Raw genomic sequence first — 53,985 nt, forward strand, 5'->3', positions numbered from 1 at the left:
CGAACAAGGCGGCCGCGCGCATCTGGCACAGGGGTTACTGGCCCGAAACAAACGTAGGAGCGAGCGCAGCTCGCGATGCGCCGCGCGGGCGGCGCTCGATCTCACAGGCGCTGAAGATGCTGCGGCTACCCTTGCCAGGAACCATAGTACTGCACAGGCTTCGAGTGCTGCGGTATTCCTGTGGGAGATCACACAGCCCTAAGGGCTGCGCTGTCGCGCAGAGAACTCGATCCATAAGCCCGGCGCTGCCAGAAAGCCAGGCAAAAAAAAGGGGCGCCGACCAAGCGCCCCATAAGCCGTAAAGCACACAACAAATTCAGTTGGCGTCCACTAGCGCCATCGCCTCGGCACTGCACGCTTCAATCCGCGCCCAATCGCCATTCTTGATCCAGCTGCTGTCGAGCATCCAGGTGCCCCCTACACACATCACGTTGGGCAAGGCCATGTAATTGCGCACATTGGCCGGGTTCACACCACCGGTTGGGCAGAAGCGGATATCGCCGAAAGGCCCGCCGAACGCCTTGATCGCCGCCACGCCACCGCTGATTTCCGCAGGGAACAGCTTGAAGCGACGGTAGCCAAGGGCATACCCCAGCATGATTTCAGACGGCGTGCTGATGCCTGGCAGTAGCGGGATCTCGCTATCCACCCCGGCCTGGAGGAGCTCCGGGGTAATGCCTGGGGTGACGACAAATTGTGCACCTGCGGCTTCAACGGCGGCGAACATACCGCGGTCCAGAACAGTGCCGGCGCCCACGCAGAGCTCCGGGCGCTGCTTGCGCAGTACCTCGATGGCCTTCAGCCCAAGCGCTGAGCGCAAGGTCACTTCAAGGGTACGGATACCGCCAGCAGCCAGTGCGTCAGCCAGCGGCAGGATGTCTTCCTCACGGGCGATGGTGATTACCGGCAGGATGCGCGCCTTTTCGCAAATGGCGTCGATCCGCGCGGCTTTGTCGGCCATCGAGAGCTTGGACTGTGGGCGTTCAAGGGTGGTCATGACTGTGGATCCTTGGCTCATGGGCACCAGTAGATGTCCAGGGGGGCGTGAAGAAAAGCGCGAATCGGCATTTCGGTAAGGTCGTTGCCAGCCAGCGCGGCGCGCAGGGTGGCGAGTTTGCCCTGGCCCTGCACGGCCAGCGCGGTAAAGCCGGCACTGGCCAGCAAGGCGCGGGTCATCGAGAGGCGCTGGTGCGGCACGCTGGGCGCCAGCAACGGCAGGCAGCGACGTTGGCCAGCCAAGTCAAGGCCTGCTTCCAAGTTCGGGCTGGCCGGGAACAGCGAAGCGGTATGGCCATCGTCCCCCATGCCCAGCACCAGCACGTCGATCTGCGGCAGCTCGGCCAACGCCTGGTCGGCCATGAGTGCGGCGGCGTCGAGGTTTTCCGCCTGCTGGTACAGGCCAATGAAGCGGGCCTTGGCCGCATCACCCTGGAACAGGTGACGGGCCAGCAGGCCCGCATTGCTGTCGGCGTGCTCTACCGGCACCCAGCGTTCATCGGCCAGGCTGACGGTGACCTTGGCCCAGTCCAGCGCTTCGCTGGCCAGTTTTTCCAGGAAGGGCACCGGGCTGCGGCCACCGGACAACACCACGCAGGCCTGCCCCTTGGCAGCAACCGCAGCGCGCAGGCGCTCGGCCACGTCGTGGGCCTGCGTGGCGGCCAGCGCCTCGGCGTTTGCCAACTCGTGTACGTTCACGACCGCTGGCAGTTTCAGTTCAGATATCCCCATACCACGCCCTCCCATCGCGTGTGATCAGTGCAATCGAGCTCATTGGCCCCCAGGAGCCGGCCGCGTAAGGCTTGGGCGCATCGCCCGCATTACGCCAGCCGGCGATCAACTGGTCGCACCACTTCCAGGCATACTCGATTTCATCCTTGCGCACGAACAGGTTCTGGTTGCCGCGCATCACTTCGAGCAACAGCCGCTCGTAGGCATCCGGAATCCGCGCACTGCGCCAGGTATCGGAAAAATTCAGTTGCAGCGGGCCACTGCGCAGTTGCATGCCCTTGTCCAGCCCCTGCTCCTTGGTCATCACCCGCAACGAAATGCCTTCATCCGGCTGCAGGCGGATGATCAGCTTGTTGCCCACCTGCAAACGCTGTTCCGGGGCGAAGATGTAGTGCGGGGTTTCCTTGAAGTGGATAACGATCTGCGACAGCTTCTGCGGCATGCGCTTGCCGGTACGCAGGTAGAACGGCACGCCCGACCAACGCCAGTTGCGAATGTCGGCACGCAGGGCGACGAAGGTTTCGGTATCGCTCTGCGCGTTGGCATTGTCTTCTTCCAGGTAGCCCGGTACCGGCTTGCCGTCGCTGTAGCCGGCAATGTACTGGCCACGCACCACGCGGGTGCTCAGGGCGTCGCCCGTGATCGGTGCCAGTGCCTTCAACACCTTCACCTTTTCGTCGCGGATGGCATCGGCAGACAAGTCGCTGGGCGGGTCCATGGCGATCAGGCACAGCAGCTGCAGCAGGTGGTTCTGGATCATGTCGCGCAGTTGCCCGGCCTTGTCGAAGTAGCCCCAGCGGCCTTCGATACCGACCTTTTCGGCAACGGTGATCTCCACATGGGAGATGGAATTCTGGTTCCACTGGGTTTCGAACAGGCTGTTGGCAAACCGCAGGGCAATGAGGTTCTGCACGGTCTCCTTGCCCAGGTAGTGGTCGATACGGTAGACCCGGCTTTCCGGGAAGAACCGCGCGACAGCGTCGTTGACCCGGCGTGACGAGTCCAGGTCATGGCCAATGGGTTTTTCCAGCACTACCCGGGTGCGCGCCACCAGGCCGGCCTTGTCAAGGTTCTCGCAAATGGCCCCGTATACAGCCGCGGCGGTGGCAAAGTAGGCGATCAACGGCAACTCGCCGGGCAACTGCTCGGCCAGCGCCTGATAGCCTTCAGGCTGCAGGAAGTCCAGGTGCAGGTAGCTCAGCCGGGCGAGGAAGCGCCCCAGTGCAGCCGGCTCGATATCGGCCTCGGGCACATGCCGGCGCAGGTGCGCTTCGATGTGATCCAGGTGCGCCTGTGCACTGCCGGCCTCACGCGCCAGCGCCAGCAGACGGGTGTCGGGGTGCAGCAGATTGGCGCGGTCGAGTTGGTACAGCGCAGGAAACAGCTTGCGCAGCGCCAGGTCGCCGAGGGCGCCAAACAGGGCAAAGGTGCAAGGTTCGACACTGATTGCAGCCATGATGTTGGTTCTTTCCTAAAGTTGGTCTAGGAATACCGCTTTCACATACGGTTTTCAAGGGGAAATGTAGTAAAAACCACAACATTACACACAAGTGTTACAGATAAGTGGTACACCAACCGCACCGACAGTACGATAGACGACCGTGCAAAAAGCCTGCTGCTCCCACAGCCGGCTGTCTTCCCGACCCAAGGACATACCCATGGACCGCGTGCGAAACCTCCTGGAACAGATCCAGGGACGCCTCGACGAGCTGAACAAGGCCGAACGCAAAGTCGCCGAAGTCATCCTGCTCAACCCGCAACAAGCCACCCGTTTCAGCATCGCTGCGCTGGCCCAGGCGGCCAAGGTCAGCGAGCCGACCGTCAACCGTTTCTGCCGCTCGTTCGGCGTCAGCGGCTACCCCGAGCTCAAGCTGCAACTGGCACAGAGCCTGGCCAGCGGCGCTGCCTATGTCAGCCGCGCAGTAGAGGCCGACGATGACCCGGCGGCCTATACCCAGAAAATCTTCGCCAGCGCCATTGCCTCACTCGACAGTGCCTGCCAGCAACTGGACCCGATGCAGGTCAGCCGTGCCGTGGACATGATGATCCAGGCCCGGCAAATCCACTTTTTCGGCCTTGGCGCCTCCGCCCCGGTGGCCCTCGATGCACAGCACAAGTTCTTCCGCTTCAACCTGGCGGTATCGGCCCATGCCGACGTGCTGATGCAGCGCATGCTGGCCTCGGTGGCCCACACTGGTGACCTGTTCGTGATCATTTCCTACACCGGGCGCACCCGCGAACTGGTCGATGTGGCACGCCTGGCCCGCGAAAACGGTGCCTCGGTACTGGGCCTGACTGCCGCCGGCTCGCCCCTGGCCAACGCCTGCAGCCTGAGCCTGCATATCCCGCTGCCCGAAGACACGGACATCTACATGCCAATGACCTCGCGCATCATTCAGCTGACCGTGCTCGATGTCCTGGCTACCGGCATGACCCTGCGCCGTGGCGTGGATTTCCAGCCGCACCTGCGCAAGATCAAGGAAAGCCTGAACGCCAGCCGCTACCCGATCGAGGACGACGAACTCAACTGAGCCGGTGCGCCTGCAAACGCAGGTGGGCACGCTGCCCCGGGGCCAGGGTCAAGCCCTCGCCGCTGCCACTGGCCGCCTCGACGCAGACAAAGCCCTGGCATTCCCGCCCGGTCACGCCCATCAACGGGCGATTGCCCGGGTGCCAGACCACCGTGTCGTCGCTGTCGCCCGTGTCGATGCACAGCTCGCGCTGCCAGGCCGGGTCCTGCAGTTGTACCCGCGGCGTGCCCGGGTAGACCTTCTGGCAGCCGCCCTTGAGCTTCAGCGCACCGTCCTCGCGGCAGGCCTGACGGTTGAGCCGGTCATAACCCTGGATATCCTCCAGCCCAGACAGCGCTATCTCGGAAACGTGACTGATACGCCAGTAGGCCAGCAAGGCATGGCTCAACTGGCAGGGTTGGCTGTCCTGGTGCTCGGTGCTCAGGCTCAGCTCCATGCGGCTGCCCAACCGGGCATGCAGGTCGACCTGCCAGTCGCACAGGTCCAATTGCCACTTCAGGCTTACGCCCTCCTCGTCCTCGCGACTGTCCACCAGCTTCCAGTCCAGCAACCGCGCCCAGCCATGCGCCGGCCACAGGTCTTCGCTGGGGTGGCGGCCATACCACGGCCAGCACACCGGCACACCACCGCGTATCGCCCCCACCTGCGGCCACTGCTCGGCGCACCACAGCCAAGGCCGCTCGCCCGCCGGCTGAAAATGCAGCAGTTGCGCGCCCTGGCGGCTGAATACCGCCTGGCATCGGGGGTGGTCGATGATCAGTACATCGCGCTGCTGGTAACGCTCCCACTCGAATGTCGGCCGCGGCCGCTGCGAGGTGAAGAAGCGATGGAGCGGATGTTCAGGCATGGGTCAGAGCTCTTTTTGTTTGAGGTAGCGCTGTCTCGGCCTATCCCCAACACCCACTGCAGGGCAGTGGGTGCCGGGCGCCGAAAATGGATTGGCGTAAATTTACAACAATTGCCCTCAGAATGACGACTGAATCTTCAAGCCGGCGACCAGCGCATTGTCCACCTGGTCAACCCCACCCGGGCTCTTGATGTACTGCAGGTTGGGCCGCACGGTCAGCCAGTTGGTGACGTGGAAGCCGTAGTACAGCTCGGCGTTGTACTCGGTGCGCTGCAATGGCATGAAGCCTGGGTTGTCGTAATCGTCGATGCCGTTCTGCGCGTTGATCAGCTCGGCACGCTTCTTCACGTCGTCGTTCACATGGATGCGTGCCACGCCAAAGCCGATGTCATCCTTGGGCCGGGCGTCGAACGCGCCTTTGTACACCAACCCCACCTGCTGGTAGTTGTCGACCACGTTGGTGGCCTTGTCGTGCACGGTGAAGTTGGCGAACAGGCTGAGGCCGCGGTTCACATCCCCGGCATGAGCGGTGACCTGCTGCTGCGCCACCACCCACCAGCCATGCTTGCTGGAGTGCGACTTGAACGCGTTGCCGGTGATACCCTGCGGGTTGCCGTTGACGTCGTCGTAGACATCGTCGGCCTTGGCGGTGCTGTAGTAGTAGCCCAGGCGGTACTCGCCCGGCAGGCCGTTGACCTTGGGTGACCACACCGCCTCCACCGGCAGGATCGCGCCCTTGGTGCCGCTGCCACTGAGTTTGAAGCCGTTGCCGGTTTCCAGGTTGGACGGGTTCTGCTCGAAGGCACCGACCTGCACGAAGAAGTCCGGGGTGATGTTGTACTTCACCCGCAGCGCCCACTGGCTGACCGGCCAGTTGTACCAGATGCCGCCTACCCAGTTGCCCACCTGCGAACCGCAGAAGGCCAGGTTCTGGAAGTCGCACGGGAAGCTGTTGAAATCCTCACCCGGGCCGTAGCGGCCGACTTTCACATCCAGTGCGCCGTCGAAGTACTTCTGCTTGACCCACATCTGGGTCAGGCGCCAGGTCTGGCCGCGCCCCCACACCTCCTGCACCGAGCTGAACTGCCCGGCGCGCGGGTCGCTGATGCGGTCGTTGGACAGGTTACGGCCGCTACGCTCGGTGATCGCCAGCTTGAATTCGGCATCGTGCCAGCCAAAGATCTTCTGCAGGTCCAAGTGCGCGCCAAGGGCGAACTGGTCGCTGTAGCGCGCGGTTTTGTCGTCGTTGTAGCCGCCATGCAGGTTACCGGCCACTTCGCCCACGTAATCGAGGGTGAAATCGTAGCCCTTGTCCAGCAGCTCGGTGCGGGTGCCGCCCCAGTCGCCGGTCATCCACTTCGATTCGCTGGAAAATGCCTCGGCAGCTTGTGCACTGGCGCTGCCTACCACGGCGAGCAATGCCAGCGACCCCAATGTCTTGATACGTTTGCGCTGTTCCATCCCTTTGCGTCCTCTTTTTCTTATTGATGATGTAGACGAATTAACGGCCTTTGAAGTGAGCCACGTTGTCCTTGGTGGCTGCGGCAGTGCTGGCCAGGTGCAGCCGCTCGCCGCTGTTGGCGTCGAACAGCAGCACCCGCGCCGGGTCCAGTTGCAGGTTGAGGTTGTCGCCAACCTGGCAGGCCACATCGGGCGCCAGGCGGCAGCACACCTTGGTCTGGTTGAGGGTGACGAACACCAGCAGGTCCGGCCCGGTGGGTTCGGTGACCTGCACTTCGGCACGAATGGCCGGCAGGCCGTTGCCCTCGCTGGCCCCCAGGGCGATCTGCTCAGGGCGGATGCCCAGCAGGATTTCACGGCCATCCTGTTCATTGGCGGCCAGCCCCAAGGGCAGCTCGCAGCGCGCCTGGCCGCTGTCGAGCAGCGCCAGCAGGCGACCATCCTGTTGCTTGAGGCGGGCCGGAATGAAGTTCATTGGCGGCGAGCCGATGAAGCTGGCGACAAACTGGTTGGCCGGGTCGTTGTAGATCTGTTGCGGGGTACCGAACTGCTGGATGATGCCATCTTTCATCACCGCAACCTTGTCGCCCAGGGTCATGGCCTCGATCTGGTCATGGGTGACGTACACGGTGGTGGTCTTCAGGCGCTGGTGCATCAGCTTCATTTCGGTACGCATCTCGACCCGCAGCTTGGCGTCCAGGTTGGACAGCGGCTCGTCGAACAGGTAGATCTTCGGCCGCCGCGCCAGTGCCCGGCCCATGGCCACACGCTGCTGCTGGCCGCCCGACAGCTGCGCCGGTTTGCGCGCCAGCAGGTGCTCGATCTGCAGCAGCTTGGCCACCCGCGCCACCTCTTCATCGATTGCCGCCTGCGGCAGCTTGCGGATTTTCAGGCCAAATTCGATGTTTTCGCGCACGCTCATGGTCGGGTACAGCGCATAGGACTGAAACACCATGGCGATGTCGCGGTCCTTGGGGCTCATGCCACTGACGTCCTGCCCGTCGATGAGAATGGCCCCGCCGGTGATCTGCTCCAGGCCGGCGATGCAGTTCATCAGGGTCGATTTGCCACAGCCCGACGGGCCAACCAAAATCAGGAACTCACCGTCGCTGATCGACAGCTGGATGTCCTTGAGGGTGTCGGGCAGGCCGGTGCCGTAGGTCTTGTTTACATTGCGCAGTTCGAGCGTTGCCATGACTTACCCCTTGACTGCGCCGGCCGTCAGCCCGCGCACGAAATATTTGCCTGCCACCACGTAGACCAGCAGGGTTGGAAGGCCGGCGATCATCGCCGCCGCCATGTCGACGTTGTATTCCTTGGCGCCGGTGCTGGTGTTCACCAGGTTGTTCAGGGCCACGGTGATCGGTTGCGAGTCGCCGCTGGAAAACACCACGCCGAACAGGAAATCGTTCCAGATCTGGGTGAACTGCCAGATCAGGCAGACCATGATGATCGGCGTCGACATCGGCAGGATGATGCGGCGGAAAATGGTGAAGAACCCGGCGCCATCCAGGCGCGCCGCCTTGACCAGCGCATCCGGGATGCTCACGTAGAAGTTGCGGAAGAACAGGGTGGTGAAGGCCAGCCCGTAGACCACGTGCACCAGCACCAGGCCACTGGTGGTGCTGGCCAGGCCGAGCTTGCCGAGGGTGAACGAGGCCGGCAGCAACACTGTCTGGAATGGCAGGAAGCAGCCGAACAACAGCAGCCCGAAGAACAGCTGCGACCCGCGGAAGCGCCACATCGAGAGCACATAGCCGTTCAACGCGCCGATGGCAGTGGAGATCAGCACCGCCGGCACGGTGATCATGATCGAGTTCCAGAAGTAACCGCTGACGGTACCCCAGGCCTTGACCCAGCCAATGCCAGTGATCACCGCGGGCCAGCTCAGCAGGTTGCCGGTGCTGATGTCTTCCGGGGTTTTGAAGCTGGTCAGCAGCATCACCACCAGCGGCACCAGGTACAGCAGCACAGCGATCAGCAACACGCCATGGATGGCGATACGGCCAAGGCTCAGTGCCGGTTTTTCGGCAGGGCTATTCGATGCGCTATGCATGGCGTTTGCTCCGCAGCTCCGAGTACAGGTAAGGCACGAGGATCGCCAGAATCGCGCCCAGCATGAGGATGGCGCTGGCCGACCCCATGCCCATCTGGCCGCGGCTGAAGGTGAACGAGTACATGAACATGGCCGGCAGGTCGGATGAGTAACCCGGGCCACCGGCGGTCATCGCCGCCACCAGGTCGAAGCTCTTGATGGCAATGTGCGAAAGAATCATCAGCGCACTGAAAAACACCGGGCGCAGGCTGGGCAGCACCACTGTCCAGTAAATGCGTGGCAGGCTGGCGCCGTCGATCTGCGCGGCGCGGATGATGGACTGGTCAACCCCGCGCAGCCCGGCCAGGAACATGGCCATGATGAAGCCCGATGCCTGCCACACGGCGGCGATCACCAGGCAGTACACCACCCGGTCCGGGTCGATCAGCCAGTCCAGCCGGAAGCCCTCCCAGCCCCAGTCGCGCAGCAGCTTGTCCAGGCCCATGCCAGGGTTGAGCAGCCACTTCCAGGCGGTGCCGGTAACGATCATCGACAGGGCCATGGGGTACAGGTAAATGGTCCGGATAAAACCTTCGCGGCGAATGCGCTGGTCCAGCAATACCGCCAGCAACACGCCAATGGCCAGGCTGATGGCGATGAACAGGCCGCCGAACAGCAGCAGGTTCTTGCTGGCCACCCACCAGCGATCGTTGTCGAACAGCCGGGCATATTGCGCCAGGCCCGCCCACTTGTAGGTGGGCAGGAAGGTCGAGGTGGTGAAGGACAGCACGAATGTCCAGAGGATGTAGCCGTAGAAGCCCACCAGCACAATGAACATGCTCGGTGCCAGCACCAGCTTGGGTAGCCAGCGCTGCAGCGCGTCCAGGGGTGAGGCCCGCAATTGGGCGGTAGTCGTGGTCATGGTTCACCTCAAAGGCGCTGCACTCCGGGTAGGAGCGGCCTTGCGTCGCGATGGGCTGCAGCGCAGCCCTGAGGACTCAAGTTCGACACCTACCTGAAAGATCGAGTGCGCAGGTTTGGGGCTGCTGCGCAGCCCATCGCGACGCAAGGCCGCTCCTACAACGGGACCGCGTCAGCCTTTACTGGGCCGCCTTGATGGCCGCCGCCAGCTTCTTCGCCGCATCGGCCGGGTCGGCCTTGGGGTCGTTGATGTAGTTGGTCACCACATCGAAGAACGCGCCCTGCACGGCCAGCGTGGTGGCCATGTTGTGCGCCATGCTTGGCTGCAGGCCGCCCGTCTTGGCGTCGGCGAGGAAGTCCTTGGCGGAGGTTTGCGCGCAGCTGTCGAAGCCATACTTGCCCATGTTGCCGAGCATGTCGTTACGCACCGGAATCGACCCTTTGTTGATGCTGAAGACCTTCTGGAAGTCCTCGCCCAGCACCTTGCGCGCGATGTCCTGCTGCCCGGCGGATGTTCCGGCGTTGTTCTGCTTGAACACCACCAGCGAGTCGATGTTGTACAGGAAGGCCTTGTCCGTGCCGGGGAATGGGACGCACTGGTAATCCTTGCCGGCGGTTTTCTTCGCCAGGGTCCATTCGCTCTTGGCCCAGTCACCCATGATCTGCATGCCGGCCTTGCCGTTGATGACCTTGGCCGCTTCCAGGTTCCAGTCCTGGCCCTTGCCATCCTGGTCCATGTAGGTGGCGACCTTTTTCAGCTCGGTCAGTGCCTTGACCATTTGCGGGCCAGCCAGGGTGGCGCTGTCGAGGTCGACCAGGGCCTTCTTGTAGCCATCGACGCCCATCACTGCCAGGACCACGTTTTCGAACACGGTGCTGTCCTGCCAAGGCTGGCCGCCATGGGCAAGCGCAATGAAGCCTGCGGCCTTGAGCTTGTCGGCAGCGGCATAGAATTCGTCGAGGGTGCTGGGCGCCTTGTCGATGCCGGCTTTCTTGAAGACTTCGGGGTTGATCCACAGCCAGTTGATACGGTGGATGTTGACCGGCACGGCAACGTAGTCACCGTCGTACTTCACGGTATCGGCGACCTTCTTGTCGAGCAGCGAGTCCCACTTTTCTTCCTTGGCCACGTCCTTGAGCACATCGGCATCGAGCAGGCCGGTGGCCGCCCAGTCCTGGATGTCCGGGCCCTTGATCTGCGCCACACCGGGTGGGTTGCCGGCGACTGCGCGGCTCTTGAGTACGGTCATGGCGGTGGCCCCGCCGCCGCCGGCAACGGCGCCGTCCTTCCAGGTGAAGCCGTCTTTCTCGACTTGCGCCTTGAGCACATCGACCGCTGCTTTTTCACCGCCAGAGGTCCACCAGTGCACCACCTCTACACTGCCTTTGCTTTCGGCGGCGCTGGCGCCCAGCGGCAGTATGGAGGCGAGCGAGATAGCAGCGGCGAGACAGAGTTTGGAATTCATCGAAGCACCTTTCTTGTTGTTATGCGTGCAAGTCAAACGCTTGCGTTGCATGGAGTCTAAACAGCGTGCCCGCCCCGCCAGGTAACGAAGCGATGCGTGAATGTCATCATTTGGTTACATTGCTGCCCAGGTTGCTTGCCAGGCTGGGCGCCAGCGGCAAGCCTGGCAGCAGCAGCGCCTGGTAGGCGTGATAGAGGTCGGGCTTGCCCGGCCAGATGGTCCCGGCCGGCCGGTTGTTGCTATCGAGTTCGTGGTGCCAACTGCCCGCCACAGGGTCGATGAAGTGGTTGGCGATAAACCCCCAGAGGGTGCGGTACCACTGCTCGTAACGGGCCTCGCCGGTACGCTGCAACAAGGCCGCAGCGGCGGCGCACGCTTCGGCGTGCACCCAGTGCAGGCGCGCATTCACCACCGGGCGGTTGGCCCAGTCCAGGGTGTAGACGAAACCCTCTGCGCCATCGACGTTCCAGGCGTGCTGGCAGGCGGCCTCGAACAGCCCGCTGGCACTTTCTGCCAGCCACTGCGGTGCCGGCAGCCCGGCACGTTGCAGGCTGGCCTCCAGGTGCAGTAGCAAACGCGCCCATTCCAGGGCGTGCCCAGGCGTGGTGCCAAAGGGCCGGAAATGATCGGCGGGGTGGTCGTGGTTGTAGTCCGCCACGGGCTGCCAGTGTACGTCGAAGTGTTCGATCACCCGGTAACCGCTACCGGCGGCATGGGTATGGATGATGCGTTCGGCGATACGCAACGCGCGTTGCAGCCACAGCGTGTTGCCGGTGACATCAGCCAGGGCCAGGAACGCCTCGGTCGCATGCATGTTGCTGTTGGCGCCACGGTACGGCTCGGGCAATTGCCAGGCACGGGAGTAAGCCTCTTGCAGGGCACCTTCGGCTTCGCTCCAGAAATGCCGCTCGATCACCTCGGTGGCGTCTGCCAGCAGGCCCCTGGCACTGGCGGCGCCCGCCACCACGGCAGAGCTGGCGGCCAGGGCGACGAAGGCATGCAGGTAGGCGGCCTTGCCGCTGTCCTGCTGGCCATCGGGGTGAGCGAACCAGCCCCCACAGCTGGCATCTTGCATGGCGCCGCGCAGGGCGGCCACGCCGTGCTCGGCGTAGGCCAGGCAGCCTGGAATGCCTTGCAGGTGAGCCAGGGCAAAACAGTGGGTCATGCGCGCCGTGTTCATGGTTTCGGCGCGGGCACCAGCGGCGAGTTGGCCTTTGGCATCCAGGTTGCCGAAGCCGTCCGGGCGTTTCGCGGCTTTGGCAAAGGCCAGCAGCCGCTGGGCCTCGGCCAGGCGCCAGGCCGTATGAGCCGGGGCTTTCAGCCAGCTGGTGGAGGGCAGTAGGTGGGTATTCATGAGCCAGCTTTATCCTTGCCAGTCGTGTGCGAATTCTAGCCAGCGGGGTCGAGGCAGATGTCACGAAGGAGGTTGGGATTGTCACTGGGCAGTGACAATTGAGTGACCTGAGGGCAAACCTTGAAACCCTGCGGCCCTTGCAGGCAACACGGAAAATCAGTCCATGCCTCGCGGCAGGAACAAGGTTACCCGCAGCCCGCCGTCGCGCAGGTTCAGCAAACTCACCTCGCCGCCATGGCTATGGGCAATATTGCGTGCAATCCCCAACCCCAGCCCGTAACCCTGTTGCTGGGCGGCCAGGCGGAAGTGTGGCTCGAACACCTGCTCCAGCTGCTGCTGGGGTACCCCCGGCCCTTGGTCATCCACCTGCAGCACAAAGCCCTCGGCGCTGTCGATGATACGCAGTTGCGCCCGTTCGCCGTACTTGATGGCGTTGTCGATCAGGTTGCCGATGCAGCGTCGCAGGGCCAGAGGTTTGCCGGGGTACGGTGCAAGCGCCTTGCCGTACACAGTGACGCGGCCATCGGCCAGGTAAGGCTCGGCCAGGATATCCAGCACCTGATTGAGGTCGACGGGCTCGATGTTCTCGTGGATGTCGGTGTCCTTCACACATTGCAGGGCGCCTTTGACCAGCAGCTCCAGCTCGTCCAGGTCCTGGCTGAACTTGGCTTGCAGGCGCTCGTCTTCCAACAGCTCGACACGCAGGCGCAGGCGGGTTATTGGTGTGCGCAGGTCGTGGGATATGGCGCTGAACAACTGGCTGCGTTCGGTCAGGTAACGGCTGATACGTTCGCGCATGCTGTTGAATGCCCGGCTCACCTCGACCACTTCGCTGCCGCCACCTTCCGCCAGCGGCGCCACATCAGCGCCCAGCGACATTTCCCGCGCGGCCCGGGCCAGGCGTTTGAGTGGCCAGCTTTGCCAGTGCACCAGCAAGCCGATGAACAGCAACAGCAAGGCCGTGGTCAGCACCATGAACCCCACCTGCTGGCGTGGCAGGCGTTCGGCTTCCAGGCCGGTATATGGCTCGGGCAGCAACGAGGCGATGTACAGCCACTCCCCCTCCCCCAGGCGGATCTGCGTGACCAGCACCGGTGGCTTGAGGGGCTCGAGCGTCAGCGAGTAATGCGCCCACGAGCGCGGCAGCTCGTCGAGCTTGAGGCCGCTGTTGAAGATGCGCAGCTCGTCAGGCCCGACGAACTCGACGGAAATTTCCATCTGCGACCCCAGGCGCTCGTGCAACACCTGCTGGAATACATCGATCACCGCCTGCTTGCGCGCCGTGACGGGCAACGCCTGCATGTCCAGCGGGGTGGCGTTGAGCGATACGAAAAACCGCGTGCCGCCCATGCTGCGCAACTGGTCGAGCACCAGCGGCCGGTAGGCCACTGGCAACGACCGGAAGTAACTGACGCTGGCGCTCATCGAATGGGCCAGGCTGCTGGCACTGGCCCGCAACCCCTGCAACTGGCTGGCGCGCAGTTGGGAAACCCAGATGATGCTCGACAACCCCTGGGCCAGCAGCACCACCAGCAGGGTCAGCAGCAGCATGCGCCCCAGCAGTGAGCGGGGCAGCAAGCGCCAGCGCCGCTCAGGGCGCACAGCAGACATGCGCCGCCAACAGGTAACCGCTGCCGCGCACGGTGCGGATCAGCCGGGGAGGTTTATCGGTGTCGCGCAGGCGCTGGCGCAGGCGACTGACCGCCATGTCGACGATACGGTCCAGCGGCATCGGCTCGCGGCCGCGGGTGGCGTTGCCGATGGTGTCGCGGTCGAGGATTTGCTGTGGGTGGTCGAGGAACAGCTTGAGCAGTGCGAAGTCGGCACCGGAGAGAATCACCTCCTCACCATCGCGGTGGAACAGCCGGTGGCTGACCGTGTCCAGGCGCCAGTCATCGAAGGCCAGCACCGCGCTCCCCGGCGCCGCCTGGCCAAACTCGGCGCGGCGCAGCAGGGCCTTTACCCGCGCCTGCAGCTCGCGCGGGCTGAACGGTTTGCCCAGGTAGTCGTCGGCACCCAGCTCTAGGCCGATGACCCGGTCGGCTTCATCGGAACTGGCAGTGAGCATGATGATTGGCACACGCGCCCGGCGCGGATGCTGCCGAACCCAGCGGCACAGGCTGAAACCATCTTCATCGGGCAACATGACATCGAGAATGACCAGGTCGCAGGGGCTGCTGTCCAGCGCGCGGCGAAAGCCCGCGCCGTCGGCTTCGGCATGCACCTGGAAGCCGGAGCGGCTCAAATAGGTTTGCAGCAGTTCACGGATTTCCTGGTCGTCGTCGACCATCAGGATCGATTTGCCGGCAGTGCTCAAGGTGGTCCTTCCTCTTCTTGGTTACAGGTCTTTGCTGCCTGTTTTTATTGGGGCTGCTTTGCAGCCCTTCGCGGGCTTGCCCGCGATGGGCCGCAAAGCGGCCCCAGTCAATGGTCCAGCGCTTGCTGCAACGCCACACCCGCCCCCAGCAACCCGGAAAACTCCGCCGTCACCAGCCACACCGGCACACCCGCAAAGTAGCCGCTCATGCAGCCTTTGTCGGCAAAGCTGGCGGCGAACCCGCTGCGCAGGAACAACTCGGCAAACCGCGGGATGACCCCGCCAACGATATAGACCCCACCGCGCGCGCCCAGGGTAAGCACATTGTTCCCGGCCACGCGCCCCAGGAACCGGCAGAACTGCTCGATCACCGCCAGTGCCCGTGGCTCGCCGCCCAGTGCTGCATCGGTGATCTGCGCCGGGGACGTGTGCCGTGGGGTGTCGCCGTCCAGCGCACACAGGGCCTGGTAAAGCCGTACCAGGCCACCCCCGCTGAGTACCGTCTCGGCACTGACATGGCCGATTTGCTGGTGGATCTGCTGGTGGATCGCCGCTTCGCGGGCGTTGCCCACCGGCAGGTCGACATGCCCGCCTTCGCCCGGCAAGGCCTGCCAGTGCTGCCCGCCAAGGCGCAGCAGCGAACCCACGCCAAGGCCGGTGCCCGGGCCGATCACCAGTGCCGGGCGCGTGGGGTCTGCCTGGCCGGGGCACACCTGGCGCACTTCGCCTTCCTGCAGGCGGGTCATGCCCAACGCCATGGCGGTGAAATCATTGATCAACACCAGCCGCTCGACCTGCAAGGTCTTGCAGAACGCCAGGCGGCTCAGGCGCCAGTGGTTGTTGGTGAAGCGAAACTCGTCGCCCTCGACCGGCCCTGCCACCGCCAGGCACACCGCGGCCAGGCCGCCGCGGGCGATGCCCTGGCCATGCAGATAGGCCTCGATAGCCTGCTCCGGGCTGGTGTAGTCCGCGGTAGCGAAGACTTTTACCTCGTGCAACTGGTTGTCACGCCACAACGCAAAACGGGCGTTGGTGCCGCCGATATCGCCAACCAGCAGGTCCTTCATTTAAGGTTCTCCAGGGCAGAGGTGAAGGCACTGGCGCCCTGCTCTGCCGGGCTGAACGCCATGCGCATGAAGCCGAACAGCTCGCGCCCGCACCCCAGGTCATTGCCCTGGGGCGCCGGCGGCAGGTCGCGGCTGGCCAGTTCTTCGGCCGATACCAGTACCCGCAGCGTGCCTTCGACACCATCAACGCGCACCATATCACCATCGCGCACCCGTGCCAGCGGGCCACCGTCATAGGCTTCGGGGCACACGTGGATCGCCGCCGGGATCTTGCCCGAGGCGCCGGACATGCGCCCGTCGGTAACCAGCGCCACCTTGAAGCCGCGGTCTTGCAGCACGCCCAGGAACGGCGTGAGCTTGTGCAGCTCGGGCATGCCATTGCAACGGGGGCCCTGGAAGCGCACCACGGCCACGAAATCACACTCCAGCTCACCGGCCTTGAACGCATCGGCCAGCGACTGCTGATCGTGGAACACCCGCGCCGGGGCCTCGACCACTTGGTGCTCGGCAGCTACAGCCGAAACCTTCATCACGCCACGCCCCAGGTTGCCCTCCATCACCCGCAGGCCGCCTTCGGCCGAGAACGGCCGCGCGACCGGGCGCAGGATGCTTTCGTCCAGGCTTTGCAGCGGGCCTTCGCGCCATACCAGCTTGCCATCATCGAGGAACGGCTCCTGGGTGTAACGGCGCAGGCCGTGGCCGGCGACGGTGTTGACGTCTTCGTGCAACAGGCCGGCATCGAGCAGCTCGCGGATCAGGAAGGCCATGCCGCCAGCGGCCTGGAAGTGGTTGATGTCAGCCTTGCCGTTGGGGTAGACATGCGACAGGGTGGGCACGACCTCGGAGAGGTCGGCCATGTCCTGCCAGGTCAGCTGTATGCCGGCAGCCTGGGCAATTGCCGGGATATGCAGGGTATGGTTGGTGGAGCCACCCGTGGCGTGCAGGGCAACGATGGAGTTGACCAGCGCCTTCTCGTCGACGATTTCGCCCAGCGGCATGAAGCTGCCACTGGCCTTGGTCATGCGCGTGACCTGTTGCGCGGCCTCGGCGGTGAGCGCATCGCGCAGCGGCGTGTACGGGTTGACGAACGACGCGCCAGGCAGATGCAGGCCCATCACCTCCATCACCAGCTGGTTGGTATTGGCGGTGCCGTAGAAGGTGCAGGTACCCGGGCTGTGGTAGGAGTTCATCTCCGACTCCAGCAGCTCCTCGCGGCTGGCCTTGCCTTCGGCATAGCGCTGGCGCACGTCGGCCTTCTGCTTGTTGGAAATGCCGGAAACCATCGGCCCGCCCGGCACGAAAATGGTCGGCAAATGGCCAAAGCGCAACGCGCCCATCATCAGCCCGGGGACGATCTTGTCGCAAATGCCCAGCATCAGCGCGGCGTCGAACATGTTGTGCGACAGCGCTACCGCGGTGGACATGGCAATCACTTCCCGGCTGGCGATGGCCAGTTCCATGCCCGGCTCACCCTGGGTCACGCCGTCGCACATGGCCGGCACGCCACCGGCGAACTGGCCGACCGAGCCGACCTCGCGCAGGGCCTGCTTGATCTGCTCGGGGAAGTGCAGGTACGGCTGGTGGGCCGACAGCATGTCGTTGTAGGCCGAGACGATGGCCACGTTGGCGGCGTTCATCAGGCGCAGCGTTTGCTTGTCGTCGCTCCCGCAACCGGCCACCCCGTGGGCGAAGTTGGCGCACTGCAGGCTGGCGCGCATGGGCCCGTCACTGGCCGCGCCGCGAATCAGCTGCAGGTAGCGTTCGCGGGTGGCTCGGCTGCGTTCGACCAGCCGCTGGGTGACCTCAAGGATGCGCGGATGCATGTACTGGACTCCAGACTAATTGTAAGGGCGGTTTACCGGGCATTTCCCCTCCAACCGATTGCCGCCTAGGCTCAAGACCAGGAGCCCGCTGCATCGGTAGAGGCATATTGCCCCACCACTCGTTGTATGTTTAAACAAAATACTGCCACTAAAAAGGCTTGTTTTCTATCTGATAGTGAATAATCTTGTAATTCCAACAACAAAACCGTTTCAGTGAAGCTCCTTTGTGCCACAGGTTTCACTCGGACTGCCAGAGGTACTGCCATGACCCTTCGCATCGCCATCAATGGATTCGGCCGCATCGGCCGCAACGTCCTGCGCGCACTGTATACCCAAGGCTACCGCCAGGACCTGCAGGTCGTCGCCATCAACGACCTGGGCGACAGCGCCATGAACGCCCACCTGCTCAAGTACGACAGCGTGCACGGCACCTTCGACGCCACGGTGGAGGCCGACCACGAAAGCCTCACGGTCAATGGTGACCGTATCGCGGTCAGTGCCATTCGCAACCCGGCCGAACTGCCGTGGAAGGCCGAAGCGATCGATGTGGTGTTCGAATGCACCGGGTTGTTTACCGAGCGGGCCAAGGCAGCTGCCCACCTGGCTGCCGGGGCGGGCAAGGTGATTGTCTCGGCGCCGGCCAAAGGGGCTGATGCCACCGTGGTGTACGGGGTCAACCATGACGTGCTGCGGGCTTCGCACCAGGTCATATCCAACGCCTCGTGCACCACCAACTGCCTGGCACCGATCGCCCAGGTGCTGCACCGCGAGTTCGGCATCGAGCAAGGCCTGATGACCACCATCCACGCCTATACCAACGACCAGGTGCTGACCGACGTTTACCACAGCGACCCGTACCGCGCGCGCTCGGCAACCCAGTCGATGATCCCCAGCAAGACCGGCGCGGCCGAGGCGGTAGGCCTGGTATTGCCGGAACTGGCCGGCAAACTGACCGGTATGGCCGTGCGGGTCCCAGTGATCAACGTGTCGCTGGTGGACCTGACCGTGAACCTCAAACGCGAGGCCACCGCCGAGCAGGTCAACCAGTTGTTCCTCGAGGCGAGCAAGCATTCCAAGGTCTTGGGCTATAACGCGTTGCCATTGGTTTCCTGCGATTTCAACCACAACCCGCTGTCGTCGATCATCGATGCCAACCACACCCGCGCCAACGGGCGCATGCTCAAGGTGCTGGCCTGGTATGACAACGAGTGGGGCTTCAGCAACCGCATGCTGGATAACTGCCTGGCGTTGTGCAGGGCACGGTGAGCCTGACGGGGCACTTTTGGCGCCTGTGAGACCCGGCGCCGCGCGGGCGGCGCTCGGTCTCGAATACACAGAACATCCTCCCCCAGCCACCAGCGGGCTCACAATCTTTACCTTTTCCTAACATTCCCAGACTTGACCTTCCGCATAGATGATAAGCATTATCATTAGCTTTTGATCGGTCAGGTCTTCTCGTGAGTCAGTCCCGGTTCAACGCCGTCTTCCTCCTCCAGCGCCTTTCCCTGCTGCGCACCCTGCAGCGCATGGTCGGCAACCCCAGCACCGCCGAGGACCTGCTGCAGGAAACCTACCTGCGGGTGTCGCGCGCCCTGGGCGAGCGGCCTGTCGAGCACATCGAACCTTTCGTGTTCCAGACGGCCCGCAACCTGGCGCTCGACCACCTGCGCGCCCGCCGGGTGCAGGCCCGCATGCTGGTCGACGACGTGCCCGACGAGGTGCTGCACAGCGTGGCCGCACCGGCCAGCAGCAGCGAGGATGCCGCGCACGCCGAACAACTGCTCAAGCACCTGAGCATCAGCCTGAACCAGCTGAGCGAGCGCCAGCAGCGCATCTTCATTCTCAGCCGCCTGCATGGCGCCACCTACCTGGAAATTGCCGAGCAACTGAATGTTTCGGCCAGTACGGTACAAAAGGAACTGAAGCTGATCATGGCCATCTGCATGGGCGTCGCCGAGCGCCTGAAGTGAACCGGCCGCTGGCCAGCCCCTCAACGTAAAGCCCTTGCCACACCACGCCGCAGCCTTGATCATTTGCAAAAAACCACGCAAGGATTCCCCGTGACCGACAGCCCCGCCCCTCACCCGTCACCTGCCGGGCCCAATGCCCGTGCGCGTGCCATGGACGAGGCGCTGGAATGGCTGGTACGCCTGCAAGGCGCCGATGCCGACGACACCCTCGCCTTCCAGGCCTGGTTGAGCGCAGCGCCAGAAAACGCCGAAGCCTATGTCGAGGCAGAAGCGCTGTGGAACGGTATGCCGCTGCACCAGGTGGCCACGCAGATGCACCGGCAGCAGCGTCGGTCGTGGCGCGGGCGCCTGCGCAGCCACTGGAAGCCGTTGGCGACGGCAGCCGTGCTGCTGGTTGGGCTGGTGACCTTCGGCAACCTGCCGACACGCCTGCAGGCCGACCACCTGACCGTGGTCGGCGAACGCCAGCGCCTGCAACTGGACGATGGCGCGAAGGTGCTGCTGAATACCAATTCGGCGTTCGCCAGTGACCGCCGCGGCGGCCGCCAGGTCGCGCGCCTGCTGCAGGGTGAAGCCTACTTCCAGGTGCCGCAGAACGCGCCGATGCCGCTGGAAGTCCAGGCCGGGCCATTGCGCGCGCAAGCACGCGATACCGATTTCGCCGTGCGCTACCTCAACGGTGAAGCGCAACTGCGGGTGCAGCGCGGCGATGTCGACCTGCAAGGTGCGCGTGACCAGCGCATACGCCTCAGCGCTGGCGACAGCATCAGTGTGGGCCCCCAGGGCATTGGCCAGCGCCAGCGCCCCGACATGCACAAGGACCTGGCCTGGGTCGATGGCCGCCTGGTGTTCGAAAACTGCCCGCTGAGCCAGGTACTGGCCGAAGTCCGGCGCTATTACCCCGGCTGGATCATCAACCGCAATACCCAGCTGGATGACATTGCCGTAACCGGCAACTACCGCCTCGACCAGCCGCTGGAAACCCTGCGCGCGCTGGCTCACATCACCTCCGCCCAGTTGCATGAGTACCCGGCGCTGGTCATCCTGAACTGACTGTTTGCCTCCCCTGCGGCCACGCCGCCGCGCAGCCCGGCATGCCTGTTCAACGCTTTTGCATTTATTTTTACGCGGTTTTGCGCCCCCATCCGTCTCGTTATAGCCAATGCAACTGATTCTTGTTTAACAAACGAGAACAGACACCTATAACTGTCTGCACGTTTGGGAGCGCTTTCGATGTACACAGGTATTACCCGCTCGTCTTCCCTTCCCCGCCGTACCGGGCAGCTTTCGCTGCTGACCTTGGCATTGCTCGCCAGCGGCGCCTGCAGCCTGCCGGCGCTGGCTGCCGAACCGGCCCGCGCCAGCAGCCCGCGCATGGGCGATTACCGCTTCAGCATCGGCCAGCAACCGCTGGTGTCGGCCATCAACGCCTTCAGCCAGGTCACCGGTTGGCAGGTTGGCTTCAGCGCCGAGTTGGCCGAAGGCGTGGCCTCACCCGGTGTACAGGGTGCGCTGCCGCCAGATGCCGCGCTCAAGCGCCTGTTGCAGGGCACCGGGCTGAGCTTTCGCAAGATCGGCAATGCCAATGTGGTACTCGAACGCCAGGCCGCGAACAATGTGATCGCGCTGCAGCAAGTGACCGTCAGCGCCACCCGCAGTGCCCAGGACGTGAGCCAGGTGCCGAGCACGGTCAGCGTGCAGACCCGAGCGCAACTGGACCGCCAGAACGTCAACAACATCCAGGACCTGGTGCGTTACGAACCGGGTGTGTCGGTGGCCGGCACCGGCCAGCGCAGTGGCCTGAACGGCTACAACATCCGCGGTATCGACGGCGAGCGGATTCTCACCCAGGTCGACGGTGTGGCGATCCCCGACAGTTTCTTCTACGGCCCCTACGCGCAAACCCAACGCAACTATGTCGACCCGGAAATCGTCAAGCGCGTGGAAATCCTGCGCGGCCCGGCCTCGGTGCTGTATGGCAGCAATGCGATCGGCGGCGCGGTCAGCTACTTCACCCTCGACCCCGACGACATCATCAAGCCAGGCAAGGATGTTGGCGCACGCCTGAAAAGCGGTTACAGCTCGGCGGACGAAAGCTGGCTGACCTCGGCCACCGTCGCCGGGCGTCAGGGCGATGTCGACGGCCTGCTGCACCTGAGCCAGCGCAATGGCCACGAGACCGAGACCCAAGGCCATCACAGCGGCGCCGGCCTGGCCCGTACCGAAGCCAACCCGATGGACGTGCGCACCACCAACGTGCTGGCCAAGGCAGGCTGGAACTACGCTGACGACGCCCGCCTGGGCGTTACTTACGAGCGCTACAAGGATGACCGCGACCAGAATATCCTCAGCGCCGCGGGAGGGCCGTTCATACCCGGGTTCGGGGGCATGGGCTACTACAAGGCGCGCAGCGGCAACGACACCATCACCCGCGAACGCTTCGGCATCAACCATGAATTCGGCCTGGACACGCTGTTCGCTGACCAGGTGAAGTGGAGCCTGAACTACCAGGTCGCCAAGACCGACCAGCACACCGATGAAATCTATGCGCCACCTGGCCGCCAGGTACTGCGCACCCGCGACACACGTTACAAGGACCGCCAGTGGGTATTCGATGCCCAGCTGGACAAAGCCTTCAGCATCGGCAGCACCGACCACTTGCTGACCTACGGCACCACCCTCAAGCACGAGAAAATCACCGGGTCGCGCAGCGGCACGGGCACCTGCCTGGCCGTAGGCTCGGGTTGCGCTGCCGCCGGCGCGCCGCGCCCGGCCGACGGCCAGGTGCTGGTCAGTGATTTCCCGGACCCGACCGTGAACACCTACAGCCTGTTCGTGCAGGATGAAATCCGCTGGAACCGCTGGACCTTCCTGCCAGGCGCCCGTTACGACTACACGCGCATGCAGCCCAAGTTCACCGAGGCGTTCCTGCGTGGCCTGGAGTCCACCGCCACCGCGCCCACCTCCCAGGACGACTCGGACAAGACGTGGCACCGCGTCTCGCCCAAGTTCGGCCTGACCTACGCCTTCGATGACCACTACACCTGGTACGGCCAGTACGCTGAGGGCTTCCGCACGCCGACCGCCAAGTCCATGTACGGGAAATTCGTCAACCTAGACCAAGGCTACCGGGTAGAAGGCAACCCAGGGCTGGAGCCTGAAAAGAGCAAGGGCTACGAAACCGGCCTGCGCGGCAACTTCGACGCCGGTAACTTCGACGTGGCGGTGTTCTACAACAAGTACCGCGACTTCATCGACGAAGACGCCGTGCAGAGCGCCAACCTGGAACAGACCTTCCAGGCCAACAACATCAAGCACGCCACCATCAAGGGCGCCGAGGTCAAGGGCCGCCTCAACCTTGACCACTTCGGAGCGCCACAAGGCCTGTATACCCAGGGCTCGATTGCCTATACCTATGGCCGTAACGATGACACCGGCGAACCGCTGAACACGGTCAACCCGCTCAAAGGCGTGTTCGGCCTGGGTTACGAGCAACACAACTATGGTGGCTTGCTGAGCTGGACGCTGGTCAAGCGCAAGACCCGGGTCGACGACAGCACCTTCTACTCGCCAGACGGTTCGAGCACGAAGTTCCGCACGCCAGGCTATGGCGTGCTGGACCTGACCGGTTTCTACAAGGTGACCGACGACGTCACCATCAACGCCGGGCTGTACAACCTGACCGACAAGAAATACTGGCAGTGGGACTCGGTACGCAGCTATGACGGCCAGGGTGAAGCGGCTGTGACCCAGCCGGCCAACATCGACCGTTTGAGCATGCCGGGGCGCAACTTCGGCATCAATGTGGTGTGGGATATCTGAAGGTTTCAGGTTTGCAGCGCCTGTGGGATCAGGCGCCGCCCGCGCGGCGCCCGATCCCACAGGCAACGCAATGACCCGTCTGTAGATACCCGGTTTTTTTTACTGTTCCGCCCCCGCTGCTTCGTCTTGTCTCTAGACGCCCTCTTTCCAAGGACTGCCCCATGATCGACCGCCCAGCCTTGCGCTCCCAGCGCCTGAACCAGATCACCCACGCCCCGCACGCCGAGCTGGATGCCCTGGTCAAGTCCCACGCCCCATTCGACAGCCGCGAAAGTTTCGCCCGCTTCGTGGTCGCCCAGTACCTGTTCCAATCCGAGCTGCAGGCCCTGTACAACGACCCGCAACTGATCGCCATCGTCCCCGACCTGGCCGCGCGCTGCCGGGCCGACCAAGCCCGCCTCGACCTCGCCGACCTCGACACCCAGGTGCCGGCCGCGGTGCCGGGTGCCTTGGCCAATCCGAGCCTGGGCGAGGCAATGGGCTGGATCTTCGTCTCCGAAGGCTCCAAACTGGGCGCTGCGTTTCTGATCAAACGGGCCGCAGCGCTGGGCCTGTCCGACAGCTTCGGCGCCCGGCACCTGGGCGAGCCGGCCGGTGGCCGTGCTGAAGGCTGGAAGCAGTTCACCCGCATCCTGGATGCCCTGGACCTGTCGGCCGAAGAAGACGCGGCTGCCGAGCGCGGCGCAGTAGCGGCATTCGAGCGCTTCACCGAGCTGCTCAAGCATGCCTATGCTGCAGATGCTGCGCTGGTTTGATACGCCTTAGCCAGCCACCCTTCTGGTGGCCGCACCGTTTTTTGCAGTGAGACCATGACCCGACCCGCCCGCTCGAAACTCGCCCGCCTGCTGTATGGAATACTGGCTTACGTGAGCCTGGGGGTGGGTCTGGTCGCGATCGTCATTCCCGGCCTGCCAACCACCGAATTCATCCTGCTGGCAGCGTGGGCTGCAACGCGCAGTTCGCCACGGTTGTCGGCCTGGCTGGAAAACCACCGCCTGTTTGGGCCGATTCTGTACAACTGGCGCAACGGCAAGGTGATCCAGCGCCGCGCCAAGGTCAGCGCTACCTTCAGCATGCTGCTCTGTGCAGGCCTGATGCTGACCTTTCTTGAACACCACTGGCCGGTATTCCTCGCCATCGCCGGCATGACCCTGGGCAACCTGTGGATCTGGTCACGCCCGGAGCACGCCTGCGCAGCCCCATCACAAGCTCAGCAACCCTGAATACAGGGCGTAGGCGGCCAGCGCCGCGCCTGCCAGCACGGCCGCGAAAATCAGCTTTTCCCACGTGGTGAACAGGGTTTGCCGCTGCTCATGCTTGGCCCTGGCGAACAGGATCACGCCCGGGGCATACAGCAATGCCGACAACAGCAGGTACTTGAGCCCGCCGGCATACAGCAGCCAGATGGCGTAGAGCAAGGCAACCAGCGCCACCAGCACGTCTTTGCGCCGCAACCGTGGCTGCGCGGCGTAGCTCTCGCCACGCACCGCCAGCAGCAGCGCATAGGCCGCCGACCACAGGTAAGGCACCAGGATCATCGACGACGCCAGGTAGATCAGGCTGGTGTAAGTGCCGGCCGAGAACAACGTGATCAGCAGGAAACCCTGGATCATGCAGTTGGTGAGCCACAGGGCATTGGCCGGTACATGGTTGGCGTTTTCCTTGGCCAGGAAGCGCGGCATGGTCTTGTCACGAGCGGTGGCGTAAAGAATCTCGGCACACAACAATGCCCAGGAAAGCAACGCCCCCAGCAGCGAAACCGCCAGGCCGATACTGATCAGCAATGCGCCCCAAGGGCCGACGATATGCTCCAGCACCGACGCCAGCGAAGGGTTCTGCAAACCGGCAAGCTCCGGCTGGGTCATCACCCCGAGGGACAGCACGTTGACCAGCACCAGTAGCGCCAGCACACCGAGAAAGCCGATGACCGTGGCCTTGCCCACATCGGAGCGGCGCTGGGCCCGCCCGGAGTAGACGCTGGCGCCCTCGATGCCGATGAACACGAATACGGTCACCAGCATCATGTTGCGCACCTGCTCCAGCACACCTCCGAACTGAGGGTTGCTCAACCCCCAGATATCCCGGGTGAAGATATCGGCGCGGAAGGCGAATGCGGCAATCACCACGAAAATCAGGATGGGCACCACTTTGGCCACGGTGGTCACCTGGTTGATGAACGCCGCCTCCTTGATGCCGCGCAAGACCAGAAAGTGCACCGCCCACAGCAGGACTGAGGCACAACCGATGGCGACAGGCGTATTGCCCTCGCCAAATACAGGGAAGTAGAAACCCAGGGTGCTGAACAGCAATACGAAGTAACCGACGTTGCCCAGCCAGGCGCTGATCCAGTAGCCCCAGGCCGATGAGAAGCCCATGTAGTCGCCAAAACCGGCTTTGGCGTAGGCATATACTCCCGAGTCCAGTTCCGGCTTGCGGTTGGCCAGGGTCTGGAACACGGAGGCCAGGGCCAGCATGCCCACCGCAGTGATGGTCCAGCCGATCAGCACCGCCCCTACATCGGCACGCGCCGCCATGTTCTGCGGCAACGAGAATATCCCGCCGCCAATCATCGAGCCGACCACCAACGCGATCAGCGCGCCCAAGCGTAGCTTCTGACCCGGTTCGCTCATGTATCCCCCGTTTTTCGCCAATGTCGTACGAATGCAACAGCGTTTGCGGCCATATAGAAACGCTTGCTTATAGTGAACCCATTCACAAAATGACGCGCGGTAATAACAGTTTTATCTATAAATAGATTCTGTAAAAACTAGCAGCTAGATAGTCACTGGAAAAGAAAGTGATAAAACTCGAAATATGCGTAAAAAAGTGGCGAAAGCCGCGAAAGCGACTAGCGTCAAGCATCGCAGGTTGAACAGAGCGTTTGCTCTAGAATGACATGGAGGTGCCAGTGCGCAAGGCCTGCAGCTTGAGATGTCGGCACACTCCAGGAGCACCGTGAAGGTTTTTTCCTACTTCACGGCACCATGACCTGACCCACGTCAGCGAATGGCTGAGACGGCGGATTTATGCTGTCGTCAACTTTCTCCTGGCAGGAGTTGTTAAATGTCTGATTCATCCGGAAAATTGAAACTCGGTGCATTAGTTGCACTCGTGGTCGGCTCGATGATTGGCGGCGGCATATTCTCCCTGCCGCAGAACATGGCGGCCAGCGCAGGGGTTGGCGCGGTACTGATCGGCTGGGCCATCACTGCCGTGGGCATGCTGACCCTGGCCTTCGTGTTCCAGACCCTGGCCAACCGCAAACCAGACCTCGATGGCGGGGTTTATGCCTACGCCAAGGCCGGCTTTGGCGACTACATGGGCTTTTCTTCGGCCTGGGGCTACTGGATCAGTGCCTGGCTGGGCAACGTCGGCTACTTCGTGCTGCTGTTCAGCACCCTGGGCTACTTCTTCCCGGTCTTTGGCGAGGGCAACACGCCAGCCGCCATCATCGGCGCCTCGCTACTGCTATGGGCCGTGCATTTCCTGGTCTTGCGCGGCATCAAGGAAGCGGCGTTCATCAACCTGGTGACCACCGTGGCCAAGGTGGTGCCGCTGGTGCTGTTCGCCCTGATCTGCCTGTTCGCCTTCAAGCTGGACATCTTCACCGCCGACATCTGGGGCCGGGGCACGCCCGAACTGGGCAGTGTGATGAACCAGGTCCGCAACATGATGCTGGTCACCGTATGGGTGTTCATCGGTATCGAGGGTGCGAGCATCTTCTCGTCACGCGCCGAAAAGCGCGCCGACGTGGGCAAGGCCACGGTCATCGGCTTCGTGACCGTGCTGTTGTTCCTGGTACTGGTCAATGTGCTGTCGCTGGGCATCATGACCCAACCGGAACTGGCGAAGCTGCAGAACCCGTCGATGGCCGCCGTGCTGGAGCATGTGGTCGGCCACTGGGGGGCGGTACTGATCAGTGTCGGCCTGATCATCTCGTTGCTGGGGGCCTTGCTGTCGTGGGTGCTGCTGTGCGCCGAAATCATGTTCGCCGCCGCCAAGGACCACACCATGCCGGCATTCCTGCGCCGCGAGAACGCCAACCAGGTACCGGCCAATGCGCTGTGGCTGACCAACGCCATGGTGCAGGTCTTCCTGGTGATCACGCTGTTTTCCAGCAGCACCTACCTGTCGCTGATCTACCTCGCCACCTCCATGATTCTGGTGCCCTACCTGTGGTCGGCGGCCTACGCCTTCCTGCTGGCGCTGCGCAGCGAAACCTATGAGCAGGCCCTGGCCGAACGCAAGAAAGACTTGATCATCGGCGCTATCGCCCTGCTGTACGCCATCTGGCTGCTGTACGCCGGCGGTGTGAAATACCTGCTGCTGTCGGCATTGCTGTACGCCCCTGGCGCGATCCTGTTCGCCAAGGCCAAGCGTGAAGTGGGCCAACCCATCTTCACCAACGTGGAAAAGCTGATCTTCGCCGCCGTGGTGATCGGCGCCCTGGTGGCAGCCTATGGCCTGTACGACGGCTTCCTGACCCTTTGACCACGCTTTCGTCCCATTGGAGGAATGAAACCATGTCCGCTGAAAAACAGAAGTACGGTGTGCACTCCGAGGCCGGCAAGCTGCGCAAAGTCATGGTGTGCGCACCGGGCCTGGCGCACAAGCGCCTGACGCCGAGCAACTGTGACGAACTGCTGTTCGACGATGTGATCTGGGTCGACCAGGCCAAGCGTGACCACTTCGACTTTGTCACCAAGATGCGTGAGCGTGGCGTGGATGTGCTGGAAATGCACAACCTGCTGACCGACATCGTGCAGCAACCTGAAGCGCTGAAGTGGATTCTGGACCGCAAGATCACCGCCGATACCGTCGGCGTGGGCCTGACCAATGAAGTGCGCAGCTGGCTGGAAGGTCTCGAACCGCGCCACTTGGCCGAATTCCTGATCGGCGGCGTGGCCGGCCAGGACCTGCCGCAGAGCGAAGGCGCCGAAGTGGTCAAGATGTACAACGACTACCTGGGGCACTCCAGCTTCATCCTGCCACCTTTGCCCAACACCCAGTTCACCCGTGACACCACCTGCTGGATCTACGGCGGCGTCACGTTGAACCCGATGTACTGGCCAGCACGGCGCCAGGAAACGCTACTCACCACCGCCATCTACAAATTCCACCCGGCGTTCACCAGCGCCGACTTCCAGGTGTGGTATGGCGACCCGGACAAGGACCACGGCAACGCCACGCTCGAGGGTGGCGACGTGATGCCGATCGGTAATGGCGTGGTGCTGATCGGCATGGGCGAGCGCACCTCGCGCCAGGCCATCGGTCAGTTGGCCCAGAGCCTGTTCGCCCACGGTGCGGTCAGGGAAGTGGTGGTCGCCGGCCTGCCCAAGTCGCGCGCCGCCATGCACCTGGACACCGTGTTCAGTTTCTGCGACCGCGACCTGGTCACGGTCTTCCCGGAAGTGGTCAAGGAAATCGTGCCGTTCATCATTCGCCCGGACGAAAGCAAGCCGTATGGCATGGACGTGCGCCGCGTGAACAAGTCGTTCATCGACGTGGTCGGCGAACAGCTCGGGGTCAAGCTGCGGGTGGTCGAAACCGGCGGCAACAGCTTCGCCGCCGAACGCGAACAGTGGGATGACGGCAACAACGTGGTGGCCCTCGAACCAGGCGTGGTCATCGGCTACGACCGTAATACCTACACCAACACCCTGCTGCGCAAGGCTGGCATCGAGGTCATCACCATCAGCGCCGGCGAACTGGGCCGGGGCCGGGGCGGCGGCCACTGCATGACCTGCCCGATCATTCGTGACCCCATCGATTACTAACGCCCATTACCCCGGCCGCGCTTACCCAGCGGCGGCCGGTGCGTTCACCCTACCCAAGGAGAAAAGTCATGGCGTTCAACATTCACAACCGCAACCTGCTGAGCCTGGAACACCACACCACGCGCGAGTTGCGCTACCTGCTGGACCTGTCCCGCGACCTCAAGCGCGCCAAGTACACCGGCACCGAACAGCAACACCTGAAGGGCAACAACATTGCCCTGATCTTCGAAAAAACCTCCACCCGCACCCGCTGCGCCTTCGAAGTGGCGGCCTACGACCAGGGTGCCAATGTCACCTATATCGACCCCAACTCATCGCAGATCGGCCACAAGGAAAGCATGAAGGACACCGCCCGCGTACTCGGGCGCATGTACGACGCCATCGAATACCGTGGCTTCAAGCAGGAAATCGTCGAGGAGCTGGCCAAGTTCGCCGGGGTGCCGGTGTTCAACGGCCTGACCGACGAGTATCACCCTACCCAGATGATCGCCGACGTGCTGACCATGCGCGAGCACAGCGACAAGCCGTTGCACGACATCAGCTACGCCTACCTGGGCGATGCGCGCAACAACATGGGCAACTCGCTGCTGCTGATCGGCGCCAAACTCGGCATGGACGTGCGCATCGCCGCGCCCAAGGCGCTGTGGCCACATGAGGACCTGGTTGAGCGCTGCAAGCAGTACGCAGAAGAAAGTGGCGCGCGTATCACCCTGACCGAAGACCCGCTGGCCGCGGTCAAGGGCGTGGACTTCGTGCACACCGACGTGTGGGTATCGATGGGTGAACCGATCGAGGCCTGGGGCGAGCGTATCAAGCTGCTCAAGCCTTACCAGGTGAATGCGCAACTGATGAAGGCCACTGGCAACCCCCGCACCAAGTTCATGCATTGCCTGCCGGCGTTCCACAACTCCGAAACCAAGGTGGGCAAGCAGATTGCCGAACAGTACCCGGACTTGGCCAACGGCATCGAAGTGACCGACGACGTATTCGAGTCGCCCGCTTGCATTGCCTTCGAGCAGGCGGAAAACCGCATGCACACAATCAAGGCGATCCTGGTTTCGACCCTGGCTGACCTCTGAAAGCGGCAAGCGGCAAGCGGCAAGCTGAAAGCTGAAAGCAGCTGATCACACCGGCCTGCTTCTGCTTGCGACTTGCGACTTGCAACTTGCAACTTGCAACTTGCCGCTTGCCGCTTGCACCCCCAAGCCCACCTCAAAAGGACATTCCCCATGCGTATCGTTGTTGCATTGGGCGGCAACGCCCTGCTGCGCCGCGGCGAACCCATGACCGCTGACAACCAGCGTGCCAATATCCGCACCGCCGCCGAACAGATCGCCAAGATCCACCCCGGCAACGAGCTGGTCATTGCCCACGGTAATGGCCCGCAGGTCGGCCTGCTGTCGTTGCAGGGCCTTTCCTACAAACCGGACGAGGCTTACCCGCTGGACGTGCTGGGCGCCGAGACCGAGGGCATGATCGGCTATATGATCGAGCAGGAGCTGGGCAACCTGCTGGCCTTCGAAGTGCCGTTCGCGACCTTGCTGACCCAGGTTGAAGTCGACGCCAACGATCCGGCCTTCAAGGACCCGACCAAGTTCATCGGCCCGGTCTACAGCAAAGACGAGGCCGAGCGCCTGGCCAACGAGAAGGGCTGGGTGGTCAAGCCTGACGGCGACAAGTACCGACGTGTGGTGGCCAGCCCGAAACCCAAGCGCATCTTTGAAATCCGCCCGATCAAGTGGCTGCTGGAAAAGAGCAGCATCGTGATTTGCGCGGGCGGCGGCGGCATCCCCACCCTGTACGATGAAAACCACAAGCTCAAAGGGGTGGAGGCGGTCATCGACAAAGACCTGTGCTCGGCGCTGCTGGCAGAGCAACTGGAAGCCGACCTTCTGATCATCGCCACCGACGTGGATGCGGCGTACATTGACTGGGGTAAACCTACGCAGAAAGCCATCGCCCAAGCGCACCCCGACGAACTGCAGCGGCTGGGTTTTGCCGCGGGGTCCATGGGGCCGAAAGTGCAGGCCGCCTGTGATTTTGCCCGCCATACCGGCAAGGTGGCAGTGATCAGTTCGCTGGAAAACATCGAGGAAATTGTCAAAGGCACAGCCGGCACCCGGGTTTCGACCGCGAAGCCGGGGATCAGCTACCGTTGAATGCAGTGGGCGGGCCTGCGCGGCCCGTCATTTTCGACCTTCCCAAGGAGCTTTCCATGGCCCAGTACCACCCCGGTCATGTACACATCGAGCGCATTGCGCTGAACAAAGATGACCACAGCTATGACCTGAACATCGAATACGAGGCAGTGTCGGACCCCAAGGAAGGTAGAGGCATTCAGTTCCGCATGCATGGCAGCATCGAAGGCAAGGCAGTCGATGAAGCGTTCTTCCTGCCCAAGGACCAGGCCCTGCCCAGCTTTCTCATGCTGCTGACGCGCAGGGCGCAAGCGTACCTGCCGTCGCCGAAGAAATTCGAAAACCTGAGTTCACCGCACAAGCTCTATGACCATATGTTCGCGGACATTCGCGAAAAATTGGATGTGAAGTCGGGCGACCCGATCAAGCGAGAACACCTGGAGTGATTTTCACAAGTTTGGGGCTGCAAGGCAGCCCCGGCGATGTTGAGGCATACTACCGCCCTCCCCGGCCACCACCCTCTACGTCCCCATGCGCATCCACGTCAGCTTCATCGACCGCGTCGGCATCACTCAGGAAGTGCTAGCCCTGCTCGGTGCCCGCAACCTCAACCTGGACGCCGTGGAGATGGTCCCGCCGAACGTCTACATCGACGCCCCGACGCTCAGCCCCGCGGTGCTCGAAGAGCTGCACGACGCACTGTTCGAAGTGCACGGGGTTCAGTCGGTGGACGTGGTCGACATCCTTCCCGGGCAACGTCGGCACCTGCAACTGGATGCATTGCTGGCAGCGATGAGCGACCCGGTCCTGGCCGTGGACAGCGCCGGCAAGGTGTTGCTGGCCAACCCGGCGCTGATCGAGCTGTGCGGCCGCGAATCGGCCGGGCGCTCGGTGGGCGAGCTGTTCGGCGACGCCGGGCTGCTGCAGGCGCTTCTGGACAACAACTTCCACCTGCCCATGCGCGAGATGCAACTGAACGGCCACAGCCTGCTGCTCGATGCCATGCCCATTACCAACGCCGGTGGCCTGCTGACGCTTTACCCGCCATCGCGCATGGGCGAACGCCTGTCGGCCCTGCACCACGACCACGCCGAGGGCTTCGACGCCCTGCTGGGCGAGTCACCGGCCATCCGTACCCTCAAAGCACGCGCCATGCGCGTTGCCGCACTCGATGCGCCGCTGCTGGTGCATGGCGAAACCGGCACCGGCAAAGAGCTGGTGGCCCGCGCCTGCCATGCCATCAGCAGCCGCCAGGCGGCACCGTTCCTGGCGCTGAACTGCGCCGCCCTGCCCGAGAGCCTGGCCGAGAGCGAACTGTTCGGCTACGCACCCGGCGCCTTCACCGGCGCGCAACGCGGCGGCAAGCCGGGGCTGATGGAGCTGGCCAACCAGGGTACGGTGTTTCTGGATGAGATCGGCGAAATGTCACCGTACCTGCAGGCCAAGCTGCTGCGCTTCCTCAGTGACGGCAGCTTCCGCCGGGTGGGCGGCGACCGCGAAGTGAAGGTCGATGTGCGCATCATCAGCGCCACCCACCGCGACCTGGAGCGCATGGTGGCCGAAGGCAGCTTCCGCGAAGACCTGTTCTACCGCCTGAATGTGCTCAACCTGCAGGTACCGCCCCTGCGCGACCGCGGCCAGGACATCCTGATGCTGGCGCACTTCTTCATGCAGCAGGCCTGCACGCAGATCCAGCGCCCAGCCTGCCGGTTGACCCCGGCCACCCATTCGGCGCTGCTGGCCAACCCGTGGCCGGGCAACGTGCGCCAACTGCAGAACGTGATTTTCCGTGCGGCGGCCATCTGCGAAAGCAACCTGGTGGACATCGATGACCTGGACATCGCCGGCACCTCGGTGGCGCGCGGGCAAGATGGCGAAGTGGCCAGCCTGGAGCAAGCCGTGGGCGATTTCGAGCGTGAGCTGCTGCAACGTCTGTACGCCAGCTACCCCTCCACCCGGCAACTGGCTGCGCGCTTGCACACTTCGCACACCGCCATTGCCCAGCGCTTGCGTAAATATGGAATACCCGGCAAAGGCTGATAGTCGTTGCAATAACCCGGTAGTTGTTCAGACCTTTCCTACGCGCGTGAAAGATACTCTCCCACATATGCCTCGTAGAATGGTGACGGTGTATTGCCACTTGTCATCCCACTGATCCGCCCAAGTGCGGAGCGTGGTTCGCTACTGGATATAACGAGAGCACCTGATGTTTCAACTCGATTTTTACGGGACACTTGTAGCCGCCTCTCTCGTCCTGTTATTGGGGCGCGGGCTGGTTGCACGGATTGGTTTGTTGCGCGTCTACAATATTCCGGAACCCGTTGCCGGTGGCCTGGTCGTCGCCTTTGCCCTGCTGGCGTTGCGCAGTTTCGATGTGCAGGTGCAGTTCGATACCTCACTGCAAACACCCTTGATGCTGGCCTTCTTCGCCACCATCGGCTTGAGCGCAGACTTTGCCAGCCTGAAAAAAGGCGGCCGTGTGGTGGTGGTCTTCCTGCTGGTGGTCACCAGCCTGTTGCTGGTGCAGAACGCCATGGGCATCGGCCTGGCCTCGGCATTGGGGCTGGACCCATTGATGGGCCTGCTGGCCGGTTCGATCACCCTGTCCGGCGGCCACGGCACCGGCGCCGCCTGGGGCGCCACGTTCAGCGAAAAGTTCGGCCTGGCCTCGGCTGCGGAACTGGCGATGGCCTCGGCCACCTTCGGGCTGGTGCTGGGCGGCCTGATCGGCGGGCCGGTTGCCCGGCTGCTGATCAAGCGGGTGAAAACGCCGGGGGCCGATGAGGAACTGCCGCAACTGCCCCAGGGTTTCGAGCGGCCTGACAAAGAGCGCCTGATAACATCGTTTTCATTTGTAGAAACATTGGCGCTGATTGCGGTAAGCCTGCTTGCCGGTTCTTTGCTCAATGGCGCACTCAAAGGAACTGCATTCGAACTGCCGACGTTTGTGTGTGTGCTGTTCGTGGGTGTATTGCTGCGCAATGGGCTATCCGCATTCGGCTTCTACCGTGTGTTCGAACGGGAAGTTTCGGTACTGGGCAATGTCAGTTTGTCGCTGTTCCTGGCCATTGCCTTGATGTCGCTCAAACTATGGGACCTGGCAGCGCTGGCCTTGCCGTTCTTCGCATTATTGGCCGCACAGACACTGATCATGGCGCTGTTCGCAATTTTCGTGACGTTCCGGGTCATGGGTCGCAATTACGATGCAGCGGTATTGGCTGCCGGCCATTGCGGATTTGGCCTGGGGGCCACGCCCACTGCCATTGCCAACATGCAGGCAGTGACCCAGCGCTACGGCGCTTCGAACATTGCCTTTCTGGTGGTGCCCATGGTGGGGGCGTTCTTCATCGACATCATCAATGTCATCGTGATCAAACTCTATCTGGCACTGCCGCTGTTCATGGCAGGTTGATGCCCTTTACCGTACCTGTGGCGTCGCCCGACTATGGGGTTGGCAGTAACGTGCCAAACAGGCGTCGCGGCACTGTAACGCTTTGATTACACCGTATGGAAAACGCTACATCGGTGTACGCATGCGGTTACACAAGGGTTTGATAGAGAAACGCTTTTTCAACCCGCGTGCGATGTAGCGTTTTCGTTCCACCGCCAAAAATCGAGCGCCTCAATAAAAATTTAACTTATTGTTTTATAAGCCTTTTTTGAAATTGGCCGCATTATTGCTATGGGAATCCCGACCCAAGAGCGCGGGCACACCGCGCCCAACGCCCGAGGATTCCGCATGAGCGAGTTGCGTTTCACCGAAGATCACGAATGGCTGCGCGTCGAAGCCGATGGCAGTGTCACCGTGGGCATCACCGCCTTCGCCCAGAACGCCCTTGGCGATGTGGTGTTCGTGCAACTGCCCGAGTTGCAGCAGTACGAGAAAGGCAGCGAAGCATCCACCGTCGAGTCGGTGAAAGCTGCCAGCGGCGTGTACATGCCCCTGACCGGCGAGGTGGTTGCAGTCAACGCACAGCTCGACTCAAGCCCGGAGCTGGTCAACGAAGACCCGATGGGCGAAGGCTGGTTCTTCCGCTTCACCCCGGCCAACATCAGCGAAGTCAGCGCCCTGCTCGACCAGGACGCCTATGACCGCCTGATCAAAGCCAACGCTGAAGCCTGAGGACTGCGCCATGACCATCAACCTCAGCACCGCCAACGAATTCATCGCCCGGCACATCGGCCCGCGCACCGCCGACGAGCAGGCCATGCTCGCCGCCCTCGGTTTCGAATCGCTGGACGCCATGACCGCGGCGGTCATCCCCGACAGCATCAAGGGCACCAGCGTGCTCGGCGCGCACGACGGCCAGAGTGAAGCCGACGCGCTGGCAGCACTCAAGGCCATCGCCGGCAAGAACCAGCTGTTCAAAAGCTTCATCGGCCAGGGCTACTACAACACCCACACCCCGGCCCCCATCCTGCGCAACCTGCTGGAAAACCCGGCCTGGTACACCGCCTACACGCCCTACCAGCCGGAAATATCCCAGGGCCGCCTGGAAGCGTTGCTGAACTTCCAGACCCTGATCAGCGACCTCACCGGCCTGCCGATCGCCAACGCTTCGCTGCTCGACGAAGCGACCGCCGCAGCCGAGGCCATGACCTTCTGCAAGCGCCTGTCGAAGAACAAGGCCAGCCACAGCTTCTTCGCGTCGGTGCACTGCCACCCGCAAACCCTGGACGTACTGCGCACCCGCGCCGAGCCGTTGGGCATCGACGTGGTGGTCGGCGACGAACGCGAGCTGGGCGATGCCAGTGCCTTCTTCGGCGCGCTGCTGCAATACCCGGCCAGCAATGGCGAGGTGTTCGACTACCGTGAAGTGGTGCAGCGCTTCCATGCCGCCAACGCGCTGGTCGCCGTGGCAGCCGACCTGCTGGCCCTGACCCTGCTGACCCCACCGGGTGAGTTCGATGCCGACGTGGCCATCGGCAGCGCCCAGCGCTTTGGCGTGCCCCTGGGCTTCGGCGGCCCACACGCGGCCTACTTCGCCACCCGTGACGCCTTCAAGCGCGACATGCCAGGCCGGCTGGTCGGCGTGTCGATCGATCGCTTCGGCAAGACCGCCCTGCGCCTGGCCATGCAAACCCGCGAGCAGCACATCCGCCGCGAGAAGGCCACCAGCAACATTTGCACCGCCCAGGTGCTGCTGGCCAATATCGCCAGCATGTACGCCGTGTACCACGGCCCGGCCGGCCTCAAGCGCATCGCCGAGCGCACCCAGGCGCTGACCGCGGTTCTGGCAGCCGGCCTGAACCGCCTGGGCCTGCAAGTGGTCGGTGCAACAGCCTTCGACACCTTGACCCTGGCCACCGGCACCGCCACTGCCAGCCTGCATGAGCAGGCCCGCGCCCAAGGTATCAACCTGCGCCAGGTCGACGCCGCCCACCTGGGCCTGTCGCTGGACGAGACCAGCACCCAGGCTGACGTGCAGGCCCTGTGGCAACTGTTCGCTGGCAACCAGCCCCTGCCTGACTTCGCCGCGCTGGCTGCCAGCACCGGTTCGCTGCTGCCCGCGGCCCTGCTGCGCCAGTCGGCCATCCTCCAACACCCGGTATTCAACCGCTACCACAGCGAAACGGAACTGATGCGCTACCTGCGCCGCCTGGCAGACAAGGACCTGGCGCTGGACCGCAGCATGATCCCGCTGGGCTCCTGCACCATGAAGCTGAACGCAGCCAGCGAAATGATCCCGGTGACCTGGGCCGAGTTCGGCAACCTGCACCCCTTTGCGCCGGCCGAGCAAAGCCAGGGCTACCTGCAGATGACCACCGAGCTGGAAGCAATGTTGTGCGCTGCTACCGGCTATGATGCCGTGTCGCTGCAGCCCAACGCCGGCTCGCAGGGCGAGTACGCCGGGTTGCTGGCCATACGTGCCTACCACCGCAGCCGTGGCGAAAGCCACCGCGACATCTGCCTGATTCCCTCCTCTGCCCACGGCACCAACCCCGCTACCGCCAACATGGCCGGCATGCGGGTGGTGGTTACCGCCTGTGACGCCCGCGGCAACGTCGATGTCGAGGACCTGCGCGCCAAAGCCATCGAACACCGCGAGCGCCTGGCCGCGATCATGATCACCTACCCATCGACCCACGGCGTGTTCGAGGAAGCGATCGGCGAAATCTGCGCGATCATTCACGACAACGGTGGCCAGGTGTACATCGACGGCGCCAACATGAACGCCATGGTCGGCCTGTGCGCGCCGGGCAAGTTCGGCGGCGACGTGTCGCACCTGAACCTGCACAAGACCTTCTGCATTCCGCACGGTGGCGGCGGCCCGGGGGTGGGCCCGATTGGCGTCAAGTCGCACCTGGCGCCGTTCCTGCCCGGCCATGCGCAGTTGCAAAATACCCAGGGTGCGGTGTGCGCCGCGCCGTTCGGCAGCGCCAGCATTCTGCCGATCACCTGGATGTACATCCGCATGATGGGCGGTGCCGGCCTCAAGCGTGCGTCGCAGATGGCGATCCTCAACGCCAACTACATCGCCCGCCGCCTGGAAGAGCACTATCCTGTCCTGTATAGCGGCGGCAATGGCCTGGTAGCACACGAATGCATCCTCGACCTGCGCCCACTGAAGGACACCAGCGGCATCAGCGTCGACGACGTGGCCAAGCGCCTGATCGACTTCGGCTTCCACGCCCCGACCATGTCCTTCCCGGTGGCCGGCACGCTGATGATCGAACCGACCGAAAGCGAGTCCAAGGAAGAACTGGACCGCTTCTGCAACGCCATGATCCAGATCCGCGCAGAAATCCGCGCGGTCGAGGACGGTAGCCTGGACAAAGACGACAACCCGCTGAAAAACGCCCCGCATACCGCGGCCGAGCTGGTTGGCGAATGGGCGCACGGTTACAGCCGCGAGCAGGCGGTGTACCCGCTGCCTGGCCTGGTGGAAGGCAAGTACTGGCCACCGGTCGGCCGCGTCGACAACGTATTCGGCGACCGTAACCTGGTGTGCGCCTGCCCGTCGATCGAGAGCTATCAGGACGCCTGATCCGGCTCGCCGGCTCCCACAAGGGCTCCACTGCCTGCAAGGGTTGTGCTGCACCTGTAAGAAGCCTGCTCTCACAGGAACGTCGTACCTGTGGGCGCTGGCTTGCCGGCGATCGAGTGCGCAGCACTCGCCTTTTCTTTCTGGAGGGAACGAGCAATGGCTTTGAGCGTCTTCGACCTGTTCAAGATCGGCATCGGCCCCTCCAGTTCCCACACCGTCGGCCCGATGCGCGCCGCTGCGCGGTTTGCCGAAGGGCTGCGCCGTGATGGCCTGCTGGCCAAAACGGCCAGCGTCAAGGCCGAGCTGTATGGCTCACTGGGTGCCACCGGCAAAGGCCACGGCAGTGACAAGGCTGTGTTGCTCGGCCTTGAAGGCGAACAGCCGGACACCCTCGATACCGACAGCATCCCCGCCCGCCTGCAGGCGATCCGCAGCAGTGGCAAGCTCAAGCTGCTGGGCGAGCACACCATTGCCTTCAATGAAAAGCAGCACCTGGCAATGATCCGCAAGCCACTGGACTACCACCCCAACGGCATGATCTTCCGCGCATTCGACAACGCCGGCCTTCAAATCCGCAGCCGCGAGTACTACTCGGTGGGCGGCGGCTTCGTGGTTGACGAAGCCGCCGCCGGCCACGACCGCATTGTCGAGGACAGCACCGCCCTGGCCTACCCGTTCACCACCGCCAAACAGCTGCTTGGCCACTGCACCACACACAACCTGGCGGTCAGCCAGGTAATGCTGGCCAACGAGCAGGCCTGGCGCCCAGAGGCAGAAACCCGCGCCGGGCTGCTGCGCATCTGGCAAGTGATGCAGGACTGCGTCGAAGCCGGCTGCCAGCATGAGGGCATTCTGCCGGGTGGGCTCAAGGTCAGGCGCCGGGCACCGGCACTGTACCGCCAGCTCAGCCGGCACCCGGAGGCCAGCCTGCGCGATGCCCTGTCGGTACTGGACTGGGTGAACCTGTATGCGCTGGCTGTGAACGAGGAAAACGCCTATGGCGGGCGGGTGGTCACCGCGCCCACCAATGGCGCCGCCGGTATCGTCCCCGCGGTGCTGCACTACTACATTCGCTTCGTGCCCGGTGCCAGCGAAGACGGGGTGGTGCGTTTTCTGCTCACGGCTGCGGCCATCGGCATCCTGTACAAGGAAAACGCCTCCATCTCCGGTGCCGAGGTGGGCTGCCAGGGCGAAGTCGGGGTGGCCTGCTCGATGGCTGCAGGGGCGCTGTGCGAGGTGATGGGCGGCAGTGTGCAGCAAGTGGAGAACGCCGCCGAAATCGGCATGGAACACAACCTGGGACTGACCTGCGACCCCATTGGCGGGCTGGTCCAGGTGCCCTGCATCGAGCGCAACGCCATGGGCTCGGTAAAGGCGATCAATGCGGTGCGCATGGCCTTGCGCGGCGACGGGCAGCACTACGTGTCGCTCGACAAGGTCATCCGCACCATGCGCCAGACCGGCGCCGACATGAAAAGCAAATACAAAGAGACCGCCCGTGGCGGCCTGGCCGTCAACATCATCGAGTGTTGACCCACTAACGAAAGCAAGGAGTCACCGATGTCCGAAACACTGCTCAAGACCCCACTGCATGCCTTGCACCTGGAGCTGGGGGCGCGCATGGTGCCGTTCGCGGGCTATGACATGCCGGTGCAGTACCCGCTGGGCGTCCTCAAGGAGCACCTGCATACCCGTGAACAGGCCGGCCTGTTCGATGTGTCGCACATGGGCCAGATCATCCTGCACGGTGCCAACGCTGCCAAAGCCCTTGAAAGCCTGGTGCCGGTAGACATCATCGACCTGCCAGTGGGCATGCAGCGCTATGCCATGTTCACCGATGCGCAAGGCGGCATTCTTGACGACCTGATGGTCGCCAACCTGGGCGACGACAAGCTGTTCCTGGTGGTCAACGCGGCCTGCAAGGCGCAGGACCTGGCTCACCTGCAAGCGCAGATCGGCAACGCCTGCGACGTGCAGCCGCTGTTCGAGGCGCGTGCGCTGCTGGCCCTGCAGGGCCCGGCGGCAGCGCATGTACTCGCGCGGCTGGCGCCGGAAGTGGCCAACATGACCTTCATGCAGTTGCGGGAGGTAAAACTGCTGGGCGAAGACTGCTTCGTCAGCCGCTCGGGCTACACCGGCGAAGATGGCTACGAGATCTCGGTGCCGGCCGGCGCTGCCGAAGCCTTGGCCCGCCGCCTGCTGGCCGAACCGGAAGTACAGCCGATCGGGCTGGGTGCCCGTGATTCGCTGCGCCTGGAAGCCGGCCTGTGCCTGTATGGCCACGACATGAACAGCGAAACCACCCCAGTCGAGGCCAGCTTGCTGTGGGCGGTTTCCAAGGTGCGCCGCGCCGACGGCCAGCGTGCAGGTGGGTTCCCGGGCGCGGAGGCCATCTTCACCCAGCAGCGCGACGGTGTGGCACGCAAACGTGTCGGCCTGTTGCCGCAAGAGCGAACGCCCGTACGCGAAGGCGCGGACATTGTCGATGCCAACGATAAACTGGTCGGCAAAGTGTGCAGCGGCGGTTTTGGCCCGACACTTGGGGCGCCCGTTGCAATGGGTTATATCGATAGTGAACATGCGGCAATCGACACCGCGCTATTTGCCGTGGTGCGTGGCAAGAAGGTGGCCTTGAAAGTCAGCAAAATGCCTTTCGTGGCGCAACGTTACTACCGTGGGTGAATCGGCTTTGTAAAGGTTGCGGGCAGGCGTGGCATATTCGTTTCCGAAACCTGCCCGGTAACTTTTGAACATGGCGCCAGGCCAGCCACCATGCCGTTTGCACGATGGTGATCGGTGCGTGAAAAAAGGCCGTTTTTCCGCGTGGCCGAGGGCTTGTTTTTCGCTCGGGAGTTGGCGTAGAGTCATTCCACTGTGTTTGCATGGGTCGCAATAGTTCGTGACCTGGGCCAGTAGCCAAGCGTTGCTACAACCCGTTCGACGTCTCTTACTTTCCTGCAACCCAGCCCAGTAATCTTTCGCTTACACAACGTGCGAAAGTAACTGTCATCAAAATTCGAGCTCCATAGGAAATAAGACAATGGCTGAACGTCAGAACGGTACCGTCAAGTGGTTCAATGACGAAAAAGGTTACGGTTTCATCACCCCAGAAAGCGGTCCGGATCTGTTCGTGCACTTCCGCGCAATCGAAGGCAACGGCTTCAAGAGCCTGAAAGAAGGCCAAAAGGTCACTTTCGAGGCCGTGCAGGGCCAGAAAGGCATGCAAGCGGACAAAGTCCAGGTTGCAGGCTAAGCCGAACCCGACTGCAAAAGCCCCTGCCAAGTGCAGGGGCTTTTTTTTGCCCGTAGAATAGCGGCTTCATCTTCTGGAGCCGTTTTGCATGTCCAAGCCTTTGCTCACACCCCAGGGTGATTTTCCGCCGGTCGGCCTGGGCCGACGCCTGGCGGCGATGTTCTACGACTTCCTGTTGTGCACCGCGCTGCTGATCGTGACCGCTGGGGCCTACAAGATGATCCAGATGGCGATCATTGGCGAAGCCCGCATGCGCGAGCTGACCGAGGCAGGCGCACTGGACGGCGACCCGTTGCTGTCCACGGTGCTGCTGTTCGCCTTGTTCGGCTTTTTCGCCAAGTTCTGGACCCACGGCGGGCAGACGCTGGGCATGCAGGTGTGGGGCGTACGGGTACAGAACGCAGATGGTTCGGCGATCAGCCTGTGGCAGGCACTGCTGCGCTTTGTGGTGTCGATCGCGTCGTGGTTGTGCCTGGGGCTGGGTTTCTTCTGGGCGCTGATCGACAAACGCAAGCGGGGCTGGCATGACATCTATTCCGAAAGCCAGCTGGTGCGTGTGCCGAAACAGAAGAAATAGAAAGCCCCAATGAAAAAGCCGACCTAGGGTTAATGCCTGTCAGTTAAGTAATTTGGGGTCGCTTTGCGACCCTTCGCGGGCACGCCCGCTCCCACAGGGGATCGCGCATTTCTTGAGTTCAGCGCCAAACCTGTGGGAGCGGGCGTGCCCGCGAAGGGCTGCAAAGCAGCCCCAGTAACGCTTAACAGACAAGCATTATCTCCAGCTCAAGCCATTACCCCGCCCGGCGCAGCAACCACACACCGGCCAGGGCACAAATGCCCGCCGGGATGACCACCGCCAGCAAGGGCGGGAAGCCGAACACCTGGCTCGAAGGGCCGAGCAGGTCCTGGCCGATGCGGAATACGAAGCCCACCAGCACGCCGGTGAACACCCGCTGGCCCAAGGTCACCGAGCGCAGCGGGCCGAAGATGAATGAAATGGCCATCAACACCAGTGCCGCAGTCACCATCGGCTGCAGGACCTTGGTCCAGAACGCCAGCCAGTAACGGGCGTTGTTCAGGCCCTGGTCGGACAGGTAGTGGATGTAGTCCCACAGGCCGGTGATCGACAGCGACTCCGGCGCCAGGATCACGGTGTTCAGCAGTTGCGGAGTCAGCGACACGTCCCAGCGCTCGGTGGGGGCCTTCACCACCTCGGTGTGGTCCCCGCGGAAGAAGGTCGTGCTGACGTCGCTGAGCAACCAGTGATCGTCGGTGTACTGGGCACGCCGGGCAAAGCTCGACGTCTGGATCTTGCGCTCGCTGTCGAAGCGGTAGCGGGTCACGCCGAGCAACAGGCCGTTGGGCTGTACGGCGTTGATGTGCACGAACTCCTCGCCCTGGCGATGCCACATGCCACGCTTTGAGCTCTGCGCCTCGCCCCCACCCTGGGCCAGCGAGCGGTCAGCCTGGGCCTTGTTCTCGGTGACCGGCGCCACGTATTCGCCAATCAGCAGGCCGACCAGCATCAACACCAGCATGGGCTTCATCACCGCCCAGACGATACGCCCGATGGACACACCGGCCGCACGCATGATGGTCAGTTCGCTGCTGCTGGCCAGGCTGCCCAGGCCAATCAGGCAGCCGATCAGCGCAGCCATGGGCAGCATTTCGTACAGCCGCCGTGGCGCGGTGAGCAAGACGTAGTAACCGGCTTGCATCACCGTGTAGGTGTCGCTCAGGTCGCCCATCTCATCGATGAACGCGAACAACGAGGCCAGGCCGAGGATGATCCCCAGCACTGCCAGGATGGCCAGCAGCACGCTCTGGCCGATGTAGCGGTCGAGCTTAGCCATGGGCCACCTCCGCACGGCGGGCGGCACGCTTGAGGCGCAATGGCTCCCAGTACATCAGGCCAAGGCCGATGAGCAGGAACAGCCCGTGCACCCACCACATGCCCAAGGCAATCGGCAACTTGCCCTTCTCCAGGGCGCCACGTACGGAAATCAGCATTGTCAGGTAGGCCATGTACAGAAGAATCGCCGGCAGCAACTTGAGGAAGCGGCCCTGGCGCGGGTTGACCCGCGACAGCGGCACCGCCAGCAGGGTCACCACGAAGACCAGGATCGGCAATGACAGCCGCCATTGCAGTTCGGCGCGTTCGCGCAGGTCGGTCTTGCCGAACAGGTCGAGGGTCGGAATGGCCTCGCGCTCGGTCACTTCCTCGGCCACTTCCGGCTTGGGCAGCAACACGCCATAGGTGTCGTACTTGATGGCCCGGTAGTCGGCCTGGCCGGGGTTACCGTCGTAGCGGTAACCGTTTTCCAGCACCAGGTAACGGTTGCCATCGGCCTGGATCTCCTGGTGGCCCTTTTCCGCCACCAGCACCGACGGCGCACGGTCCTTGGTCTTGTCCTGATTGAAGCGTTTCTCGGAGATGAACACGCCACCGAGCTTGACGCGGTCGTCCGACAGTTGCTCGGTGTAGGTGACCCGCGAGCCGTCACGCAGCATCTGGAAACGGCCTGGCACCAAGGTGTCGAACTCGGTCAGGGTGTCCTGCTGGGCGATGATCTGCTGCACCTGGGCCACGCCCAGTGGCGCCAGGCTCAGGCTCAGCCAGGCCACCAGCAGCGCCACCAGTGCAGCCGGCGCCATGGTCATGCCCAGCAGGCGCTGCTGGCTCATGCCAGTGGCCGAGAGCACGGTCATTTCGCTTTCCAGGTACAGGCGGCCGTACGCCAGCAGAATGCCGAGGAACAGCCCCAAGGGCAGGATCAGCTGCAGGAAACCCGGCAGGCGGAAACCCATGATCAGGAACAATACGCCCGGGTCGAGCACGCCCTGGGCGGCCTGGGCCAGGTACTTGATGAAGCGCCCACTCATGATGATCACCAGCAGCACGGCGCTGACGGCGCTCAAGGTCACCAGGACCTCGCGGGACAGATAACGAAAGACGATCAAACCAGACACTCCTGGGTTGTCAGGGTGGACTGCCATGCAATGGCGCCAAACAATGACTTAGTACATCCAAGACCAATGCCGGTTCGCCAAAGGCGAACCTCCATGTAAAGTGCGCGCATTATCCTGTGATTGGCTGCGCCTGTCACTTGGCGGCGCGTGAAGGCGCATAACGGGGTTGTCAGCACGCGGGCGGCAGGCTCAAACTGGCAGCTTTTCCGCTGGCGCGCGACGACGCGGCCAGGCCCGTCCAGAGCGCTGCAATTTACAGCGCCATTTGTATCGATCATTCGGGGACCCTGACATGGAACTGGTTGTAAAAAGCGTAGCTGCTGCATCGGTAAAAACCGCCACCCTGGTCATTGCAGTCGGTGAAAATCGCAAACTTGGCGCGGTGGCCAAGGCCGTCGACCAGGCCACCGAGGGTGCCATCAGCGCGGTACTCAAGCGCGGTGACCTGGCCGGCAAACCGGGCCAGACCTTGCTGCTGCACAACCTTCCGGGCCTCAAGGCCGAACGCGTCCTGCTGGTCGGCAGTGGCAAGGACGAAGCCCTGGGCGACCGCGCCTGGCGCAAGCTGGGCGCCAGCGTCGCCGGTGTGCTCAAGGGGCTCAACGGCGCCGATGCCGTGCTGGCCCTGGACGATATCGCCGTCAGCAACCGCGATGCCCATTACGGCAAGTACCGCCTGCTGGCCGAAACCCTGCAGGACGGCGAATACGTGTTCGACCGCTTCAAGAGCCAGAAGGTCGAGCCGCGCGCACTGAAAAAAGTCACCCTGCTGGCAGACAAGGCCGGCCAGGCCGACGTCGAGCGCGCGGTGAAGCACGCCAGCGCCATCGCCACCGGCATGGCGTTCACCCGCGACCTGGGCAATCTGCCACCTAACCTGTGCCACCCGAGCTTCCTTGCCGAGCAGGCCAAGGACCTGGGCAAGGCGCACAAGGCACTGAAGGTCGAAGTGCTCGACGAGAAGAAAATCAGGGACCTGGGCATGGGCGCCTTCTACGCCGTGGGCCAGGGCAGCGACCAGCCGCCACGCCTGATCGTGCTCAACTACCAGGGCGGCAAGAAGGCCGACAAGCCCTTCGTGCTGGTAGGTAAAGGCATCACTTTCGACACCGGCGGCATCAGCCTGAAACCCGGCGCCGGCATGGACGAAATGAAGTACGACATGTGCGGTGCCGCCAGCGTCATGGGCACCCTGCGTGCGGTGCTGGAACTGCAACTGCCCATCAACCTGGTCTGCCTGCTGGCCTGCGCCGAGAACATGCCAAGTGGCGGCGCCACCCGCCCCGGTGACATCGTCACCACCATGAGCGGCCAGACCGTGGAAATCCTCAACACCGACGCCGAAGGCCGCCTGGTGCTGTGCGATACCCTGACCTACGCCGAGCGTTTCAAGCCACAGGCGGTGATCGACGTCGCTACCCTGACAGGCGCCTGCATCGTCGCCTTGGGCAGCCACACCTCCGGCCTGATGGGCAACAACGACGACCTGGTCGGGCAATTGCTCGACGCGGGCAAGCGCGCAGACGACCGAGCCTGGCAACTGCCGCTGTTCGACGAGTACCAGGAACAACTGGACAGCCCGTTCGCCGACATGGGCAACATCGGCGGGCCGAAGGCCGGCACCATCACCGCAGGCTGCTTCCTGTCGCGTTTCGCCAAGGCCTATAACTGGGCGCACATGGACATCGCCGGTACGGCGTGGGTCAGCGGCGGCAAGGACAAGGGCGCCACGGGTCGCCCGGTGCCGCTGCTGACCCAGTACCTGCTGGACCGCGCTGGCGCCTGAGGCCATGACGCCGGTGGTGCCTGGCGCGCCACCGGCCGGCCATACCGACCATGAGCAAAGTCGACTTCTATATTCTGCCTACCGACTCGCTGTCGGCGCGGCTCGATTTCGCCTGCAAACTCTGTGAAAAGGCCTGGCGCCTTGGCCACCGGGTCTATCTGCATTGCCAGGATGCCGAGCAACGCGACGAACTGGACCTGCGCCTGTGGCGGTTCAAGGGCGAAGCCTTCGTGCCCCACGACCTGGCCGAGGTGCATGCCGACGCCGGCGTGGTCCTGGGCCTGGCGGAACACGCCGGTGACCATCACGACCTGCTGATCAACCTGGGCGCCAGCGTGCCGGGCTTTGTCGGCCAGTTCGAGCGGGTGGCGGAAATCGTCGTCGAGGCGCCCGACATTCGCCAATCGGCGCGAGAGCGATTCCGTTTCTACCGTGAACAGGGCTATGCTCTGCAAGACCACCGCTTACAGCGACTTTGACGACGATGGACAAGCACTCCCCCCTGCCCGACTCGGCTCACCTGCTCGACGACCTTGAGTCGATCCGCCAGTTGCTCGGCGATGCCGACCTGCAACCCCCCCTGCTGACCGAAACGGTCGAGCAACTTCCGTTGTTGCCGGACGCGCCGGTTACCGACGCGGCTGCGCCCGAGGAAGACCCGCAGACGCGCCGCCAGGACACCCTGCTGCACCTGGAGAGTGAGCTGCGCGCCGCGGCGCAGATGATCATGCAGGACGTGATCAACGACTTTACCCCGCATATCGAGAACGAAATCAAGCGCCGGCTGGATGCGCGCATCGAGCGGTTGATCAAGCGTTCCGAGTAAAACCGCACATCGGTGTTGCCTGCTTCGCGGGCATGCCCGCTCCTACAGGGACCTCAACGCCTGTGGTGGGCTTGTGGCAGCAGGCAACACAGTTCCGACAGTTGTCAGCAGCTTGTCGCCTGCGGCCCCCAGCTTGGTTATACTTCCCGGCTTTCCCGAATAAATGCACAGGGTCCCGCCGCGCATGGATAAGACCTACCAGCCGCACGCCATCGAAACTTCCTGGTACAACACCTGGGAGTCCGAGAACTATTTCGCTCCACAAGGTGCAGGCGAGTCCTACACCATCATGATCCCGCCGCCGAACGTCACCGGCAGCCTGCACATGGGCCACGGCTTCAACAACGCGATCATGGATGCCCTGATCCGTTTCCGCCGCATGCAAGGCCGCGACACCCTGTGGCAGCCAGGCACCGACCACGCCGGTATCGCCACCCAGATGCTGGTCGAGCGCCAACTCGAGGCCAAGGGCCAGAACCGGCATGATCTGGGCCGCGAGAAGTTCCTGGAGAAGGTCTGGGAATGGAAGGATCAGTCCGGCGGCAATATCAGCCGGCAAATCCGCCGCCTGGGCTCGTCGGTCGACTGGAGCCGCGAGCGCTTCACCATGGACGACGGCCTGTCCGAAGCGGTCAAGGAAGCCTTCGTGCGCCTGCACGAAGATGGCCTGATCTACCGCGGCAAGCGCCTGGTCAACTGGGACACCAAGCTGCACACGGCCATCTCCGACCTCGAAGTGGAAAACCACGACGAAAAAGGCCACCTGTGGAACCTGCGCTACCCGCTGGCCGATGGCGCCAAGACCGCCGAAGGCGAGGGTTACCTGGTGGTTGCCACTACCCGCCCGGAAACCCTGCTGGGCGACGCCGCCGTGGCGGTCAACCCGAATGACGAACGCTATCAGGCACTGATCGGCAAGTACGTCGAGCTGCCGCTGGTGGGCCGCCGCATTCCGATCATCGCCGACGACTACTGCGACCCGGCGTTCGGCACCGGCTGCGTGAAGATCACCCCGGCCCACGACTTCAACGACTATGAAGTCGGCAAGCGGCACAACCTGCCGCTGCTGAACATCTTCGACAAGAATGCCGTCGTACTGGCCAACGCCCAGGCCTTCAACCTCGACGGCAGCGTCAACGAGCAGGTCGACACCCAGTTGCCGGCGCAGTACGCCAACCTCGACCGCTTCGTGGCGCGCAAACAGATCGTGGCCGACCTGGACGCCCAGGGCCTGCTGGTCAGCATCGACGACCACGCCCTGAAAGTGCCGAAAGGCGACCGTTCCGGTACCGTGATCGAGCCCTGGCTGACCGACCAGTGGTACGTGTCCACCAAGCCGCTGGCAGAGCCTGCCATTGCTGCCGTGGAAGACGGCCGCATCCAGTTCGTGCCCAAGCAGTACGAGAACATGTACTTCTCGTGGATGCGCGACATCCAGGACTGGTGCATCAGCCGCCAGCTGTGGTGGGGCCACCGCATTCCGGCGTGGTACGACGAGGCCGGCCAGGTCTACGTTGGCCGCAACGAACAGGAAGTGCGCGCCAAGCACCAACTGGGCGCCGACGTGGTGCTGCGCCAGGACGACGACGTGCTCGACACCTGGTTCAGCTCGGGCCTGTGGACCTTCTCTACCCTGGGCTGGCCGGAGCAGACCGAATTCCTCAAGAAGTTCCACTCCACCGACGTGCTGGTGACGGGCTTCGACATCATCTTCTTCTGGGTTGCGCGCATGATCATGCTGACCATGCACCTGGTCAAGAACGAGGATGGCACCCCGCAGGTTCCGTTCAAGACCGTGTACGTGCACGGCCTGGTGCGTGATGGCCAGGGCCAGAAGATGTCCAAGTCCAAGGGCAACGTGCTGGACCCGCTGGACATCGTCGACGGCATCACCCTCGACGCCCTACTGGAAAAACGCACCAGCGGCATGATGCAGCCCAAGCTGGCCGAGAAAATCGCCAAGCAGACCAAGGCCGAATTCCCCGAAGGCATCGCCAGCTACGGCACCGACGCCTTGCGCTTCACCTTCTGCTCGCTGGCGTCCACAGGCCGCGACATCAAATTCGACATGGGCCGCGTCGAAGGCTATCGCAACTTCTGCAACAAGATCTGGAACGCTGCCCGCTACGTGCTGGACAAGGGCGAGGATTGTGGCCAGAACGGCGAGGCCTATGAGCTGTCCCTGGCTGACCGCTGGATCATCTCGCAGCTGCAGCGCACCGAAGCCGAAGTGACCCGCCAGCTGGAGCAGTTCCGCTTCGACCTGGCCAGCCAGGCGCTGTACGAGTTCATCTGGAACCAGTACTGCGACTGGTACCTGGAGCTGTCCAAGCCTGTGCTGTGGGACGAAAATGCCCCGGTCGAGCGCGCCCGCGGCACCCGCCGCACCCTGGTGCGCGTGCTGGAAGTGGCGCTGCGCCTGGCACACCCGTTCATGCCGTTCATCACCGAGGAAATCTGGCAGCGCATCGCACCGCTGGCCGGTATCGAAGGCAAGACCATCATGCTGCAGCCATGGCCGGTGGCCAATGAAAGCCGCATCGATGCTGCCGCCGAAGGTGATATCGAATGGCTGAAAGAGCTGATGGTCGGCCTGCGCAACATCCGCGCCGAAATGAACATTGGCCCGGGCAAGCCGCTGCCACTGTTCCTGAAGAACGCCAACGCCGACGACCAGCGCCGCCTGCAAGAGAACGAAGCCTTGCTGAAGAAGCTGGCCAAGGTCGAATCGTTCACCGTGCTGAGCGATGCCGAAGAGGCACCGCTGTCGGCTACTGCGCTGGTGGGTGACCTGCAAGTGCTGGTACCGATGGCCGGGCTGATCGACAAGGATGCCGAGCTGGCGCGCCTGAACAAGGAAATTCAGCGCCTGCAGGGCGAAGTGGCACGCGTGGGTGGCAAGCTGTCCAACGCTGCCTTCGTCGACAAGGCCCCGCCTGCGGTGATCGAGAAGGAGCGCGCCAAGCTGGCCGAGTCCGAACAGGCCCTGGCCAACTTCACCGAGCAGCACGCGCGCATTGCAGCGCTGTGACAACCTGATAGACCGCTGGGGCCGCTGTGCGGCCCTTTCGCGACACAAGGCCGCCCCTACAGGACGGTGCCGGTTTCACAGGCGCCGCTATCCTTTAGGGGCGGCCTTGTGTCGCGATAGGGCTGCACAGCAGCCCCAAGGCCTGCAACACCGGACCCCGCCATGACCGACAAACCTACCCTGCACCCGCGCAACCGGCACCAGGGGCGCTACGACTTCCCCAGCCTGATCAAGGCCCACCCTGACCTGGCCCGCTTTACCATTACCAACCCCCACGGCAAACCCAGCATCGACTTCGCCAACCCCGAAGCCGTAAGGGTATTCAACCGTGCCCTGCTCAAGGCCCAATACGGCATCCAGCACTGGGATATCCCCGCCGACTACCTGTGCCCGCCCATTCCCGGCCGCGCCGACTACATCCACGTAGCCGCGGACTTGCTGGCCACGGACAACGCGGGGGAAATTCCCAAGGGCGCCCAGGTACGCGCGCTGGACATCGGCGTGGGTGCCAACTGCATTTACCCGCTGCTGGGCCACAGCGACTACCGCTGGCGCTTTCTCGGCTCGGATATCGACCCGGTAGCCCTGGCCTCGGCCAAGGCCATCGTCCAGGCCAACGGCCTGGGCAAGGCCATTGCCCTGCGCCAGCAGGCGAACCGGGGCCATATCCTCAGCGGTCTGTTGCAGCCAGAGGAGCGTTTTGACCTGACCCTGTGCAACCCACCCTTCCACGCCTCCCGCGACGAAGCCACCCGCGGTAGCCAACGCAAGTGGAAAAACCTGGGCAAGCAGGACCCCAAACGCAAGCTGCCGCTGCTGAACTTTGGTGGCCAGAACAATGAATTGTGGTGCGAGGGTGGCGAAATCCGCTTTGTCACCCAACTGGTGAGCGAAAGCGTGCAGTACGCCGGAAGCGTGTTGTGGTTCACCAGCCTGGTGTCAAAGGCCAGCAACCTGCCGGGCATAGAGGCTGCACTGAAGAAGGCCGGTGCCAAGGCCGTACGTGTCGTCGAAATGGGCCAGGGCCAGAAGCAGAGCCGCATGGTTGCCTGGAGCTTCCACGACGAAGCGGCACGCCAAGGCTGGTACGCCCAGGGCCGATCACAGGCATGAAAAAACCGCGCCCGGGCAAGCCGGGCGCGGTTTCGTCAAAGCAGCAACAATTACTTGTTGATAGCGTCGGTCAGCACTTTGGCTGGCACGAACTTGACGACTTTCTTGGCAGCGATTTCGATGGCAGCGCCAGTCGAAGGGTTGCGGCCAGTGCGGGCAGGACGCTCCGAGACTTTCAGCTTGCCGATACCTGGCAGGGTGATTTCAGCGCCGTTTTCCAGCTGGTCAGCAACGATCTGGCCCAGTTGCTCCAGTGCGTTCTTGGCGGTGGCTTTCGGCGCGGCGATCGACTCGGCGATGTCGGCAATCAGTTGGTCTTTGGTCAATGCCATGGTGGTGTTCCTTCCCTATCAAATTCGATGGTTATGCAGCGAACGACGACGTTATCGGGCCAGCCCCTTGTAGTGGAGGGCCGCGCCAATTGGGTATGTAGATACTTAAATCGGCGTTTGGTTCGACACGACGGCAGCACGCTGCCAGCAATGCGCCACGCGTGGGGCGCAAGACCGCGCAAAGCTACCACAGGAGTGGATAAATATCCGCAGCGCACTTCGATTAAATGCAGGTTTTTCAGGGGTTTTGGCTTAACACGTACAAAAATGAACAAAAAACGAACAACCGGCATTTCGGCCAACATCCGGCCACTGCACCACTGGGTGTCTGGGTTAAACTTGGCGACTTTTGCAGCCCGCCGAGAATTTCATGCCTATCCGTCATTGCATCGTTCACCTGATCGACAAGAAGCCTGATGGCAGCCCCGCCGTGCTGCACGCCCGCGATAGCGAACTGGCGGCTTCCGACGCCATCGAAAACCTGCTGGCAGACCTGAACGACAGCTACAACGCCAAGCAAGGCAAGGCCTGGGGCTTCTTCCACGGCGAGTCGGGGGCCTACCCGCTCAGCGGCTGGCTGAAGCAGTACCTGGAAGGCGACACAGACTTTACCGCCTTCAGCCGCCAGGCCGTGGAACACCTGCAGAAGCTGATGGAGGAGTCCAACCTGTCCACCGGCGGTCACGTGCTGTTTGCCCATTACCAACAGGGCATGACCGAATACCTGGCCATCGCCCTGCTGCACCACAGTGAAGGCGTGGCGGTGAATGCCGAACTCGACGTCACCCCATCCCGTCACCTTGACCTTGGCCAGTTGCACCTGGCGGCGCGCATCAACCTGTCCGAGTGGAAGAACAACCAGAACTCCAAGCAGTACATCTCGTTCATCAAGGGCAAGAACGGCAAGAAAGTCTCGGACTATTTCCGCGATTTCATTGGCTGCCAGGAAGGTGTCGACGGCCCGGGTGAAACCCGCACCCTGCTCAAGGCTTTCAGCGACTTCGTCGAGAGCGAAGACTTGCCGGAAGCATCCGCCCGCGAAAAGACCCAGACGCTGGTCGAGTACGCCACTACCCAGACCAAACTGGGTGAACCGGTGACGCTGGAAGAGCTGTCCAGCCTGATCGACGAAGACCGGCCCAAGGCGTTTTACGACCATATCCGCAACAAGGACTACGGCTTGTCGCCGGAGATTCCGGCGGATAAACGCACCCTCAACCAGTTCCGTCGCTTTACCGGGCGTGCCGAAGGTCTGTCGATCAGCTTCGAGGCGCACCTGCTGGGCGACAAGGTGGAGTATGACGAGGCCGCCGGCACCCTGATCATCAAGGGGCTGCCGACCACCCTGGTGGACCAGCTGAAGCGACGCAAGGACTGACGGCCCATGGGCCGCGCGACCTGCTCCTGCAAGCATCGCGACCTCTTGTAGGAGCGGCCTTGCGTCGCGATGGGCCGCAAAGCGGCCCCAGCACCCTCAAGCCGAACCCATCAGATAAGCCGCCACCAAAGCCTCTTTCGCCGACTTGCGCAGCCGTTTCACCAACCGCTCCTGGCGCAATGCCTCGCCCTTGTCCGGCCATTGCTCGACATACACCAGCGCCTGTGCCGGGCTGGTCTTGAAGTACCGTGCCCCCCGCCCTTTCTGATGGGCCAGAAAACGCCGCTGCGGGTCATCGCTGACCCCGCAATACAACGAACCGTTGGCCGCCCTGACCAGGTAGACATACCAAGGCTTGCCAACGCCTGCGGGGGCAGCTTCACACACCCTGGGCCTGCTGGAACGCGCGCAACCCCTTGAAGGCCTGTGCGCGAACCTTGTTCTGCACCAGCGGCGACCAACCCAGCAATACCCCTGGCATGCCCAACGCCTGCCGCGACCAGCGCCACAGGTCGAACGTATCGTCGTGCTGGCAGATCAAGCCATCGCGGATGATGAAGCGTGCCTGGATATCATTGACCACCACCCGCCCCGTCTGGCTGAACAGGTGGGTCGCCACCCAGTGTGCGGCACCGCTGCGCTCGTCGGCGCGTACGCTGTCGAAGGTGAGGGTGAAGTCTTTGGCGCGCGTGGTCAGCATGCGCCACATGTCGCCCGCGTCCTTGCCACGCAGCGTACCGAAAACTGGGTCGCTGAAAACGATATCGTCGCTGTAGCAGGCGATCATTGCCTCGGCGTCCAGGCGCTGGAAGGCCTGGTAGAAGCGCGTAATCAAATCGCGGTGGGCGTCACTCATGGGGGCTGGTCCATCCTGGGGTCGAAAGCAGCACGATAATCTGACCCGGTTGCTTATGCCAGCTTCCGCCGCAGCATCTTCAGCACCTGTGAGATCGAGCGCCGCCCGCGCGGCGCAATCGCGAGCTGCGCTCGCTCCTACGTTTGTTTCGGGCCAATTATTCCTGTGGGATTCGCGCGCGAACGCCTTGGTGC

Annotated in this window: 46 protein-coding genes; 26 read left to right on the forward strand and 20 right to left on the reverse strand. The window is 63.2% G+C overall.

Translation table 11 applies throughout. The features are described 5' to 3' along the window. Positions 1–316 precede the first annotated feature (316 nt). Genes QME24_RS18690 through zwf form a run of 3 tightly spaced genes read right to left on the reverse strand, consistent with a single transcriptional unit; the run spans position 317 to position 3,184 of the window. Entirely contained in the window at positions 317–997 is a 681-nt protein-coding gene (locus QME24_RS18690; protein WP_054890314.1) for a bifunctional 4-hydroxy-2-oxoglutarate aldolase/2-dehydro-3-deoxy-phosphogluconate aldolase, read from the reverse strand. 17 nt (positions 998–1,014) lie between these two features. Further along, positions 1,015–1,728, reverse strand: coding sequence for a 6-phosphogluconolactonase (gene pgl / locus QME24_RS18695; RefSeq protein ID WP_054905906.1), 714 nt, complete (start codon positions 1,726–1,728; stop codon positions 1,015–1,017). Beyond that, positions 1,715–3,184: a glucose-6-phosphate dehydrogenase gene (gene zwf, locus QME24_RS18700; RefSeq protein WP_281690944.1), complete on the reverse strand. Its 1,470-nt coding sequence runs from the start codon at positions 3,182–3,184 to the stop codon at positions 1,715–1,717. Before zwf ends, pgl begins: the two co-directional genes overlap by 14 nt. A gap of 211 nt (positions 3,185–3,395) precedes the next feature. Between zwf and hexR the strand changes: the two genes are divergently transcribed. Continuing rightward, positions 3,396–4,259, forward strand: coding sequence for a DNA-binding transcriptional regulator HexR (gene hexR, locus QME24_RS18705; RefSeq protein ID WP_172828429.1), 864 nt, complete (start codon positions 3,396–3,398; stop codon positions 4,257–4,259). On the opposite strand, the gene QME24_RS18710 is transcribed toward hexR, so the two are convergent. From QME24_RS18710 to edd, 11 genes are all read right to left on the reverse strand, one after another. After that, entirely contained in the window at positions 4,252–5,106 is an 855-nt protein-coding gene (locus QME24_RS18710; protein WP_054905908.1) for a D-hexose-6-phosphate mutarotase, read from the reverse strand. The two genes, hexR and QME24_RS18710, sit on opposite strands and share 8 nt — an antisense overlap. Before the next feature lie 117 nt (positions 5,107–5,223). Beyond that, entirely contained in the window at positions 5,224–6,567 is a 1,344-nt protein-coding gene (locus tag QME24_RS18715; RefSeq protein WP_009683408.1) for a carbohydrate porin, read from the reverse strand. A gap of 40 nt (positions 6,568–6,607) precedes the next feature. Next, positions 6,608–7,762, reverse strand: a complete 1,155-nt coding sequence (ugpC, locus tag QME24_RS18720; RefSeq protein WP_029885492.1) for a sn-glycerol-3-phosphate ABC transporter ATP-binding protein UgpC — start codon at positions 7,760–7,762, stop codon at positions 6,608–6,610. 3 nt (positions 7,763–7,765) lie between these two features. Next, positions 7,766–8,623, reverse strand: a complete 858-nt coding sequence (locus tag QME24_RS18725) for a carbohydrate ABC transporter permease (protein ID WP_009683406.1) — start codon at positions 8,621–8,623, stop codon at positions 7,766–7,768. Further along, positions 8,616–9,524, reverse strand: coding sequence for a sugar ABC transporter permease (locus QME24_RS18730; protein ID WP_009683405.1), 909 nt, complete (start codon positions 9,522–9,524; stop codon positions 8,616–8,618). The genes QME24_RS18725 and QME24_RS18730 overlap by 8 nt, the downstream gene beginning before the upstream one ends. Positions 9,525–9,702: 178 nt before the next feature. After that, the gene (locus QME24_RS18735) at positions 9,703–10,989 is read right to left on the reverse strand and encodes an ABC transporter substrate-binding protein (RefSeq protein ID WP_192439711.1); all 1,287 of its coding nucleotides are present in this window, start codon (positions 10,987–10,989) and stop codon (positions 9,703–9,705) included. 106 nt (positions 10,990–11,095) lie between these two features. Further along, the gene (locus tag QME24_RS18740) at positions 11,096–12,343 is read right to left on the reverse strand and encodes an AGE family epimerase/isomerase (RefSeq protein ID WP_192439710.1); all 1,248 of its coding nucleotides are present in this window, start codon (positions 12,341–12,343) and stop codon (positions 11,096–11,098) included. Between the two features lie 156 nt (positions 12,344–12,499). Further along, on the reverse strand, positions 12,500–13,954 hold the full coding sequence (locus QME24_RS18745) for an ATP-binding protein (RefSeq protein WP_054881599.1): 1,455 nt from the start codon (positions 13,952–13,954) through the stop codon (positions 12,500–12,502). Continuing rightward, positions 13,935–14,660 carry a two-component system response regulator GltR gene (gltR, locus tag QME24_RS18750; RefSeq protein ID WP_235768531.1) on the reverse strand — a complete coding sequence of 242 codons (726 nt, stop codon included), beginning with the start codon at positions 14,658–14,660 and terminating at the stop codon, positions 13,935–13,937. The genes QME24_RS18745 and gltR overlap by 20 nt, the downstream gene beginning before the upstream one ends. A gap of 107 nt (positions 14,661–14,767) precedes the next feature. After that, positions 14,768–15,727 (reverse strand): glucokinase, encoded by a 960-nt coding sequence (locus tag QME24_RS18755; RefSeq protein ID WP_029885497.1) that lies wholly within the window; start codon positions 15,725–15,727, stop codon positions 14,768–14,770. After that, complete coding sequence (edd, locus tag QME24_RS18760) at positions 15,724–17,550, reverse strand: phosphogluconate dehydratase (protein ID WP_009683397.1); 1,827 nt, start codon at positions 17,548–17,550, stop codon at positions 15,724–15,726. The genes QME24_RS18755 and edd overlap by 4 nt, the downstream gene beginning before the upstream one ends. Positions 17,551–17,814: 264 nt before the next feature. Between edd and gap the strand changes: the two genes are divergently transcribed. The 6 genes from gap to QME24_RS18790 all read left to right on the forward strand — a co-directional run bounded on the left by gap (position 17,815) and on the right by QME24_RS18790 (position 24,565). Continuing rightward, on the forward strand, positions 17,815–18,816 hold the full coding sequence (gap, locus tag QME24_RS18765; protein ID WP_281690945.1) for a type I glyceraldehyde-3-phosphate dehydrogenase: 1,002 nt from the start codon (positions 17,815–17,817) through the stop codon (positions 18,814–18,816). 191 nt (positions 18,817–19,007) lie between these two features. Then, positions 19,008–19,520 (forward strand): RNA polymerase sigma factor, encoded by a 513-nt coding sequence (locus QME24_RS18770; protein WP_054881596.1) that lies wholly within the window; start codon positions 19,008–19,010, stop codon positions 19,518–19,520. 90 nt (positions 19,521–19,610) lie between these two features. Next, a complete protein-coding gene (locus QME24_RS18775) occupies positions 19,611–20,573 on the forward strand; it encodes a FecR domain-containing protein (RefSeq protein WP_054905911.1) in 963 nt (320 codons plus the stop codon). Positions 20,574–20,753: 180 nt separating this feature from the next. Next, positions 20,754–23,342, forward strand: coding sequence for a TonB-dependent receptor (locus QME24_RS18780; RefSeq protein ID WP_054881594.1), 2,589 nt, complete (start codon positions 20,754–20,756; stop codon positions 23,340–23,342). A gap of 161 nt (positions 23,343–23,503) precedes the next feature. Continuing rightward, positions 23,504–24,097 (forward strand): biliverdin-producing heme oxygenase, encoded by a 594-nt coding sequence (locus QME24_RS18785; protein WP_009683391.1) that lies wholly within the window; start codon positions 23,504–23,506, stop codon positions 24,095–24,097. Between the two features lie 54 nt (positions 24,098–24,151). Continuing rightward, positions 24,152–24,565, forward strand: a complete 414-nt coding sequence (locus QME24_RS18790; protein ID WP_154211641.1) for a YbaN family protein — start codon at positions 24,152–24,154, stop codon at positions 24,563–24,565. On the opposite strand, the gene arcD (QME24_RS18795) is transcribed toward QME24_RS18790, so the two are convergent. Continuing rightward, positions 24,545–25,972, reverse strand: a complete 1,428-nt coding sequence (arcD, locus tag QME24_RS18795) for an arginine-ornithine antiporter (protein WP_054906274.1) — start codon at positions 25,970–25,972, stop codon at positions 24,545–24,547. The two genes, QME24_RS18790 and arcD (QME24_RS18795), sit on opposite strands and share 21 nt — an antisense overlap. 433 nt (positions 25,973–26,405) lie before the next feature. Between arcD (QME24_RS18795) and arcD (QME24_RS18800) the strand changes: the two genes are divergently transcribed. The 13 genes from arcD (QME24_RS18800) to QME24_RS18860 all read left to right on the forward strand — a co-directional run bounded on the left by arcD (QME24_RS18800) (position 26,406) and on the right by QME24_RS18860 (position 42,076). Beyond that, a complete protein-coding gene (gene arcD, locus QME24_RS18800; RefSeq protein WP_009683388.1) occupies positions 26,406–27,833 on the forward strand; it encodes an arginine-ornithine antiporter in 1,428 nt (475 codons plus the stop codon). Between the two features lie 32 nt (positions 27,834–27,865). After that, positions 27,866–29,119: an arginine deiminase gene (gene arcA, locus QME24_RS18805; RefSeq protein ID WP_009683387.1), complete on the forward strand. Its 1,254-nt coding sequence runs from the start codon at positions 27,866–27,868 to the stop codon at positions 29,117–29,119. 68 nt (positions 29,120–29,187) lie between these two features. Next, positions 29,188–30,198 (forward strand): ornithine carbamoyltransferase, encoded by a 1,011-nt coding sequence (locus QME24_RS18810; RefSeq protein WP_009683386.1) that lies wholly within the window; start codon positions 29,188–29,190, stop codon positions 30,196–30,198. A gap of 150 nt (positions 30,199–30,348) precedes the next feature. Further along, positions 30,349–31,278, forward strand: a complete 930-nt coding sequence (arcC, locus tag QME24_RS18815) for a carbamate kinase (RefSeq protein ID WP_009683385.1) — start codon at positions 30,349–30,351, stop codon at positions 31,276–31,278. Between the two features lie 56 nt (positions 31,279–31,334). Then, positions 31,335–31,703: a DUF5064 family protein gene (locus QME24_RS18820; protein WP_054905896.1), complete on the forward strand. Its 369-nt coding sequence runs from the start codon at positions 31,335–31,337 to the stop codon at positions 31,701–31,703. A gap of 85 nt (positions 31,704–31,788) precedes the next feature. Next, positions 31,789–33,297 (forward strand): sigma-54-dependent transcriptional regulator, encoded by a 1,509-nt coding sequence (locus QME24_RS18825; protein WP_029885501.1) that lies wholly within the window; start codon positions 31,789–31,791, stop codon positions 33,295–33,297. 166 nt (positions 33,298–33,463) lie between these two features. Beyond that, positions 33,464–34,669, forward strand: coding sequence for a sodium/glutamate symporter (gltS, locus tag QME24_RS18830; RefSeq protein ID WP_154211640.1), 1,206 nt, complete (start codon positions 33,464–33,466; stop codon positions 34,667–34,669). Between the two features lie 327 nt (positions 34,670–34,996). Beyond that, positions 34,997–35,380, forward strand: a complete 384-nt coding sequence (gene gcvH, locus QME24_RS18835) for a glycine cleavage system protein GcvH (protein ID WP_009687031.1) — start codon at positions 34,997–34,999, stop codon at positions 35,378–35,380. A gap of 10 nt (positions 35,381–35,390) precedes the next feature. Beyond that, a complete protein-coding gene (gcvP, locus tag QME24_RS18840) occupies positions 35,391–38,246 on the forward strand; it encodes an aminomethyl-transferring glycine dehydrogenase (RefSeq protein WP_029885503.1) in 2,856 nt (951 codons plus the stop codon). A 156-nt stretch (positions 38,247–38,402) separates the two neighbouring features. Further along, a complete protein-coding gene (locus QME24_RS18845; RefSeq protein ID WP_281690946.1) occupies positions 38,403–39,779 on the forward strand; it encodes an L-serine ammonia-lyase in 1,377 nt (458 codons plus the stop codon). Between the two features lie 27 nt (positions 39,780–39,806). Beyond that, complete coding sequence (gcvT, locus tag QME24_RS18850; protein ID WP_054881586.1) at positions 39,807–40,928, forward strand: glycine cleavage system aminomethyltransferase GcvT; 1,122 nt, start codon at positions 39,807–39,809, stop codon at positions 40,926–40,928. Between the two features lie 358 nt (positions 40,929–41,286). Further along, a complete protein-coding gene (locus QME24_RS18855; RefSeq protein WP_003257941.1) occupies positions 41,287–41,499 on the forward strand; it encodes a cold-shock protein in 213 nt (70 codons plus the stop codon). 88 nt (positions 41,500–41,587) lie between these two features. Next, positions 41,588–42,076, forward strand: a complete 489-nt coding sequence (locus tag QME24_RS18860) for an RDD family protein (RefSeq protein WP_029886776.1) — start codon at positions 41,588–41,590, stop codon at positions 42,074–42,076. A gap of 214 nt (positions 42,077–42,290) precedes the next feature. On the opposite strand, the gene lptG is transcribed toward QME24_RS18860, so the two are convergent. Together lptG and lptF are read right to left on the reverse strand one after the other, a co-directional pair. Beyond that, positions 42,291–43,352, reverse strand: a complete 1,062-nt coding sequence (gene lptG, locus QME24_RS18865) for an LPS export ABC transporter permease LptG (protein ID WP_029886777.1) — start codon at positions 43,350–43,352, stop codon at positions 42,291–42,293. Then, positions 43,345–44,460 carry an LPS export ABC transporter permease LptF gene (gene lptF / locus QME24_RS18870; RefSeq protein ID WP_029886778.1) on the reverse strand — a complete coding sequence of 372 codons (1,116 nt, stop codon included), beginning with the start codon at positions 44,458–44,460 and terminating at the stop codon, positions 43,345–43,347. Before lptF ends, lptG begins: the two co-directional genes overlap by 8 nt. Before the next feature lie 301 nt (positions 44,461–44,761). On the opposite strand from lptF, the gene QME24_RS18875 reads away from it, so the two are divergent. From QME24_RS18875 to rlmF, 5 genes are all read left to right on the forward strand, one after another. Then, positions 44,762–46,255, forward strand: coding sequence for a leucyl aminopeptidase (locus QME24_RS18875; protein WP_281690947.1), 1,494 nt, complete (start codon positions 44,762–44,764; stop codon positions 46,253–46,255). Positions 46,256–46,305: 50 nt separating this feature from the next. Beyond that, on the forward strand, positions 46,306–46,734 hold the full coding sequence (locus QME24_RS18880) for a DNA polymerase III subunit chi (RefSeq protein WP_281690948.1): 429 nt from the start codon (positions 46,306–46,308) through the stop codon (positions 46,732–46,734). A gap of 5 nt (positions 46,735–46,739) precedes the next feature. Next, positions 46,740–47,081 carry a hypothetical protein gene (locus QME24_RS18885; protein WP_054881584.1) on the forward strand — a complete coding sequence of 114 codons (342 nt, stop codon included), beginning with the start codon at positions 46,740–46,742 and terminating at the stop codon, positions 47,079–47,081. Between the two features lie 184 nt (positions 47,082–47,265). Beyond that, entirely contained in the window at positions 47,266–50,112 is a 2,847-nt protein-coding gene (locus QME24_RS18890) for a valine--tRNA ligase (RefSeq protein ID WP_281690949.1), read from the forward strand. Positions 50,113–50,274: 162 nt separating this feature from the next. Continuing rightward, the gene (gene rlmF / locus QME24_RS18895) at positions 50,275–51,225 is read left to right on the forward strand and encodes a 23S rRNA (adenine(1618)-N(6))-methyltransferase RlmF (RefSeq protein ID WP_115293429.1); all 951 of its coding nucleotides are present in this window, start codon (positions 50,275–50,277) and stop codon (positions 51,223–51,225) included. Between the two features lie 50 nt (positions 51,226–51,275). Here the strand turns inward: rlmF and QME24_RS18900 are convergent, their stop codons facing one another. Then, positions 51,276–51,557: an HU family DNA-binding protein gene (locus QME24_RS18900; RefSeq protein WP_003255106.1), complete on the reverse strand. Its 282-nt coding sequence runs from the start codon at positions 51,555–51,557 to the stop codon at positions 51,276–51,278. A gap of 370 nt (positions 51,558–51,927) precedes the next feature. Between QME24_RS18900 and yejK the strand changes: the two genes are divergently transcribed. Next, complete coding sequence (yejK, locus tag QME24_RS18905) at positions 51,928–52,935, forward strand: nucleoid-associated protein YejK (protein ID WP_009687046.1); 1,008 nt, start codon at positions 51,928–51,930, stop codon at positions 52,933–52,935. Between the two features lie 96 nt (positions 52,936–53,031). On the opposite strand, the gene QME24_RS18910 is transcribed toward yejK, so the two are convergent. Then, on the reverse strand, positions 53,032–53,322 hold the full coding sequence (locus QME24_RS18910; protein ID WP_029886781.1) for a GIY-YIG nuclease family protein: 291 nt from the start codon (positions 53,320–53,322) through the stop codon (positions 53,032–53,034). After that, positions 53,315–53,791 (reverse strand): nuclear transport factor 2 family protein, encoded by a 477-nt coding sequence (locus QME24_RS18915; RefSeq protein ID WP_281690950.1) that lies wholly within the window; start codon positions 53,789–53,791, stop codon positions 53,315–53,317. Before QME24_RS18915 ends, QME24_RS18910 begins: the two co-directional genes overlap by 8 nt. Between the last annotated feature and the right edge of the window lie 194 nt (positions 53,792–53,985).

This window comes from Pseudomonas sp. PARCl1 (assembly GCF_947311875.1).
Taxonomy (GTDB): Bacteria; Pseudomonadota; Gammaproteobacteria; order Pseudomonadales; family Pseudomonadaceae; genus Aquipseudomonas; species Aquipseudomonas juntendi.

What these genes read in the sequence shown, in the direction of transcription:
- QME24_RS18690 (WP_054890314.1), bottom strand. Translation starts at nt 997, where the DNA reads ATGACCACCCTTGAACGCCCACAGTCCAAGCTCTCGATGGCCGACAAA.
- pgl (WP_054905906.1), bottom strand. Translation starts at nt 1,728, where the DNA reads ATGGGGATATCTGAACTGAAACTGCCAGCGGTCGTGAACGTACACGAG.
- zwf (WP_281690944.1), bottom strand. Translation starts at nt 3,184, where the DNA reads ATGGCTGCAATCAGTGTCGAACCTTGCACCTTTGCCCTGTTTGGCGCC.
- QME24_RS18710 (WP_054905908.1), bottom strand. Translation starts at nt 5,106, where the DNA reads ATGCCTGAACATCCGCTCCATCGCTTCTTCACCTCGCAGCGGCCGCGG.
- QME24_RS18715 (WP_009683408.1), bottom strand. Translation starts at nt 6,567, where the DNA reads ATGGAACAGCGCAAACGTATCAAGACATTGGGGTCGCTGGCATTGCTC.
- ugpC (WP_029885492.1), bottom strand. Translation starts at nt 7,762, where the DNA reads ATGGCAACGCTCGAACTGCGCAATGTAAACAAGACCTACGGCACCGGC.
- QME24_RS18725 (WP_009683406.1), bottom strand. Translation starts at nt 8,623, where the DNA reads ATGCATAGCGCATCGAATAGCCCTGCCGAAAAACCGGCACTGAGCCTT.
- QME24_RS18730 (WP_009683405.1), bottom strand. Translation starts at nt 9,524, where the DNA reads ATGACCACGACTACCGCCCAATTGCGGGCCTCACCCCTGGACGCGCTG.
- QME24_RS18735 (WP_192439711.1), bottom strand. Translation starts at nt 10,989, where the DNA reads ATGAATTCCAAACTCTGTCTCGCCGCTGCTATCTCGCTCGCCTCCATA.
- QME24_RS18740 (WP_192439710.1), bottom strand. Translation starts at nt 12,343, where the DNA reads ATGAATACCCACCTACTGCCCTCCACCAGCTGGCTGAAAGCCCCGGCT.
- QME24_RS18745 (WP_054881599.1), bottom strand. Translation starts at nt 13,954, where the DNA reads ATGTCTGCTGTGCGCCCTGAGCGGCGCTGGCGCTTGCTGCCCCGCTCA.
- QME24_RS18755 (WP_029885497.1), bottom strand. Translation starts at nt 15,727, where the DNA reads ATGAAGGACCTGCTGGTTGGCGATATCGGCGGCACCAACGCCCGTTTT.
- edd (WP_009683397.1), bottom strand. Translation starts at nt 17,550, where the DNA reads ATGCATCCGCGCATCCTTGAGGTCACCCAGCGGCTGGTCGAACGCAGC.
- gap (WP_281690945.1), top strand. Translation starts at nt 17,815, where the DNA reads ATGACCCTTCGCATCGCCATCAATGGATTCGGCCGCATCGGCCGCAAC.
- QME24_RS18780 (WP_054881594.1), top strand. Translation starts at nt 20,754, where the DNA reads ATGTACACAGGTATTACCCGCTCGTCTTCCCTTCCCCGCCGTACCGGG.
- QME24_RS18785 (WP_009683391.1), top strand. Translation starts at nt 23,504, where the DNA reads ATGATCGACCGCCCAGCCTTGCGCTCCCAGCGCCTGAACCAGATCACC.
- QME24_RS18790 (WP_154211641.1), top strand. Translation starts at nt 24,152, where the DNA reads ATGACCCGACCCGCCCGCTCGAAACTCGCCCGCCTGCTGTATGGAATA.
- arcD (WP_054906274.1), bottom strand. Translation starts at nt 25,972, where the DNA reads ATGAGCGAACCGGGTCAGAAGCTACGCTTGGGCGCGCTGATCGCGTTG.
- arcD (WP_009683388.1), top strand. Translation starts at nt 26,406, where the DNA reads ATGTCTGATTCATCCGGAAAATTGAAACTCGGTGCATTAGTTGCACTC.
- arcA (WP_009683387.1), top strand. Translation starts at nt 27,866, where the DNA reads ATGTCCGCTGAAAAACAGAAGTACGGTGTGCACTCCGAGGCCGGCAAG.
- QME24_RS18810 (WP_009683386.1), top strand. Translation starts at nt 29,188, where the DNA reads ATGGCGTTCAACATTCACAACCGCAACCTGCTGAGCCTGGAACACCAC.
- arcC (WP_009683385.1), top strand. Translation starts at nt 30,349, where the DNA reads ATGCGTATCGTTGTTGCATTGGGCGGCAACGCCCTGCTGCGCCGCGGC.
- QME24_RS18820 (WP_054905896.1), top strand. Translation starts at nt 31,335, where the DNA reads ATGGCCCAGTACCACCCCGGTCATGTACACATCGAGCGCATTGCGCTG.
- QME24_RS18825 (WP_029885501.1), top strand. Translation starts at nt 31,789, where the DNA reads ATGCGCATCCACGTCAGCTTCATCGACCGCGTCGGCATCACTCAGGAA.
- gltS (WP_154211640.1), top strand. Translation starts at nt 33,464, where the DNA reads ATGTTTCAACTCGATTTTTACGGGACACTTGTAGCCGCCTCTCTCGTC.
- gcvH (WP_009687031.1), top strand. Translation starts at nt 34,997, where the DNA reads ATGAGCGAGTTGCGTTTCACCGAAGATCACGAATGGCTGCGCGTCGAA.
- gcvP (WP_029885503.1), top strand. Translation starts at nt 35,391, where the DNA reads ATGACCATCAACCTCAGCACCGCCAACGAATTCATCGCCCGGCACATC.
- QME24_RS18845 (WP_281690946.1), top strand. Translation starts at nt 38,403, where the DNA reads ATGGCTTTGAGCGTCTTCGACCTGTTCAAGATCGGCATCGGCCCCTCC.
- gcvT (WP_054881586.1), top strand. Translation starts at nt 39,807, where the DNA reads ATGTCCGAAACACTGCTCAAGACCCCACTGCATGCCTTGCACCTGGAG.
- QME24_RS18855 (WP_003257941.1), top strand. Translation starts at nt 41,287, where the DNA reads ATGGCTGAACGTCAGAACGGTACCGTCAAGTGGTTCAATGACGAAAAA.
- QME24_RS18860 (WP_029886776.1), top strand. Translation starts at nt 41,588, where the DNA reads ATGTCCAAGCCTTTGCTCACACCCCAGGGTGATTTTCCGCCGGTCGGC.
- lptG (WP_029886777.1), bottom strand. Translation starts at nt 43,352, where the DNA reads ATGGCTAAGCTCGACCGCTACATCGGCCAGAGCGTGCTGCTGGCCATC.
- QME24_RS18875 (WP_281690947.1), top strand. Translation starts at nt 44,762, where the DNA reads ATGGAACTGGTTGTAAAAAGCGTAGCTGCTGCATCGGTAAAAACCGCC.
- QME24_RS18880 (WP_281690948.1), top strand. Translation starts at nt 46,306, where the DNA reads ATGAGCAAAGTCGACTTCTATATTCTGCCTACCGACTCGCTGTCGGCG.
- QME24_RS18885 (WP_054881584.1), top strand. Translation starts at nt 46,740, where the DNA reads ATGGACAAGCACTCCCCCCTGCCCGACTCGGCTCACCTGCTCGACGAC.
- QME24_RS18890 (WP_281690949.1), top strand. Translation starts at nt 47,266, where the DNA reads ATGGATAAGACCTACCAGCCGCACGCCATCGAAACTTCCTGGTACAAC.
- rlmF (WP_115293429.1), top strand. Translation starts at nt 50,275, where the DNA reads ATGACCGACAAACCTACCCTGCACCCGCGCAACCGGCACCAGGGGCGC.
- QME24_RS18900 (WP_003255106.1), bottom strand. Translation starts at nt 51,557, where the DNA reads ATGGCATTGACCAAAGACCAACTGATTGCCGACATCGCCGAGTCGATC.
- yejK (WP_009687046.1), top strand. Translation starts at nt 51,928, where the DNA reads ATGCCTATCCGTCATTGCATCGTTCACCTGATCGACAAGAAGCCTGAT.
- QME24_RS18915 (WP_281690950.1), bottom strand. Translation starts at nt 53,791, where the DNA reads ATGAGTGACGCCCACCGCGATTTGATTACGCGCTTCTACCAGGCCTTC.